The sequence below is a fragment of the Polynucleobacter necessarius genome, assembly GCF_900096755.1.
In the GTDB taxonomy this organism is placed as follows: Bacteria; Pseudomonadota; Gammaproteobacteria; order Burkholderiales; family Burkholderiaceae; genus Polynucleobacter; species Polynucleobacter necessarius_K.
This window is the reverse complement of the sequence record NZ_LT615227.1, coordinates 336,290-393,960: the sequence shown is the minus strand read 5'-3', so window position 1 is coordinate 393,960 and position 57,671 is coordinate 336,290. Positions and strand designations below refer to the sequence as shown.

The window sequence follows — 57,671 nt, the reverse complement described above, 5'->3', positions numbered from 1 at the left end:
TGCTGCTCTACCGGACGTAGGGTGCGCTCCAAACGGGCCAGGATGCCCGCATCCATAACGCCGTCAGCCAGGGCTTCCCAGGTTTTAACCGAAGCTCTTTCACGGTTATCGGCTGGAATGAGCTTGCTTACAGGGCTTAGGCCATCAGCATATTCGGCGATTACCCGAGAGTCATAAATGGCCTCTCCATCGTCAGAAATCAGGCAGGGGACCTTTCCAAGGGGGTTGTTGACCCCAATTTTGGTGTCTGCGGCCCAAACATTCTCTAATTCGAGGTCTACATCGACCTTTTTCTCGTTAAAAACAATGCGTACCTTGCGTACGTAGGTAGGGGCTAGTGAGGGATCCGATGAGTTTCATGGGCCTAGTATAGCCATCCTATTTCCCTCTTGCAGAGCCCCCCAAACACATTAAAATTAGCTTTTATTGACATCTTCAATGCAAAGGCAATATTCGTGAGTCAGCCGCCTTCTACCCTTAATGCACTTTCCCCTTTAGATGGTCGCTACGCCGGAAAATTAGACGCTTTGCGTCCTTGGCTTTCCGAAGCGGCTTTTATGCGCCAACGTGTTTTTGTGGAAATTCATTGGCTTTTGGCTTTGGCAGCTGCCGGCCTTCCCAATGTTCCTAAAATTAATGCTGCTGACGAAGCCTTCTTACTCTCGCTTCCTGAAAACTTCTCTGATGCTGATGCGCAGCGTATTAAAGATATCGAAGCGGTGACCAATCACGATGTGAAGGCGGTGGAATATTTCTTAAAAGAAAAAGTTGCAGGCCGTCCGGACTTATTGAAAGCTAGTGAGTTCATACACTTTGCTTGTACTTCAGAAGACATCAACAATACTTCGCATGGTTTGATGTTGCGTGGCGCACGTGATGAAGTGTTATTGCCGCAACTTAGAAAAGTACTTTCAGTATTAACTGATTTAGCAATTGAGCACGCTAAGGTACCTTTGTTATCTCGCACCCATGGCCAACCAGCCTCACCTAGTACTTTAGGTAAAGAGATCGCTAATATTGCAATGCGACTAGAGCGCGCGATAGAGGCGATTGCTGCAGTTCCTTTGTTGGGAAAAATGAATGGTGCTGTTGGAAACTACAACGCTCATTTGTCTGCCTACCCTGACTTTGATTGGGAGAACTTTTCCAAGAATGTAGTTGAGAAGCGCCTTGGCCTCACTTTTAATCCGTACACCATTCAGATCGAGCCGCACGATGGTATGGCGCAACTCTTTGATGCGATTGCTCGTGCCAATACGATTCTCTTGGATATGGATCGTGACTTCTGGGCCTATATTTCTGTCGGTTACTTTAAGCAGCGTACTAAAGCGGGTGAGATTGGTTCGTCTACGATGCCGCATAAAGTAAACCCAATTGACTTCGAAAATTCTGAAGGCAACCTAGGTGTTGCGAATGCTTTATTTCGTCACCTCGCTGAAAAATTACCGATCTCTCGCTGGCAGCGTGACCTTACTGACTCAACTGTATTGCGTAACCTAGGCCCTGCATTTGGTCATAGTGTGTTGGCTTATGACAGCGCCTTGCGCGGGCTTGGAAAGTTAGAGGTGAATCTTGTGGCGATCGCTGCTGATTTAGATGCGTGCTGGGAAGTGTTGGCTGAGCCTGTGCAAACCGTCATGCGCCGTTACGGCATTGAGAACCCATACGAGCAGTTGAAGGAATTGACTCGCGGTAAGGGCATCAATCAAGCAGACCTCCAAGCCTTTATTCGTGGCTTGAAGATTCCTGAGGATGCAAAAGCACGTTTATTGGAGATGACTCCATCCTCTTATTTAGGTAAGGCGGTCGAATTGACCGAACGTCTGAAAAAGTGAATTTGAATACCAATTCAGAATACGGGGCGCGTCCCCGGATCTGGTTTGCTGTATATCAATTGCTGTGGCATTTGTTGTTGCCGCTGGCATGCATCCGACTGGCTTGGCGTGCGCGCCATTCCTTCTCCTATATGCATCACATTCCTGAGCGTCTGGGCTTTGGTTATAGCAAACCAGTTACTCAGGGCTCTATTTGGATTCATGCGGTATCTGTTGGTGAGACACGTGCCGCCCAGCCTTTGATTGAAGCCTATTTGGCTAGAGGTGAGTCCATTTTATTAACGCACATGACGCTCAATGGGCGACGCACTGGTAAGCAACTGTTTGCTCAGGCGATTGCTTCAGGGAAAATTCGTCAAGCCTATTTGCCATATGACCTGTGTTGGTCGGTAGAACATTTCTTAAAAACGTTTAAGCCAAAATTAGGTCTCTTCATGGAAACCGAGGCATGGCCAACGGTAGTTTTTCGTTGCAAACAAATTGGCTTACCTTTATCTCTGGTAAATGCTCGACTTTCCGAGAGAAGTGCGCGTCGCGTCAATCAATTTGGCAAAGCAGGGCGTGCATTGTTTCAAGCTTTTTCAGGCATTTTGGCGCAAACCGAGTTTGATGCCCAGCGTTACCGTAGCTTGGGTGTCACCAATGTGCAGATTGTGGGTAACTTGAAATTTGATGTGCCGCTAGATATCAATCTAGTAGAGCAAGGAAAGCATTGGCAAGAAGATTTACACGCAGGCAATCGTTTAATGGTGTGTGCTGCCAGTACGCGTGATGGAGAGGAAGTCATTATTCTCAAAGCCTGGAAAGACTTACTCTTGAGCAATGCCTTTGTAATCACTCCCTTGCTTTGTTTAGTGCCGCGCCATCCAGAGCGATTTACAGAAGTAGCAGATCAAATCAATGCTGCTGGCTTAAAGTTTCGCCGCCGTAGTGAGTGGCCTAATACTCCAAAGGAATGTGTTGGCTTAGATGTTGTTTTAGGCGACTCCATGGGTGAGATGCCAATGTATTACAGCGCATCGGACTTGGTATTAATGGGTGGAAGCTTATTGCCCTTTGGCGGTCAAAACCTGATTGAGGCATGCGCAGCTGGCTGCCCTGTTTTATTGGGTGAGCATACTTATAACTTTCAGCAAGCGGCCTTAGATGCTATTGAAGTTGGTGCTGCGAAGCGCATTCGCGGGGACTTGCTTTTAGGTGAGCCAATCGCTTTGATGGAGGCTTTAAAAGAATCCCTCCTCAATACTGCTGAGCTGGCAAAGATGAGTAGGGCTGCTAAGACTTACTCAGTTGAGCATCAAGGTGCAACTCACAGAATCCTAGTTGCCCTTGATCAACAAAACTTCTCTCTTAACTAAAAATTCTTTAGTTAAACCCGCGCCCCAAAGTTAGGGTCATCGTTCCGGGCATTGTCATCAGGCTTTTTATCACCCTTCACTAAATCTTCGCGTGTTACACCGAGCCACATGGCCAGTGCTGCAGCAACGAAAACTGAAGAGTAGATACCAAACAAAATACCGATCGTGAGAGCTAGGGCGAAATAAAAGAGTGTCGGGCCGCCGAAGATCAGCATAGCCAAAACCATCATTTCAGTGCTTCCGTGAGTGATGACGGTACGGCTAATTGTGCTGGTAATCGCGTTATCAATGATTTCACGCGTATTCATCTTGCGGTACTTGCGGAAGTTCTCGCGAATACGGTCAAAGATTACCACGGACTCATTTACTGAGTAGCCTAGCACTGCGAGTACTGCAGCCAATACTGACAGAGAGAACTCCCATTGGAAAAATGCAAAGAATCCTAGAATGATGACCACGTCATGCAAGTTCGCAATAATGCCGGCGACCGCAAACTTCCATTCAAATCGGAATGACAGATACACCACAATGCCAATGATCACAAAGATCAGCGCTTTTAATCCATCAATTGCTAGCTCTTGACCAACTTGTGGGCCAACAAATTCTACGCGCTGCAGTTTTACGCCGGTAGTCGCAGGATCGAGTGCTTGCATTACTGCGGTGCTCTGATCGGCAGATGAAATCAATTTACCTTCAGCATCTTTTTGCAAGGGCAGGCGAATCATTACATCACGTGAGCTACCAAAGTTCTGAATCTGGGTATCCGCATAGCCGAGTTTCTCAACTTTCGAGCGAATAGAGTCCAGCGGTGCAGTTTGTGGGTAGCTGGCCTCCATTACCGTACCACCAGTAAATTCGATGGAAAGATGCAGGCCGTTATGCCAGAGGAAAAAGACTGCCGCTAAAAAAGTAATTAAAGAAATTGCATTGAGCGCCAATGCATGGCGCATAAAGGGAATATCTTTTTTGATTCGGAAAAATTCCATGGCTTATTTCTCCTGTGGGCGCCAAACTTGGCCGATAGCGAGTTTTTGAATCTTCTTATGTCTGCCGTACCAGAGGTTAACAAGGCCACGCGAGAAGAAGACAGCCGAGAACATTGAAGTCAGAATGCCTAAGCAGTGAACCACTGCGAAGCCTTTGATAGGTCCCGAACCAAATGCCAACAAAGCCAGACCCGCAATTAAGGCAGTGACGTTGGAATCCAAAATGGTTGCCCATGCTTTATCGAAGCCTACGGCTATCGCAGTTTGTGGCGAGGCGCCATTACGCAACTCTTCACGAATACGTTCATTGATCAACACGTTCGAGTCAATCGCCATACCTAGAGCAAGTGCCATCGCGGCGATACCTGGCAAGGTGAGGGTGGCTTGCAGCATCGACAGTACGGAGATGAGCAAGAGTAAGTTCACTGCTAAAGCGACAACTGAGAAGGTGCCAAACAAAAGGTAATAGGCCATCATAAAAATTGCGATAGCGGTAAAACCAATCAATAGCGACTTAAAGCCTTTTTCAATATTTTCAGCACCCAAACTTGGTCCAATAGTGCGCTCTTCAATAATTTCCATTGGCGCAGCTAAAGATCCGGCGCGCAATAGGAGCGCTAAGTCGTTTGCGCTCTCAGTAGTTGGTTGACCAGTAATTTGAAACTTGGAGCCGAATTCGCTTTGAATGGTTGCAATCGTGAGAACTTCGCCTTTGCCCTTTTCAAACAGGATCATACCCATCGGTTTACCGATATTTTCACGAGTCACTTCTTGCATTACGCGGCCGCCAGCAGCATCTAAGGAGATGTTGACAGCAGGGCGTTGGTTTTGATCAAATCCTGCGCTTGCATCGGTGATACGGTCACCGCTGAAGATGACGGATTTTTTAAATACGCCTAAACGGTTTGCACCAAAGCGGAAGGTATCCATGCCTGGAGGTGGAGTTTCGCCAATGCCGATGGTAGAAACCAATGGATCAGCCAAGCGTGATTCGAGTGTTGCTGTACGGCCAATAATGTCTTTGGCCCGAGCCGTATCTTGAACGCCAGGCAACTGCACCACAATGCGCTCTGCACCTTGTTGTTGGATTGCAGGTTCTTTAACCGCTAATTCATTCACTCGTTTATTGAGGGTAATGATGTTTTGCTTAACGGCGTTATCTTGAATTTCTTTTAGTGCAGCTGGCTTAAATTCGCCTACCAACTTTGGAGACAGACCGGTAGGCTTTACTTGCCATACGAGATCTGGCTGAGCTGTCATTAATAGGGTGCGAGCAGCATTGGCATCATCAGTGCTACCAAAGTTAATGGAGATGAAATCAGCGCCACGCTCAATGCCTTGATGGCGAATACTCTTGTCTCGTAGTTGACCGCGGATATCAGTTGCAAGCGAAGTTACCTTCTTTTGAACGGCACCTTTCATATCTACTTGCAAGAGGAAGTAAACGCCACCACGCAAGTCAAGACCTAAGGGCATGGGTAGTGCATTCATTGCATTGAGCCATCCAGGCGTATTGGATAGGAGATTTAACGCAACGGTGTAATCAGAATCATTTTGATCGATGTTCAATTTTTGCTGCAAGAGATCGCGCGCACGCAATTGAATATCAGTGTTATTAAAACGAACTTTGATAGAGCCAACATTGCCAGCGACTTCAAAGAAGACGCCAGTGTTGTTGATATTGGCTTCAGTAAGAATTTTTTCGACACGAGCCTGTGTTGCCAAATCAACCTTAACGGTTGGTTTGGCAGACGAGACTTGAACCGCTGGGGCCTCACCATAGAAATTGGGTAATGAATACAGTCCGCCGATCAGCAAGGCAACGGCGATGACTAGATATTTCCAGAGAGGGTAGCGATTCATATTGAGATACTTTTAGTAAGACGTATTAAGCAAATGCATTAAGCAGACTTCAGAGTGCCTTTTGGCAATACTGTAGTGATGGCGCCTTTTTGCAATTGCACTTCAGTGCCAGCAGAAATTTCAACCGTAACTACCTGGTCTTTTAGTGCTGTTACTTTGCCCATGATGCCGCCAACTGTAACGATTTCATCGCCAACGCCCAATGATTCGAGCATTGCCTTAGTTTCTTTTTGACGCTTCATTTGTGGGCGAATCATGATGAAGTACAAGACAGCAAACATCAAGATCAATGGGAGGAAGCTCATCAAGCCACCAGAATCTGCGCCCGCTGCTGGAGCTTGGGCAAAAGCGTTACTAATCCACATACAAAACCTCCGTTAATCACTAATTAGAAACTGCTTTGTTTTTCGACCTATAAATCAGAGGCCGTAACCCGCAATTCTAAACTGTGTGGGGCTTTGAGGGTGATTTGCAGAGGGCTTTGCCCCCTTTAGGGCTATTAGTTCTGTCCAGGCTCAACGCCACGTTGGCGATTGCTATGAAATTCTTCGCGATAGGCGCTAAAACGGTCTTTGCTCAGGGCCTCGCGGACCTCTGTCATGAGCTGAAGGTAGTAGGAGAGATTGTGGATGGTATTGAGCTGGGACCCCAGGATCTCATTGGCCTTTTGGAGGTGATTTAAGTAGGATCTGGTGAAGTTTTGGCAGGTGTAGCAGGCGCAAGTCGGGTCAACAGGGCGATCATCGTCCTTATAGCCTGAATTACGTAGTTTGAGGTCGCCAAAGCGCGTAAAGAGCCAGCCGTTACGGGCATTGCGTGTAGGCATCACGCAGTCGAACATATCAATTCCCAGGCTAACGCCCAAAATCAAGTCTTCTGGAGTCCCTACCCCCATTAAGTAGTGAGGCATATGCTCGGGCAGCTTTGGTGCGGTGAAGTTCAGAATTCGCTCAAATTCAGGTTTTGGTTCGCCCACTGACAAGCCGCCAATGGCGATTCCATCAAAACCTTGCTGGCTTACGGCATCCAAAGAAAATTCACGAAGATTCTCGAACATGCCTCCTTGGACGATTCCAAAAAGACCATTGCCAGTATTGAGTTCACGAAAACGTTTTAGGGAGCGGTCACCCCAGCGTAAGGACATCTCTAGCGAAGCGCGTGCAGTTTTTTCAGAGGTGGGTTGGCCCTTAATCTCATAAGGAGTGCATTCGTCAAATTGCATTGCGATATCGCTATTGAGCACCGCCTGAATTTCCATTGATACTTCTGGAGACATGAATAATTTGTCGCCATTAATCGGTGAAGCGAAGGTCACACCTTCTTCAGAAATTTTACGCAGTGCGCCCAAGCTAAATACTTGAAAGCCGCCTGAATCAGTCAGGATCGGTTTATCCCAACCCATAAATCGATGTAAGCCACCATGCTTTTTAATGACATCTAATCCCGGTCTCAACCAAAGATGAAATGTATTTCCCAAAATAATTTGTGCTTTAGCTTCATGTAAATCACGTGGCGTCATTGCTTTGACGGTGCCATATGTTCCTACCGGCATAAAGATAGGTGTTTGCACACTGCCGTGTGGAAGATCAAGTTGACCAAGGCGGGCTGGACTTTGGGAGTCACGTGCCAAAATATTGAAGTGAACAGGTTTGGTCATAACTTTGTATTCTCGAGTCGGCAAAGAAACATCGCATCTCCATAACTAAAGAAACGATACTTCTGATGAATGGCATGTTGATAGGCGGTACGAATATTATCCATCCCTGCAAAAGCGCTAACCAGCATTAACAGGGTAGATTTTGGCAGATGAAAGTTTGTTAACAAACAATTCACGGTTTTAAATTGATAGCCTGGGGTAATAAACAGATTGGTCTCACCACTACTTTGCCCGCTAGCTGCCTGGCTCTCTAGGGCGCGTAGGCTGGTGGTACCAACGGCAATCACTCTTCCACCATTTTTTTTGGTAGCTTCGATGGTCTGCAAAGTTTGCTCAGGAATGGAGTACCACTCGTAGTGCATCTTATGTTTTGAGAGATCTTCTTCTCGTACAGGGGTAAATGTTCCAGCACCTACATGCAATGTGACCGTTGCTTGGTTTACGCCCAACTCTTTTAGCTTTTGCAGGATCGCTTCATCAAAATGCAGGCCTGCTGTTGGGGCTGCCACTGCTCCTGGATTTTTAGCAACGACTGTTTGATAGCGCTGTGCATCTTCGCCGTCAGGCTGATGCTCGATATAGGGGGGTAGAGGGAGTTCGCCAAAGCGCTCTAATAATGAAAAAGCATTTTCCGGAAAGCGGACCTCATAAAAGCGCCCGTCATAACCAATCATCTCAACGGGGAAGGTTTCGCCTGCTTGGTTATGAATATGGACAATCATTCCGGTTTTGGGAACCTTTGAGGCTCGAATTTGAACCCAAGCCTGCTTTTCGCCGCTAATCCGCTCAATGAGAAGCTCAACAACCCCGCCAGTTTTTTTTTTGCCGTGTAAGCGCGCCGGAATTACCTTAGTGTCGTTGAAGACTAATAAATCCCCAGGCTTCACAAGGCTAAGAATGTCCTTAAACTGTCGATCTACCAATTGGACGTGTTTTTCCCTGTCAGCCTTGACCTCTAAGAGGCGGCTATCAGTCCTATTCGCCAAAGGATGTTGGGCGATTAGATCGGGCGGGAGTTCGTAATTGAAGCCGGAGAGTTGCATAGCATTACCATCATCAGGTATTAGATTTTAACGATGACTACTAAACAAGCGCCAGGCACACTCCAAAAGATGGGTTTAGACAGCCCAATGGCCCTTGCTTTGCATTTACCTTCTCGCTATGAGGATGAGACTGAGCTTCTTACCATCGAGGAGGCTATTGCCCGGGGTAGGTTTGCCTCAGCGCAGACTCAAGGTGTGGTTATCCGTAATCAGGTCTTATTTCGGCCCAGGCGACAAATGGTCGTCACTATCGAAGATGAGACAGAAACCTTAAATCTACGCTTTCTGAATTTTTATCCGAGCCAACAAAAGCAAATGGCGGTCGGCGTCCATGTGCGGGTACGCGGAGATGTGCGAGAGGGTTTTCAGGGTCCAGAAATGGTTCATCCTACGGTTCGAGCGGTAGCGCCAGATGCTCCATTACCCGCTAGTTTGACTCCAGTCTATCCAGCGAGTGTCGGAGTCTCGCAAACCATTATTCGTAAAGCGGTTACGCAAGCCTTGCGAGACCCAAGTCTGCAAGATAGCTTGGCGGAATTTTTGCCTAAAAAACTGATGGCAGAGTTGTTGCCTAGCAATGATTGGCCAAATTTACAGGCAGCAATTACTTATTTGCATCAACCGCCAGCAGACGTAAATACTCAATCATTACTAGAACGTACTCACCTGGCATGGCGTCGAGTGCAATTTGAAGAACTGTTGGCCCAACAAATTTCTTTGAAACGCGCGCATGCGATTCGTCGTGAGCGACATGCTCCAAGTTTTACAAAAGAAGAAAAAGAAAAGAAGCAAAGTTTTGAAGAGGGGCTGCTAAAAGTTTTGCCGTTTAAATTAACAAACGTACAAGAGCGTGTTTGGTCGGAAATTAGCAATGATCTTTCCAAGTCTTTTCCCATGAATCGCCTGCTTCAGGGCGATGTCGGTAGTGGTAAGACAGTGGTGGCCGCCTTGGCTGCCGCCAGGGTGATGGACCAAGGCTATCAAGCTGCCATCATGGCCCCTACTGAAATCTTGGCAGAACAGCATTACCTCAAAATGAAGGAATGGTTCGAGCCTCTAGGAGTTCAAATTGCCTGGTTATCAGGAAGTTTGAAGGCTAAAGAAAAAAGACTTGCACAAGAGATGATTGAGAATGGGCAGGCGCAATTAATTGTTGGTACGCATGCCTTAATTCAGGAGAACGTCAGGTTTGCAAAATTGGGTCTAGCGGTTATTGATGAGCAGCATCGCTTTGGGGTGAGGCAGCGTTTGGAAATTCAGCAACGTGTTGGATCTGAATTATTTTATTGTCACCAGTTGATGATGTCAGCTACGCCTATTCCACGTACCTTGGCGATGACTTATTACGCCGACTTGGATGTTTCAGTAATCGATGAATTGCCTCCTGGCCGCAAGCCAATTGCAACTAAAGTAGTGAAAGCGAGTCGCCGCGATGAAGTCATTGGGGGTTTACAAAGCTGGCTATCTAAGGGATTGCAGGCATATTGGGTTTGCCCCTTAATTGAAGAGTCTGAAGTGCTGCAACTTCAAACGGCAGAAGAAAGTTTTGAGCAGCTTACACAAGCCCTACCTGGTTTTACAGTGGGTTTAGTGCACGGTAGATTAAAGGCTGATGAAAAGGCGGCGGTAATGGCTGCTTTCAAAGCGAATGAGATTCAACTCTTAGTTGCCACTACGGTTATTGAGGTTGGTGTTGATGTCCCTAATGCCGCGCTGATGGTTATTGAGCATGCTGAGCGTTTTGGTTACGCTCAGATTCATCAATTGCGTGGGCGCGTGGGCAGGGGCTCTGCGGATTCTGTTTGTATTTTGATGTACGCCGAGCCACTTTCTATGGCGGCTAAGGAGCGCTTACAAACATTGCGCGAGACATCGGATGGGTTTGTGATTGCTGAGCGTGATCTCTCGCTTCGTGGTTCAGGAGAGCTTTTGGGTGCAAAGCAGTCCGGTGATGCCATGTTGCGCTTTGTGGATTTGCAGCGGGATGCCTGGTTAATTGAGTTGGCTCAGCAGGCGGCGGATCGTTTACTCCTAGATCATGGCGATTTGGTTGAGCGCCATTTAGAGCATTGGCTTGGATCTCGCGCAGAATTTCTAAAGGCTTGATAATTTCTATATGAATTTACAAGAGCGTTTAATTTCCTATGAATATTTAATCAGGCTGGATAAGCCTATTGGGACCTTATTGCTGTTGTGGCCCACTCTCTGGGCTCTTTGGTTGGCAAGCAGCGGTGTACCTGACTTATCCATCTTGGCTATCTTTGTGGCGGGCACGTTCCTTATGCGTAGCGCTGGTTGTGCGATGAACGACTATGCGGACCGCGACTTTGATCGTCATGTAAAGAGAACGCAAGGCCGCCCAGTTACTAGCGGGAAAATCTCTGGCAAAGAAGCTGTTGCAGTAGCTAGCGCATTAGCATTGATTGCCTTTCTCTTGATTCAACCCCTAAATCCATTTACAAAGCAATTGTCAGTACTTGCTCTATTGGTTGCTTTTGTTTACCCCTTTACCAAACGTTTCTTTGCAATGCCTCAAGCCATTTTAGGAATTGCCTTCGGCTTTGGTATTCCTATGGCCTATGCGGCAATTCTGGATTTCATTCCCTTAGAGGCTTGGTTCTTATTTATTGGCAATATATTTTGGGCGATCGCCTACGACACTGCTTACGCAATGGTCGATCGAGATGATGACTTGCGTTTGGGGCTCAGAACCTCTGCTATCACTTTTGGTGAGTTTGATGTAATTGCAATCGCAATCAGCTACGGGATGCATTTTCTGAGCCAGCTATGGGTGGCGCAATTAGCTAATCTCAGTAATTATTTTCTAGTCGGCTGGTTTGCGGCATTGGCTTGCGCAATCTATCACTTAAAACTGGTATCTACTCGCAATAGAGAAGATTGCTTCAAGGCTTTTCGCCACAATAACTGGTTAGGCGGTTTTTTGTTTCTTGGAATTGTTTTGGGTTTAAGTCTGAATTAGCTCTTTCCGAGCTCGTCACCCATGGCTTTACCGTGTTGATTAGCCGCATCAATCGCTTTCTCCAAAATCTCATGCCAACCTTGCTGCTTCATCACATCCAAAGCTGCTGCTGCTGTGCCACCCTTAGAGGTCACTCTTTCTCGTAGAACGCCTGCATGCTCATCAGAGTTATGGGCTAGCTGTGTGGCGCCTTCTAGGGTTGCATACGCTAGTTTGCGTGCAGTCTGGGCATCAAGTCCAAGCTTCTCTCCGGCAGATTGCATGGCTTCCAAGAAGGCAAAGACATAAGCGGGGCCGCTACCAGAAACAGCGGTCACAGCATCCATTAGTTTTTCTTCTGAAACCCATATTGCTTGTCCCACTGCATCGCAAATAGTTTCAGCCAAGGCGCGGTCAGATTCATCAACGGCAGCGTCTGCAAATAAACCTGTAATTCCTTTGCCAATTAAAGCGGGGGTATTTGGCATGGCGCGAACACAACGTGTATGGTCTAACCAACGACTCATATCTTTGAGACGAATACCAGCGGCGATACTCAGAATTAGTGGGCCGGGCGCGCTGGCATGTTTTAGTTTTGAGGCTAATCCTTTGGCAACGACATTGAAGTCTTGTGGTTTTATTGCCATCACAACAACATCATTTTTAGAGAAGTCAAAAGCGATTTGCTCTAAAGCGCCAATGCCTTGCACTCCAAAATCTTCGTAAAGTTTTAGGGCTGTAGGGGCGTTGGCTTCTACAACAGAAATTTGGTTAGACTCAAACCCATTTGCAAGCAAACCGCTAATGAGGGCGCGTCCCATATTGCCGCCACCAATAAAGGTAATGTGGGCGTTGCTATTATTTTGTGCAGATTTATTTGTGCTCATTTGCTAATCTTATCGCGCTTCCCAAAAATGGCTGTACCAATGCGAACCATGGTGCTTCCTTCGGCAATGGCAGCCTCTAAATCATCCGACATACCCATCGAAAGGGTGTCAAAGAATTGGTATCCCAGTTCAGTGGCATGTGCGTTTTGAATTTTCCTAAAGCAATCTTGTACAACTGCAAAAGTCTGCCGTTGCTGTATGGGGTCTGGGTTCGGTGCTGGAATAGCCATTAAGCCTCTGAGAACCAGGTTTGGTAAAGAGGTAATGGCATTACAAAGATCTTCTACTTCCGACAGGAAAACCCCGCTTTTAGTATCTTCATCGCTGACATTCATTTGCACGCAAACTTGCAAGGGGGGTAAGTCTGGAAATTCACCGCGCTGGGCAGATAAGCGCTCGGCAATCTTGAGTCTATCCACACTGTGCACCCAATCGAAGTGCTCTGCTACTTCTCTCGTTTTATTGCTTTGTAATGGGCCGATAAAATGCCATACCAACCAAGGGCGTAATTTGGCAAGCTTTTCAATCTTTTCGCCTGCTTCTTGGACATAGTTTTCGCCAAAAGCCGATTGACCTGCATGCATTGCTTCTTCTACTGCTGAAGCAGGAAAAGTTTTGCTAACAGCCAAGAGTTCAATTTCTTTAGGCTCTCGCTTTGCTGTTAAAGCAGCAAGCTCAATGCGTTCCCTAACTTGTATTAGGTTTACAACAATTGAATTCATAATGCCTTAGAAGAGTTTCTGATCAATTGATCTACGATTTCGATCCAATGCACCACTGGGGTGTCATCTTGCTGAAGATGGGTGATGCAGCCAATGTTTCCGGAGACAATGACCTCCACCCCAGATTCCTCGCAGGCTGCATTTAAGTGAGTCAGTTTATTTCTGCGGAGCTGCTCGGATAGCTCTGACTGAGTAACTGAATAGATGCCGGCAGAACCGCAGCAAAGATGACTGTCTGCGCATAAACGTACACCAACCCCAATGCTAGAAAGTAAACCCTCTACCTTTCCGCGAATTTGTTGCCCATGCTGCAAAGTGCAAGGTGGGTGATACACCACGCCTGGTTTTGGATCTGTGCCAATCAACTGTACGAGTTCATTTTCGAGGGCTGGAAGAATTTCAGAAATATCTTTGGTTAACTCAGAGATTTTTTTGGCCTTATTTGCGTAAGCAGGATCATTAGCAAATAAATGGCCATAGTCCTTCACCATGACGCCGCATCCAGAGGCTGTCATCACAATAGCTTCAATACCACCTTCAACTAGAGGCCACCAGGCATCAATATTTTGCTTGGCATTATCTATGCCTCCAGCTTGATCATTGAGGTGATAGCGCAGTGCTCCACAACAAGTAGCGCTCGGCGCGCTAATTAATTGAATCTTTAAAGCATTCAGTACGCGGGCAGTTGCTGAATTGATGTTCGGCAGCATTCCAGGTTGAACGCAACCTTCAAGCAAAACCATTTTGCGCTGATGAATTGCAGTCGGCCTTGCATAGGCATCAGTGCTGCTAGCCAATGCTTTATTTACCGCCAATGGAATTTTGCGTTTGATTCCGCTAGGCATTAACGGGCGCACCAATCGACCCAAGGTCATGGCTGCATTGAATAAAGCTGGTGTTGTTGAGCCTTCTTTTAAGGCCCAACGAGTTAGACGTTGTGCCATTGGATGTGCAGGCGTATTTTCTTCCGCCCATTTACGGCCAATGTCCACTAGATTGCCGTATTGCACGCCGCTAGGGCAAGTGCTCTCGCAATTACGGCAGGTTAAGCAGCGGTCTAAATGCAGGCGAGTCTTTTCGGTAGGCGCCTGACCTTCCGCAATCTGCTTGATCAGATAGATACGTCCGCGTGGACCATCTAATTCGTCTCCAAGCAGCTGATAGGTAGGGCAGGTTGCAGTACAGAAACCGCAGTGAACGCATTTACCCAGAATGCGGGCTGCCTCGATACCTTCCGGTGTGTTGGCAAATTGAGGGGCGAGTTGAGTTTGCATAGAAATACTTATGGAAGACGTTTAGTAGCAAATACACCAGCAGGATCAAAGGCTGATCTTAGGCGTTCTTGTACTGCCTCGAGGGCTTTGGAATGAGATTGTTCTGATAGCAATGTAAAACGCTGATAAGCAGGGTCAACGTTTTCGCCCTGTCTAAAGCGAGTCGCATGTCCACCATGAGAGTTTGCTAATGCTTTGAGTGTATTAAAGGTAGCTTCATCACCAGGCGCTTTAATCCAGCGTTGTTGGCCGTGCCACTCCAAAACAATTTCATCATCGGCGCCGGCAATCGCAATGGGTCCACACGCCGCAGGCAATGCCAAGCGGTAGAGAGTTTGATCGGTGCCAAGATTATTAAATGCAGCGATTTTTTGTTCGCGTAATTCATTCCAGAAATTTTCAGCAACTTCTGCGTTGAGTTCCGTAGCATTTAGCAAAGAACTCATCAAAGGAATTGCTGCCTTAACTGCAGCAGCTGCGCCTGCGAGACGGAAAGTGAGCTCTCCATCTTGGTCCTTACCTGAGCCAATCCAGCAGCTAGCTGATAAAGGTAGGGGTTGGCCAGCCCACTGATTTAATGCTTGCAGAGCTTTTTCTTGGGAAATCTTGCAACGTAATGTAACTGTAGCGGCAGGCTTTGGCAGCACCTTGACTGAGGCTTCCAATAAAAGTGCCAGAGTTCCCAAGGATCCGGGAATCAGGCGCGAAACATCATACCCAGCTACGTTCTTCATGACCTTGCCGCCAAATGAAAGGTCTTGACCTTTACCATCCAGAATGCGAGCGCCCAATACGAAGTCACGGAAATTGCCAACCGTAATGCGCCCTGGACCCGCTAAGCCAGCAGCAATGGCGCCACCAAATGTTGCGTTCTCACCAAAATGAGGCGGCTCAAAAGCGAGTACCTGATTTTTTTCTTTCAGTGCCGCTTCAATTTCCTTTAACGGAGTACCTGCACATGCTGTGATCACCAGTTCTTCCGGTTGGTATTCCAGGATTCCTGAGTAAGGGCGTGTATCGAGCTTCTCATGGCTATTGGCATTCCCATACCAAGACTTTGTACCGCCACCTTCAATTGAGAGCGAAGCCTTATTCTTGGCTGCATTTAGAATTTGCTCGCGGAATGCATTGATCTGCGGATTGGAGATTGTCATTAGAAGCGCTCCAATTCTGGGTGAGGCAATTGGCCACCACTAATTCTCATGCGACCGTACTCGGCGCAGCGATTCAATGTTGGAATGGCTTTATCTGGGTTCAGTAACTTCTCCGGATCAAAAGCGCTCTTCACGCCCCAGAAAGATTCACGCTCACCTTCGCCAAATTGGGCGCACATCGAATTAATTTTTTCAATGCCAACGCCATGCTCACCGGTGATAGTGCCGCCAAGCTCTACACAGGCCTCCAAAATTTCTGTACCGAATTCTTCAGCACGATGCCATTCTTCTTGGTCAGCGCCGTTAAATAGAATGAGCGGATGCATATTGCCATCACCAGCATGAAAAACATTCAAACAACCAAGGCCATATTTCTCTTCCATGCCCTGAATGCGTTTGAGTAGGGTAGGGTGGCAATATGGCGGCGAGGAATAGTGCCGTCCATGCAGTAGTAGTCAGGCGCTAAGCGACCGGCGGCAGGGAAGGCGTTCTTGCGGCCACTCCAAAACTTTAGGCGCTCACTCTCATCTTTAGAGATTTGGATGCCGCTGGCACCAGCTTCTTCGAGCACCTTGGTCATGCGTTCGATTTCTTCAGCAACTTCTTCTGGGGTGCCATCAGATTCGCAGAGTAAAATTGCTACAGCATCGAGGTCATATCCTGCGCGTACAAACTCTTCTACGGCGCGGGTAGTAGCCTTATCCATCATCTCCAAACCAGCAGGGATGATGCCGGCAGCAATGATGGCGGCAACAGCATTACCGCCTTTTTCAATGCCATCAAAGCTGGCCATAATCACGCGCGCTAATTTTGGTTTAGCAACTAATTTCACGGTGACTTCAGTAACTACTGCGAGCATGCCTTCACTACCCATCATGATTGCCAGCAAATCAAGACCGGGGGCATCTGGTGCTAAACCACCAAATTCCACAATCTCACCGTTCATCAGTATTCCGCGGACGCGTAAAACATTGTGGAGAGTAAGTCCGTACTTAAGGCAATGCACGCCGCCAGAGTTTTCATTAACGTTACCGCCTATCGAGCAAGCAATTTGTGATGAAGGATCTGGCGCGTAGTACAGACCAAGATGTGCCACCGCTTCTGAGATCGCAAGATTGCGAACGCCAGGCTGGACCACTGCTGTGCGAGTAAATGGATCAATACTGATAATTTTTTTAAGCTTGGCTAATGAAAGCACCAAGCCTTGAGAAAGAGGCATTGCGCCGCCGGACAGGCCAGTTCCAGATCCACGGGGAACCACTGGAATTTGCATCGCGTAGCAAATCTTCAAAATTTGGGCGACTTGCTCTTCTGTTTCCGGAAGTGCTACTGCTAGAGGCATACGTCTATAAGCCGCTAAACCATCGCATTCGTAGGGAATAATAGTGTCTTCCGGTTGCCATAAAAGGGCATGTTCCGGAAGGATTGGACGCAATGCCTTCACCAGTTTGGACTGAAGGGCGCTAATAGCGGCTAAATCGGGGGGTGGGGTCACCATATTCATAAGAATCATTTTAGCCATTTACCTATAATTAAGCTTATGGGAAATCGACTATCAAAAATCGCCACCAGAACAGGTGATGCAGGAATGACCGGCTTGGGCGATGGAAGTCGCGTTGAGAAAGACCATCTGCGGATCTGCGCCATGGGGGATGTCGATGAGTTGAACTCTGAAATCGGCGTTTTGATGACTGAAGACATCCCAGAGGGTGTTTCTACTGAAATGCGTGAGCTTTTCCTGCAGGTCCAGCATGACTTATTTGATTTGGGCGGTGAGCTTTGTATTCCTAACTACAAACTACTCAATCCTGAGCATGTTGCCCAGCTCGATGTTTGGCTAGAAAAATATAACCAGCAGTTACCACCTTTGACAGAATTCATTTTGCCTGGTGGTACTCGTGCCGCTGCACAAGCGCATGTCTGTCGCACCGTTTGTCGAAGAGCGGAGCGTTCAATTGTCCGTTTGGGGTGGGAAGAGCCTTTGTACGATTCTCCCCGTCAATATGTCAATCGCTTATCCGATCTACTCTTTGTTATTGCGCGCATTCTTAATCGTGCGGCAGGTGGCTCTGACGTGCTTTGGAAGCACGAAAAAAGAGACTAAATAAATTAGTCTCTTTTAGCTATACTACTTAGCAAGGACGGCTAGATTATTTTTTCTTGCTTCTACGATTCTTAACTGCGTTAGCAAGACGTTCTAAAACTTGTACTGAGTCATCCCAATTAATACACGCATCGGTAATGCTGCGGCCATACTCTAGTTTGCTTGGATCATCTTTGCCTGGCGTGAATTTTTGAGCGCCGTCATTCAGGTGGCTCTCAACCATTACGCCAAAAATCTGATGAGATCCAGATTCAATTTGTTGTGCGACATCATCAGCAACAATGATTTGACGCTCATGTTCTTTGCTTGAATTGGCATGTGACAGATCAACCATCAAACTGGCTGGAAGCTTTGCTGCTTCTAGCTCTGCGCAAGCAGCCTGCACAAACTTTACTTCATAGTTAGGCTCTTTGCCACCACGTAAAATCACGTGGCAATCTTTATTTCCTTTGGTTTCCACAACCGATACTTGACCGTTCTTATGAACAGATAAGAAGTGGTGCGGATGACCTGCGGCTTGAATAGCGTCAGTAGCAATTTTGATGTTGCCATCAGTGCCATTCTTAAATCCGATTGGTGCAGATAATCCAGAAGCCAGTTCGCGATGCACTTGACTCTCAGTGGTGCGTGCACCAATTGCGCCCCATGAAATCAGGTCAGCAATATATTGTGGAGAAATTACGTCTAAGAATTCGCTACCAGCTGGCATGCCTAAGCGATTAATTTCCATCAATACTTGACGCGCAAGACGGAGTCCTTCTTCGATGCGATAGCTTTCGTCGAGGTATGGGTCATTAATCAACCCTTTCCAGCCAACAGTGGTGCGCGGTTTTTCAAAATACACGCGCATCACAATTTCTAATTCACCGGAAAAACGCTCGCGCTCAGCCAAAAGACGTTGGCAGTATTCAAGTGCTGCTTTTGGATCGTGAATAGAGCATGGTCCGATGATGACGAGTAAACGATCATCTTTGCCATGAATAATGTCGCGAATCTTTTGACGAGTTTTGCTAATCAACGCTTCAGTTGGTGTTCCAGAAATTGGAAAGAAACGAATCAAATGCTCTGGCGGAGGCAGAACAGAGATGTTGTGAATGCGTTGATCGTCGGTATCCGAAGTCTTGTCGACTGCGGAGTACCAATTAGCTGGATTTGTATTTTGTTGGCTCATACGGCTATTTTAAGCCGTAATTTGGCAATCTCAGGCAGTACCGCCCACGGTCAGGCTATCAATCCTCAGGGTGGGCTGCCCAACCCCGACAGGAACGCTTTGCCCTTCTTTGCCGCAAACCCCTACGCCGCCATCTAGCTTGAGGTCGTTTCCAATCATGGAGACCTGCTTTAAGGACTCAGGACCGCTACCGATAATGGTGGCGCCTTTAACGGGGTATTGAATTTTGCCGTTTTCAACCCAATAAGCCTCGGAGGCAGAAAAAACAAATTTGCCACTTGTGATATCTACCTGACCACCGCCGAAATTCACTGCATAGAGGCCTCGCTTAATGCTGGTCACAATTTCTTGGGGATCATCTTTGCCGGCAAGCATGTAGGTATTGGTCATGCGTGGCATCGGGAGGGACGCAAAACTTTCGCGTCGTCCATTTCCCGTAAGGGGCATATTCATCAGGCGAGCGTTAAGGCTATCTTGAATATAACCTTTCAAAATGCCATCTTCAATTAAGGTTGTGCACTGAGTAGGAGTACCTTCGTCATCAATGTTTAAGGATCCTCTGCGCCCAGAAAGTGTTCCATCATCGACAACGGTTACATCTTTGGCGGCAACGCGTTGACCAATGCGACCAGCAAAAGCCGAAGAACCTTTGCGATTAAAATCGCCTTCTAAACCGTGGCCAACTGCTTCATGTAAAAGAACACCGGGCCAACCTGGACCCATGACTACAGTCATTGGTCCAGCAGGGGCGGGGCGTGATTCTAGATTTACTAGAGCGCCATCTACTGCCTCATCAACATAACGATTGATGAGATCGGCATCAAAGTAGAGATAGTCGTGACGCGCGCCCCCACCAGATGAGCCAGATTCGCGACGACCATTTTGTTCCGCAATCACATGAACAGAAACCCGCACCAGTGGACGCACGTCGGCCGCTAGGAGGCCATCTGCCCTTACTACAAGGACAACATCAAACTCACCAGCTAGACTGGTCATCACTTGAATGATGCGCGGATCACGCGCTTTTGCACGGCGCTCAATACTTTCTAGTAAAGCAATTTTTTCCTTAGGCTGCAAGGAATCCAAGGGGTTGAGATCAGAGTAAAGCTTATTGGATACTGGGTTAAAGAGTTTGCTTGCAACAGCTTGTTTACCGCCTTCAGGCCCAATCACTCGGGTAGCTTTTGCTGCTTTATTTAAGGTTTCTAAATTAATTTCATCTGAATAGGCAAAAGCAGTTTTGTCGCCATAAATTGCCCTGACACCAACACCTCGATCGATATTAAAGCTACCGGATTTCACAATGCCTTCTTCAAGACTCCAGCTTTCGCTGCGGGTGTGTTGGAAATAGAGGTCCGCATCATCGAGGCGATGGGTAAACATATTGCCAAATGTATGGTGTAGATCTTGCTCTGATAGCCCTGTTGGCTCAAGCAAGATTGACTTCGCTAGTTTGATGAGGTCTGCTTGATTTTTAGCTTTAGTCCAGCTAGCTGGAAATAGTGCTTCTGGTGCATTCATCTGATTCAGGTGATCTTTCGTTAAAGCTTGCGGTGTGCAAGAGCGGGTAACTTAGAGCGTACCTCGTTTAATTTTTCTTTGCACAAAACCCCAGAAATAAAGCCTTCGCCTTCTGCAAGTTGAGCCAATATTGTGCCCCAGGGGTCTATCAACATACTTTGACCCCAAGTGCGACGTTGGTTTTGATGTGTGCCACCCTGAGCTGAAGCCAAGACGTAGCATTGATTTTCAATCGCTCTTGCGCGCAAGAGAATTTCCCAATGATCTTTGCCGGTTGTATAAGTAAAGGCAGCAGGAATAACGTGACAGTCAACTTGGCCTAAAGAGCGATAAAGCTCTGGAAAACGCAGGTCGTAGCAAATACTAAGACCAAAGGACCATACCTCTTGATTAACTGAAATTCTCAAGAGGCTAGGAATTTCTCCGGGCTCAATGGTTTCAGATTCTTGGTAGCGCTCAGTTTGAGTTTGAAAGCCAAACAAATGAATTTTGTCGTACCGGCCAATAGTCTTGCCCTGGGGATCAAATGCGAGAGTGGTATTTAAGACCTTGTTCTCATCTTTAGCTTTAAGGGGAATGGTGCCAGCAATGAGATGAATGCCATTTTCTTTGGCAGAAGCGGCAAGTTGCTCTTGAATGGGCCCGCTCCCAAAATTTTCGCGTGCTTGAACTTTGTCCGTATCTTTAAGGCCCATGAGACAGAAATATTCTGGAAGTGCAATGACTTGCGCGCCATCGTTGGCAGCAGCTTTAATGAGTCGACTGGCTGCCGATAAATTTTCTTTCAAATCAGGAGTCGATACCATCTGAATAGAGGCGACTTTGAGTTCTGTGCAGTGTTCTGGTGTACTCATGGCGATCTATTAACCTGGATTGGCTGGGCGGTTTTGCGCGGGGGTGGGCGGAGGGTTCGAGCCGGGCTTGACCTGCTCTTTCAGTAAATCTTTGCTGCGAATATTCTCTAATGTTTTGGAGTCAATTGGCTGTCCCTTTTGATCTAAAGGAATGACCTCTGGATTTTCCCATGAGCCCTGCACTAAATAATCTGATTGTAAGTTGCGGTTAATTTGGTTGGTGATGAGGTACTGGCCTACCAAAGCCCCAAGACCGACGATTGGATTAATTGCAAATGCAGCCAATGATCCTGCGGTAGCATCAATCGTAGGGAAAATAGTGACACGTAAGTCCTGTGTTTGCTTGGGAATATTGATCTGCCCAGTCATGGCAACGCGCGCCTGATCTAGAACCACGTTGAATTGTTTTGTTTGCGCTAGACCAGCGCTAATGTCAAAGTTGGCATCAATGGAATTAAAAGGAGTTCCTTTGGTAACAATATTTCCAAGGCTTCCTTTGAGATCAAGGGTGGCAAATCGAAATAAACTTTGTAGACTAAGAACATCTAACAGTTTTGCGCCACTTGAATTAACTTCTAATAGACGTCCCTTTGTCAGGTTTAAATTCGCCTTACCTGAAAGTGTTTCATACTTAGGTGCAAAAGGTGATCCTTCCCACTGTGCATTGACACCTACCTGACCTTGGCCGCCCTCTACTGATTTTTGGCTGCTCCAGTGCGCAATGATTTGCCCCGCATCTTTCACATCTAAATTGGCGTTCAGTTCGGTTTGCTCAGCGTCAGTTTGGGTGGCGCCTCGCCATTGCCCTGAAAAAACTGAGCTACCCTGCGGGTTACTAATTTGCAACGACTCAATCTTGAGTAAATTGCCGCTGGTTTTGGATTTCAGCTTAATTTGACCAAGTTGTGCTTTGCCCCATAAAAAATCATCAATGCTGATATCTAAACTTGGGATGCTGCCTGGCTCTACCTTGCCGCTTCCCGAAGTTTTTTTGGGGCTTGGTTTTTTTGTATTAATGGGGCTTGCGATCGCATCGGGAATCTTTAAGTGTGCAAGGCGGCCGCTGATTAAGCCGCTTGAATCCGCGTTGCTGGGTTCTTGGTACTGAAGATTTCCAGCGATTGCTGGGGAGCTCATTTTGATCTGCCAGGCATTGTTTTTATTACTTGCACTTAAAGTGAAGTCTGGCCAAGTGCGGTCAAATAACCCAAGCTTTTTGACTTGCCCTGAGATCTGAATGTTGCCTGAATTTAATTTGCCGCTCTTTGGTGCGGCGATATTTTTATTCTGATTTCCTAAAAAATCTTGCCAGGCATCTAAATTTAGCTCGCTACTCGCTATGTACAATTGAATGCCTTGCTGCGGTAGGTTTGCTGGCGCTCCAATACCAATTGCCTGACGAATTTCATCATCTTTACCCAATTCGCCTTGCACAAAGTATTGATCGCCAATCTTCCCATTCCAAGAAATTCGGCCAGCACCAGTGCTTAAGTCTGAGCTAGTACTTGTTCGAACCGTGATTTGGCCGAGCATTGGCGAGCCAGCGGCTTTTTTGAGCGGGGCGGGCGCGCTGCTGGCCCAGTCGCGAAGATCTATTTTAAGCAGTGTTTCACTGCCACCTTTGTTGAAGTAAATAGTGCCTTCGTATTTTGAGGAGCCATTCATTGCTTGCAATAGGGCGATTGATTGCTGGCTGGCGTTATTAGAAAAATAATTCCTAATGAAGTTTGCGGCAATATCGCCTGAAATGCTGAAGCTTTGGTTACCCTGGGATGTTGGGTTGCTTGTGATCTTGATTGAGCCGCCAAGGAAATTGGCTGTGACATCTTCAAACTCTGGATTGACTTCAGTAATGCGAATTTTCCCTTTGAGATTCTCAAACGGAGGTAGATCTGACCGCTGCACCTTATTGCCTGGGAAGTCTAGTTGGATGTCGGTATTGGTATTGCCGCTGCCTGAGAGCGGAACCTTTAGACCAAGAACAAGATTGGCCGGACCTGAAATTTGCAAGTTTTTTTCTAACTTGACTTGTTTTTTACCTACCGGGGAGGAGAGCAAGTAGTCCAGCATCTGTGGAGCCTCACCTTGTGCGTTGCCATTAACAGAGAGAACTAATTGCTTTGCGCTTACGTTTGGAATTTCTGCGTGGAATTGATTGAGTGCAACTTGCTTGTAGTTGGCCTTGGAAATATCAACGGTAAAGTTTGAGTTCTGCATCGCAATGACACCATTCACATTGGTGAATGCAGGCCAGGCAACTTGGCTGCCAGGTGAGCTAGGGGCGGGGCTAAAGGTTGCCCCAACAATTGGAAGCTTTAGAGAAAACTCGCCATCAACCCCTTTTGGAAACGGGATCGCATTTGGATCTCCTTTTATGTGCAGGCTGCCATTTTGAATAACTCCGCCAGCAAATGCTTTGCTTAAATAGGTTTGAGTATCCTTATCCATGCTAACCGGTAGGTAGCGATATGCACTAACAAGTTTCGCGTTAGAAAAATCCATATCCAGATTCATCGAGTCAGGATCTTTAGGTCCGCCAATAATGTAGTTAATGCTCAGGTTCGTAGTGATCTCAGGATTGCTTAGAGAAAGCTTCTTAGTGCTGATGACCCAATTACCCTTGCTTTTTGACCAGTTGATTTGACCATTGGCCTGATCCAGTTGAATTTTGGGGTCTGCTAACAGTCCGTTGACTTCTAAGTCAAGGTTGTTGGAGTTGACTGAAAAGCTGCCTTGATTCTGGTTTGCTGTTAGAAAGCCAGATAGATTGGATACGGTTGGCATTGATTTATTAATGCCAACAAAGCTGAGATCAATCAGCTTTGCGCTAATTGAAAAGTCAATCTTGTTTGATTTGAACCAGCCACCGGGAATGTTGAGGGCTGATAAAGGGGATTTACTCTCTGACCAGCTGATATCTAAATTCTGTAACTCACCCTCTGCTTTTGAAGCCTTAATCCACCCATGCACTTTTTTAGATAGAGGTAAATTTAGTGCAAATAGCGCTATGTCATCCACAGAAATTTTTGGAGATGAAAAACCAAATTCTTTAATTTCTCCATCGGCAGCAGGAGGGCGCCAACGGAAAGTCATGGGACTTAGACTTTCTAGTGGAGCAGTTTTAGGGCTATCAATATCACGCCAAGCAAAATTTTTGGTGGTGACAGAGATAAGACCGCCATCAGCTTCTTGGCTGAGGCTTGTTTCTAGTCTTCCTAAGGCGATAGCATCTTCACCTTTGGAGAGTTGAATAATGAGGTTGTCAGCGGCAATGAAGGCCTCGCCACCATCGGGCTTGCCATTATCAATTTTTATTTTTCCATTTGTACTGAGTTTTCCCTCAAGAGCATTAAGGGGTAATGCAAATTCCTTGGCAAGCCGATCTAAATTAAGGTCTGTCAAATTCCAAGAGACTGTGCCAATCCAATCATGCCAATCGCCCGCTTGGCCGCCAAGATACGGGATAAAGTTCACCTCAAGATTTAGTGGACCGCTAGTCCATGGTGTTGTTGTTTGGAGTTTTCCAATGTGCCTACGAATGCCATTGCTTAAGGATAGTGTTTGAATATTGATATCGGAAATCGATTTTTTATTCAGCTGATCATCCCAAATTATTTTGACGTTTTTAATGTCAATATTGTTTTGAGAAAAAAGCCAATTTTCAAAACTGTAATTATTTGAGTTGCTATCGGTAGTAATCCCAGCAATGCTGATAATTCCTTTTTGATTTCTCTGTGCATAAATTTGAGCCCCTTCGAGGTAGAGCTCATGAAAGTGAGGAGCCAAATGATAGAAAGAGTTCCAGCTCAGTTCCCCGCTAATTTTTTGCACTTGAAGGGTCGGATCTGCTTTTCCCTTGCCATTAAAGCGTAAGCCCTCGATTTCAAAATCTGGTCTGATGCCCGTCCAAGATACTCGCAAATTATCTATTGATACGTTGACACCAATGCGAGCGCCAGTGAGTTTTTCAATTGACGCTTTTGATTTTTCAACTTGTGGCCATATAACAAAGCGCACAGTGAGGTGGCCCAGCACAAGAAGAGCTGCCGTAAAAACAGCCAATACGAGAGCGCGTTTACGCCAAGGCCCACCGGAGCCTTGAGGACGCTTAGCAAATACGCTCTTGAGGCGGGGCGGAATGATCTTTTGCAGCATGGGCTCTATTATCCGTCAGCCCATGTCCGATCGCCAATCTTCTCTAAGGGGTTTTCTGGGTCGGATTAAGATGGAGGAATGGATGAATTTTCCCGACAAATTGCATTTTTAGAGCAGAACTCCACCTATGCGCGCCGCTGGTTAAATGCCAAGCCCGAGTGGTTAGGGTGGTTGCGAATCCAGGGCCAAAAGAAGGTCGAATTTCTTGGTATAGAGCAATTGCTTCAGGAATGCGATATCGGCTTCAATGGCTCCGCGCAGGACGAAGCCTTGTGGATGTCTAACTTGCGTCTGGCAAGACAGCGTTTGATGCTTTGGGTGGCATTTCGAGATCTCAATGGTATGGCTGATTTGCAAGAAGTGACTCATGCCTTAAGTCACTTTGCCGAGCTCGCAATTTCCGCCTCAATTGCTTATATTCGCCAGGATTTAAAAGGGCGTTTTGGGGTGCCCTGGAGCAATTCAACTCAATCAGAAATGCCTTTGATGGTGGTTGGCATGGGCAAGTTAGGGGGGTTAGAGCTAAACCTCTCCTCTGACATTGATTTAATTTTTTTATACGAGCATGAGGGTGAGACTACTGGGGGTCCGAAGAGCTTATCGAATCATGAGTGGTTTGCTCGTATGGGCAAGCGCTTAATTAAGTTGCTTGCCGAACATGATACTAATGGATTTGTATTTCGAGTGGATATGCGTCTGCGACCTAACGGAGATTCGGGCTTACTCGTTTGCAGTTTGGATATGTTGGAGGAGTACCTACTGGTTCAGGGTAGGGAATGGGAGCGCTATGCTTGGATCAAGGGGCGGTTAATAGCGCCTTTACCGGGTACGCTAGATTTTGCGCATTGCCAAAAAGAGTTAGATCAACTCATTCGCCCCTTTGTTTATCGTAGACATTTGGACTATGGCGTGATTGCCTCCATCAGAGATTTGCATGCACAGATTCAGAGTGAGGCGGAGAAGAGGTCGTCGGGTCACCAAGGCCGCTCAAGAGATATCAAATTGGGGCGTGGCGGCATTCGGGAGATAGAGTTTTTAGCGCAGATGTTTCAGTTGATGCGCGGCGGAACAGACCCTCGCTTTAGAATTCGACCCACTCTAGAGGTTTTAAATCTTGTGCGCCAATGCGGCATATTGCCTGCTAATGATGTAGAGGCATTGCAAGCTGCTTATATTTTTCTGAGGCGCTTAGAACATCGTATTCAGGTATGGGATGACCAGCAGACTCACTATCTTCCCGATGATGAGGTGACGCGTTCTCGTCTGGCAGATGCCATGCAAGATTCGAATGAAGATTCAGCCATATTTATGGCTAATTTGGATCGACATCAAAATAATGTCGCCACTCTTTTTGAAAAAGCATTTTTATTGGGCGATAGTGCGCGTCTTGAGTTAGGGCCTTTGGCGCTAGATTGGGTTCCTGATCAACATCTTTTCCCTGAGCCCTCATCTCGTTGGTTGGCATGGGCGGAGAGTCCTAAGCAAAAGTTGTTGCCTGAAATGAGTCGCCTGATTTTTGATAATTTGATGCGCAAGGCTGCTGAAGTCTTGCAGTCTGATGGCGCTACTGGGGCGTATGCAGATCAGGCGCTATTACGCTTTTTTGATCTCCTTGAGGCGATTGCAAGACGAAGCGCCTATCTTTCGATCTTGGTGGAATACCCCAAAGCGCTTTCTAATATTTTGGACTTACTCAGGGCTTCGCAATGGGGCGCTCAGTATTTAACTCGCCACCCCCATTTATTAGACTACCTGCTCAATGCACAAACAGAGAGGGCTCTGATCGAGGAGCCCGAGAGGTATTGGTCTGAGGTGAGAGCCCATTTAAATCTGCGCCTAGATGATGTCATGGCTGAGGGTGATGGATCTGAGCAGGCAATGGATATATTGCGTGTTACACACCATAACGAGACGTTTATTACTTTGTTAACGGACTTGGGTATTGGCGTGACAAAACCACTTCCAGTGGAAAGAGTGAGTGATCATCTATCTACGTTGGCAGATCTGATTTTGCAGACAACTTACGAACGTGTTTGGCCTGGAGTAGCCCAAAAGTTTGGACTTGCGCAAGATGTGCGCCCTCCATTTGCGATTATTTCTTATGGAAAGTTGGGTGGCAAAGAGTTGGGTTATGCCTCTGATTTGGACTTGGTATTTTTATATCAAGCGGATGAGGCTGATTATGCTGCCCAAGAAATTTATGCCTTGCTTGCGAAGCGGATGATTAATTGGCTGACAGCGTTTACTTCTACCGGTAGTTTGTTTGAGATTGATACCCGTTTACGTCCCAATGGATCTGCTGGATTTTTAGTAACCAACGCAGAGGCTTTTAAGAAGTACCAAATGCGTGAAGGCGACAATGCTGCTTGGGTATGGGAGCACCAGGCATTAACGCGTGCCCGTTTTTCTGCAGGTGATCCCGAGGTGGGCGTGTTCTTTGACGCCGTGCGCTCAGGGGTGTTAAGTCAAAAGCGAGATGTTGACCATCTTCGCGAAGAGATTTTAGAGATGCGTCGTAAGGTACATGCAGGCCATCCTAACGGGGGCGGTGAGTTTGATTTGAAGCATGATGCCGGTGGCATGGTGGATATTGAATTCATTGTGCAATTTTTAGTGTTGGCCTTCGCGCATCAACACCCTCGTCTGATTGGGAACTTGGGAAATATTGCCTTGCTGCAGATTGCCAGTGAGGTTGGATTAGTTTCTGGGCAAGCGGCCAAAGTCGTTGGTGACGCCTATCGCTTATTGAGATCTCGTCAGCATCGCTTGCGATTGGATGGGGCTGATAAGACTCGGGTGAGTCTGGATGATGAGCCTGAGCTCATTCAGGCAAGAGATGCAGTTCAAGCACTCCGGTTAGAGATATTTAAAGCACCTTCAGACGTTACGATTTGATATTGCGTGGAGTTCTAGTTAGTTCTGCTCAAGTAGTTCACGAGCATGGCGACGCGTTGTGTCGGTAATAGTGGCGCCACCAAGCATGCGCGCCACTTCCTCCACTCGTTCAGCTCTGCTAAGAATTTGTACTTGTGAAACAGTCTTTTCAGCATTTTGTGACTTACTCACCTTGAGGTGATGATTGCCTTGGGCGGCTACCTGTGGCAAATGGGTAACGCATAAGATTTGATGAGATTGGCCCAACTGGTGCAAGAGCTTGCCAACAGTTTCAGCAACTGCACCACCAATGCCTGCATCTACCTCATCAAATATCAGGGTTGGCGTGAATGAGGCTTTGCTGGTGATGACGCTAATCGCCAAGCTAATCCTGGCTAGTTCACCGCCAGATGCCACTTTGGCAAGTGGGCGCGGTGTGCTGCCAGCGTGACCAGCAACTAAGAATTCAATTTGTTCGAGACCATGAGAGCCACCTTCATTCAATGGAGTAAGCGCAATTTCTAGGCGACCATCAGCCATTGATAAGTCCTGCATCGCATCCGTTACAAGTTTGCCCAGCTCGGATGCAGCCTTGCCACGCTTTTGCGAAAGTTGTTTGGCTAGCTTGAGATAAGCAGCCTCTTCTAGCTTGACCTTTTCGCGCAGGGCATCAATATTTTGAGAGGCTGTTAATGCTTCCAATCGCTCTGTTGTTTCTGTGAGAAGTTTTGGCAACTCGTCAACTTCGGTGCGATATTTTCTGGCGGCGCCATGAAGTGCTTGCATACGCTCTTCAACTTCTGCCAGTCTGGCAGGATCTAGATCTAGTTTTTGTAGGTAGCGATTAAGGCCGTGAATGGCTTCATCTAACTGTATGCTGGCTGACTCCAAGGCTTGGCTGATATCAGCAAGTGCTGGATCATGCTCAGCCAATGCGCTGACATTGCCCGATACTTTGGTTAGGTTGGATTTGAGGGAGTTATCTGCATCACTCAAAATCTCGATTGCTTCTTGGCAGTCACCAATAAGTTTGGCGCCGTTTGCTAGCCTTGCATGTTCACTTTGAATGCTTGCCCATTCACCTTCTTGTGGTGAGAGCTCATTAAGCTCTTCAAGCTGCCACTCTAGACGCTCACGTTCACGCTCAATGTCTTGACCTGCATTTTCTGCTTGCTCTAAGCGACGGCGAGAATCGGCAACCGTTTTAAATGCCTGCGTCACTTCCAAGCCTAGTGGCAACAATCCAGCATGTCGATCCAGTAGTTCACGTTGGGCGCCACCTTTTAATAGAAGCTGGTGTGCGTGTTGTCCGTGAATATCGACCAATTGGTCGCCAGCCTCTCTGAGCTGGACTAGCGTTGCGACACTGCCATTAATAAAAGCACGGCTGCGGCCATTGCCCTCTACAGTTCTTTTGAGTAATAAGCTCTGACCATCATCCTCTAGCGGAAATCCCTGCTCATCAAGCCATTGGCTAAATGCTTTAACTTGTTCGGTATCAATGCGAAAAAGGGCGGAGATTTCTGCGCGGTTACTGCCCTCACGAATTTGGCTGCTATCAGCGCGCTCGCCAAGCACCAAACCAAGTGCATCTAGCAAAATAGATTTACCGGCACCGGTTTCACCAGTCAGCACTGTAAAGCCTGAAGAAAAATCTAATTCAAGCTGATCAACAATGACAAAGTCACGAAGTGAGATAGTTTGAAGCATGTATTAGCGTAGCAAGAAGCTCGACATCAGAATGTCGATGGATATTCATTCCAATGCAGCTTTTCGCGCAAGGTTTTGTAGTCGCTGTGGTTGCTAGGATGGAGCAGGGCAATCGTTTTATTAGATTGACGCACTTCAATCTTGTCACCGCTTTGTAAATTCGTTTGAGACTGCATATCAAAATTCACAATCACCTCGCGTCCATCAACCACCTCAATTACGGTAACGCTATCTTGCGGCAGAACAATCGGGCGGTTAGACAGTGAGTGTGGCGCAATCGGCGCCAATAAAATGCCAGCTACATGAGGATGCAAAATGGGGCCACCAGCAGAGAGTGCATAAGCAGTCGAGCCAGTTGGGGTCGATACGATTAGGCCATCAGAGCGTTGGTTGTACATAAAGGAACCATTAACGTGCACTGCCAGCTCAACCATGCCGGAAATTCCAGAACGATTTACAACTACATCATTCAGCGCTAGGGCGCGATTAATTTCTTTGCTATTACGAATAACCACCGCATCTAGCAGGGTACGGGTATCGGCTTCGTAGTCACCTGCAATGATTTTAGGTAAGGTGGTGTGAACAGATTGAATGGGAATATCCGTCATATATCCCAGGCGCCCCATATTGATTCCTACTAGCGGGACATTGCTGCCTGCAAGCTGCCTGGCAATGCCAAGCATGGTGCCATCGCCACCTAGAACCACCACCAGGTCAATTACTCCAGCAAAGTCTTTCGCAGTTTTGGTGGGGTAACCAGCAAGAGCGAGGTGGGTCGCTGTATCGAACTCAATAAAGGCCTCGCAGCCTAAGTCAGAGAGCAATTTAGCCAGGTCTTTGAGGTGCTCTTCGATGCCGTCAGCCTGAAATTTGCCGACGAGCGCCACCCGGCTAAAGGCCTTCTTGGAGGAATTTGGGGATGGGCTTAACATATGACGATTAGACCATAGGCATAAAATCCCTTCCACCATGGATAAACGTTCCCGCGCCTTACTAAAAACCCTCATCGAGCGCTATATCGAGGAGGGTCAACCTATTGGCTCCCGTACGCTCTCGAGATTCTCGGGATTAGACCTCTCTGCGGCCACTATCCGCAATGTCATGGCCGATTTAGAGGAGATGGGCTTAGTGACCAGCCCCCATACCTCCGCCGGCCGCATTCCAACGCCTCGAGGCTATCGTTTATTTGTGGATACGATGGTGACGGTGCGCCCCCTAGAAGAAATCGCTGCTAGAGAGGTTGAAAGGGGGCTTTTGCCGGACTCCCCGCAGCGGGTGCTTACATCGGCCGCTCAGATTTTGTCGAATTTGACGCATTTTGCAGGGGTAGTGATGACGCCCAAGCGTGCTCAAGTGTTTAAACATATTGAGTTCTTACGCTTAGGTGAAGGCAAGATCCTATTGATTATGGTCACCCCAGAGGGCGACGTGCAGAACCGCATTTTGCCTACGACCCAAGATTACACGCCGAGTCAACTCATTGAGGCTGGTAACTTTATTAATACCCAATTTGCTGGAAAAAGTTTTGATCAGGTCCGCTTGCATTTGAAATCCGATTTAGATAATTTGCGCGCTGATATTTCTGGGTTGATGGCTTTGGCTTTACAAAGCGGTGTTGCTGACTACGACATGAGCGGCGGCGATATGGTTCTCTCTGGCGAACGTCGCTTACTGAATGTTGGCGATTTAAGCTCTAACCTAGACAAGTTGCGCAAGATGTTTGATATGTTGGAGCAAAAATCAGTACTCATGCAGCTACTTGATGTATCTAGCCATGCTGACGGCATTCAAATATTTATTGGCGGCGAAAGCGATCTGCTGCCCTATGAAGATCTGGCTGTGATCAGCGCCCCATATAGCGTTGATGGGCAGATAGTGGGAACGCTCGGCGTTATTGGGCCAACCCGCATGGCTTACGACAGGGTGATCCCTACTGTGGATATCACCTCTAAACTATTGTCCGGAGCGCTGGGTTCCTACTCAAAACTTAAATAACCCATTCAACCGAGATAAACACTTTGAAACAGAATCCGCATCTACGCGCATCTAGAACTGCGGTTTTGTTATTGAACCTAGGCACGCCATCTGCGCCTACAGCAAAAGCGGTGCGTGCCTATCTAAAAGAATTTCTTTCTGATCCTCGTGTCGTAGAGATTCCGCGCATTATTTGGTGGTGCATTTTGAATGGCATTATTTTGCCAATTCGTAGCGGTGCCTCTGCAAAGAAATATGCGTCAATTTGGTTGCCTAAGTTGGGCTCACCTTTGATGCATTACTCACGTTTACAAGCAAAAGAGCTTGGTGAAAAATTTGCTAATGAAGGCCATATTGTTTTGGTAGATTTGGCGATGCGTTATGGTGAGCCATCAACGCAATCTGTCTTAGAGGGGCTGAAGGCGCAGGGCATGGAGCGTTTATTGCTATTGCCTTTGTATCCACAATACTCGGCCACCACTACGGCATCTAGCTTTGATGAAGTCTTTCGTGTCTTGAGTACTTGGCGCGATCAGCCTGAGTTGCGTCTTGTGAAGCACTATCACGACAACCCAGCTTATATTTCCGCATTGCGTGATCAAGTTTTAAGTAGTTGGGATAAAGATGGACGCCCTGATTTTTCCAGGGGTGACCGCTTAGTCATGTCGTTTCACGGATTACCAAAGCGTAATTTGATGAAGGGTGACCCCTACCATTGTGAGTGTTTAAAAACAGGTCGCTTACTTGGTGAATCCTTAGGTTTGGAGCCAGGCCAATACATTGTGACTTTCCAATCACGCTTTGGTAAGGCTGAATGGTTAAAGCCGTATACGGCACCAACCATTGAAAAGCTGGCAAAAGAGGGTTGTCAACGCATCGATATTTTTTGCCCGGGATTTCCAGCTGACTGCTTAGAAACGCTGGAAGAAATCGCCATGGAGGCTCGCGAAATCTTCTTGGAGCATGGCGGAAAAAACTATCGTTATATCCCATGCTTGAACAGCAACCCCAAGTGGATTGGGGCTCTGGGCGATATTGCTCATCATCATTTGCAGGGCTGGACATTAGGCGTGGAGTTTGAGGCTGAGCTAGCTAAGCGCAATGAAAGAGCGGAGTTGGCTGAAAAAACAAAGACTTGAAATTGAAATAATCAACCCCATATTGAAAAGTAATAGCCAATCTTTATAGAAAAGTAAAATAGCGTCCATGACACAAGAAAATCAAAATCCAACTCCAGAGCAAGAAAATCCAGCTGCTGAGCCTCAAGCAAATGAGGCTGCATCTGCTGAATCTGCTGTCAAGACTCCAGAGCAAGAAATTGCGGAACTGAATCAAAAGATTGGCGAGTTGCAAGATAACTTCTTGCGCGCCAAAGCAGAGGGTGAAAATATTCGCCGTCGTGCGGTTGAGGACATTGCCAAGGCGCACAAGTTTGCAATTGAAAGCTTTGCTGAGCATTTAGTGCCAGTGACGGATAGCCTCTATGCAGCTTTGAGCACTGATGCTGGTGATGCTAAGGCCTTCAAAGAGGGTTTAGAGATCACCTTGAAGCAGCTGCTGTCCGCCTTTGAAAAAGGTCGCATGACCGAAATTAATCCTGCGGTTGGAGATAAATTTGACCCTCACCATCATCAAGCCATTGCGTCAGTCCCATCTGAGCAAGAGGCTAATACGGTGGTTTCAGTCCTGCAGCGTGGCTATACCGTGGCTGATAGGGTCCTTAGACCGGCTTTGGTGACGGTCAGCGCCCCAAAATAAGCGCAAAAACCACCAAAAAAGCATAAAAAAGGCAGATTTCTGCCTTTTTTGCTGTTTATCCCCTTGAAATCCCCTTTTTAGACCCCATTTACTGGGTATCGAAATATTCATTAGTACAACAAACAACTTAATTTTTTGGGGCAATTATGGGAAAGATTATCGGAATCGACTTAGGAACCACGAATTCATGCGTTTCAGTCGTAGAAAACAATGCACCTAAAGTTGTCGAGAACGCCGAAGGCGGTCGCACAACTCCATCTATCATCGCTTACGTTGAAGATGGCGAAGTATTGGTTGGTGCGCCAGCAAAACGTCAATCAGTGACGAATCCTAAAAACACCATCTACGCAGTAAAGCGCTTGATGGGCCGTAAATTTACAGATCCTGAAGCGCAAAAAGATATTAGCCTCATGCCGTACGAAATTGTTCAAGCTGACAATGGCGACGCTTGGGTATCAGCGCGTGATAAAAAAATGGCACCACAGCAAGTTTCAGCTGAGATCTTGCGCAAGATGAAAAAAACTGCCGAAGATTATCTCGGTGAAGAAGTGACAGAAGCAGTGATTACTGTTCCTGCTTACTTTAACGATAGCCAGCGCCAAGCAACTAAAGATGCTGGCCGTATTGCTGGTTTAGATGTTAAGCGCATCATCAACGAGCCTACTGCTGCTGCATTGGCGTTTGGCTTAGACAAGCAAGACAAAGTGGATCGCAAGATCGCTGTGTATGACTTGGGCGGCGGTACATTCGACGTGTCTATTATTGAAATTGCTAACGTTGACGGTGAGAAGCAGTTTGAAGTGCTCTCCACCAACGGCGATACCTTCTTGGGTGGTGAAGACTTTGACCAACGCATCATTGACTGGATCATTGCTGAGTTCAAGAAAGAGCAAGGCGTTGATTTGAGTAAAGACGTATTGGCTTTGCAACGCTTGAAAGACGCTGCTGAAAAAGCCAAGATTGAATTGTCATCCGCTCAACAAACAGAAATCAACCTGCCTTACGTGACAGCTGATGCTAGCGGTCCTAAGCATTTGAACTTGAAGTTGACCCGTGCCAAGTTAGAGTCTTTGGTTGAGGAATTAATCAAGCGTACCGCTGGTCCTTGCTTAACTGCGATCAAAGATGCTGGCGTAAACGTAGCTGATATCGACGACGTGATTTTGGTTGGTGGTCAAACACGTATGCCTGCGGTTCAAGATAAAGTAAAAGAAATCTTTGGTAAAGAGCCGCGCAAAGACGTTAACCCAGACGAAGCAGTTGCTGTTGGTGCTGCAATTCAGGGTTCAGTATTGTCTGGCGATCGTAAGGACGTATTGCTCTTGGACGTTACCCCATTGTCATTGGGTATCGAGACTCTTGGCGGCGTCATGACCAAGATGATTCCTAAGAACACAACAATTCCTACCAAGCATTCACAGGTTTATTCCACTGCAGAAGATAATCAGCCTGCCGTAACCATTAAGTGCTTCCAAGGTGAGCGTGAGATGGCTGCTGCTAACAAGTTGCTTGGTGAATTTAATCTTGAAGGTATTGCTCCAGCACAACGTGGCATGCCACAAATTGAAGTGACTTTTGATATTGATGCCAACGGTATTTTGCATGTCACCGCAAAAGATAAAACTACTGGCAAAGAGAACAAGATCACCATCAAGGCAAACTCAGGTTTAACTGAAGAAGAAATTCAACGCATGGTGAAGGATGCTGAAGCTAATGCTGCCGAAGACAAAAAAGCGCTTGAGTTGGTAACTGCGCGCAATACTGCAGATGCCTTGGCTCACTCAACCAAGAAAGCCTTGGAAGAGCATGGTGCTAGCTTAGAAGCTTCCGAAAAAGAAGCGATTGAAGCTGCTCTAAAGGATTTGGATGAGGCTATCAAAGGTAGCGATAAGGAAGCGATTGAAGCAAAAACAGAAGCTTTAGGTAAAGCAAGTCAGAAGCTGGGCGAAAAAGTCATGGCTGCTGAGCAAGCTAAAGCCGGTGGTGCTGCTCCTCCTGGCGGTGCTACACCTGATGCTGATGTTGTTGACGCTGACTTCAAAGAGGTTGATGACAAGAAGTAATTCTTAAATCAGACATTCATTAACGTAGTTTTGATGTACTTAAATAACAAGTCGGCCTCGTGCCGACTTGTGTCATTCAGGTTGTTGAGAGGAATAGGCCGTGCCTAAAAGTAAACGCGATTTTTATGAGGTGCTTGGTGTAGCAAAAGGCGCCAGTGATGAAGAGCTCAAAAAGGCTTATCGCAAAATGGCAATGAAGCATCACCCTGATCGCAACCCCGATAGCAAAATAGCCGAAGCTCAATTTAAAGAGGCTAAAGAAGCTTACGAAACCTTAACCGATCCAAACAAGCGCGCTGCTTATGATCAGTATGGTCATGCTGGCGTTGATCCCTCAATGGGTGGTGGATTTGGCGGCGGCGGCTTTGCCGATGCCTTTGGTGACATCTTCGGTGATATTTTTGGGCAAGGTGGCGGTCGCCAGTCTGGCCCACAAGTCTACAAGGGCGCTGATCTTCGCTACAACATGGACATTACCCTTGAGCAGGCTGCCGAAGGTTACACAACACAAATTCGTGTCCCTAGCTGGAGTAATTGCAAGCCCTGTCATGGCACGGGTGCTGAACCTGGATCCAAGGCTGAAACATGTACTACTTGTAATGGTCATGGTCAGGTTCGCGTACAGCAGGGCTTCTTCTCTATGCAGCAAACTTGTCCTAAGTGTCGCGGTACGGGCGAGTACATTCCGAAGCCTTGCAAAACTTGCCATGGTAGCGGAAAGCACAAAGAACAAAAAACACTGGAAATCAAAATCCCAGCGGGTATTGATGACGGCATGCGCGTTCGCTCTGTTGGCAATGGGGAGCCCGGAATTAATGGCGGACCATCTGGCGATCTTTATGTAGAGGTGCGTGTTAAGCCGCATAAAGTATTTGAGCGTGATGGTAGCGATCTGCATGTGCAAATGCCAATCTCGTTTGCAACGGCAACCATTGGCGGCGAAATCGAGGTACCTACACTGTCTGGGCGTGTTGAGCTCCCAATTCCAGAAGGGACGCAAACTGGCAAGACTTTCCGCTTACGCAATAAAGGCATCAAAGGACTGCGCTCTACTTTGGTGGGCGACCTCTTTGTGCATGTGTTGGTTGAGACGCCCATCAAACTCACTGACGAGCAAAAACAATTGCTGCAGAAGTTTGATGACAGCTTAAAGTCTGGCGGTGATAAGCACAGCCCTCAACAAAAGGGTTGGTTTGACGGCGTAAAGAGTTTCTTTAGCTAGTACTGATTGAGTGGGCTAGCTGGCAATCAGCCAGCGAAGCCGTGCTCAGGTCCGGGAAATTTGCCGGACTTCACTTCGCGCACATAAGCTTTGACAGCAGCTTCGACGGACTGGTGACCATCCATAAAGTTTTTGACAAACTTGGGTGGCTTGCCTGGGCTGATACCCAGCATATCTTGCAGTACTAATACTTGGCCGGAGCAATCGGAACCCGCGCCAATTCCAATAGTTGGAATGGAGAGCTCTTCAGTAATTCTTTCCCCTAATGAAGAGGGAATGGCTTCTAGTACTACCATTTGAGCTTCAGCTGCCTGGCAAGCAAGTGCTTGCTCGAGCATGACGCTAGCCGCATCTTTAGATTTACCTTGAACTTTATAGCCGCCCAATACATGAACTGATTGAGGGAGTAGTCCAAGGTGCGCACAAACTGGAACGCTGCGTTCAACTAAATAACGGATGATTTCGACTTGCCAGTCGCCGCCTTCAAGTTTGACCATATCTGCACCAGCGCGCATTAGTGTTGCAGCAGAATCTAATGCTTGCACAGGGTCGCCATAGCTTGCAAAGGGAAGATCGGCAATTACAAAAGCATGGGAGTTGGCGCGAACTACACACTCAGTGTGATATGCGACCTGTTCTACGGTAACGGGCGTTGTACTTGAATGACCTTGGATTACATTGCCCAACGAGTCACCAATCAGGATGGTCTCAACTCCGCAACGATTCAACAATGCGGACATGGTTGAGTCATATGCAGTGAGCATAGTAATTTTTTCACCCTCAGCATGCATCGCGAGGAGCTTAGTAATTGTGATTGGCTTGTCGCCTTGTAAGTAACCCATGGCGAGAGTTTAATGTGAATTAATGTGCCGATTGGCTATAAACGTCTTTTCCCCGCAATTGCAGTTCCTGCGGGGTAGTTTTTCTATTCTTTGGTGGGCAACATTGGGGAGATAGGCCTTCAGTTCACCCCAGTTTGGCAAGAAGATATCAGGCGCTATTTCTAGGAGTGGTAGCAGAACAAATGAGCGCTCAATGATTTTTGGATGCGGGAGCATCAGTTCAGTCTCATTTTGGGTAATTCCCTCGAATGAGAGGATATCGAGATCAAGGGTGCGGGGTGCATTTGCGTAGGGGCGCTCTCGGCCAAATTCTTGCTCAATCGCTTGGCAAACATGCAGAAGGCCATAAGGGGTTAATTCAGTCTCAACTTCTATGACGGCATTAATGTAATCACCGCCAGTAGCCTCGACAGGAGCGCTTTGGTAAAAGCAACTTTTTGCTAAGATTTGCAGTTCTGAGCGTAATGCTAAGCAGACAATCGCGTCAGTAATAAGCTGCCGCGTGTCGCCAATATTGCCGCCAAATCCGATATATGCCTGTGCCATATGCTTCCAAACTAGAGATAAAGCTACTTTACCGAAATTTCTCTAAGTCTGCTTAGCTTGCCGCACCTTCTGGGGGCAGGGCCGCTTTTGGCTTTCTGCGACGACGTCTCTTGGTTGGGCTAGCGCTATTGCCAGATTCATTTTTGACGCTAGCCATGAGCTCGTCTTGACCGACTGTGTCGGCCTCAATGAAGTCAGTCCACCACTGGCCAATTGCAGGGTTCAGTTCTCCAGTGGCGCAGCGAAGCAACATAAAGTCATAACCCGCTCTAAAACGAGGGGATTCGATTAGGCAGTAGGGGTAGCGACCTACACGCCTTTCAAAACGCGACTGCATAGACCAAATTTCACGCATATCGCTTTCAAAGCGTCGCTGAATAGTCATGCCGCTGCTTTGAGTGGCGATAGTGTCGTCCATCGCATCGTGCAGTGCTGGAATATTGGCAGCCCCTTTGGCGATATTCCCTTTCCAGTTCTTTAAAAGATCTGGCCAAAGCAGGGTGGCGAACAAGAATCCAGCTGACACGCTTTTTCCAGATTGAATGCGCTGATCGGTGTTTGCTAGGGCGAGTTTGACAAAACTATTGGCGCCTTTAGAAGCTTCACTATCATCGAGTATGTGATCTAGCAATGGCAATAGAAGACCATGATGCAAGCCTGCATCTTTTAGTCCTTGTATTGCTGCCCATGAATAACCAGACATGAGGAGCTTGAGAATTTCATCAAAGAGCCTGGCTGATGGCACATCATTTAATAGTTTGCCCAGCTTTGCAATTGGCGTACGCGTTGCATCATCTAAATTAAAGCCGGTTTTTGCGGCAAAGCGAATTGCTCTGAGCATGCGAACAGGATCTTCGCGATAGCGTTTTGCAGGATCACCAATCATGCGCAATGTTTTCTTTTCCATGTCCGCCATACCACCGTGATAGTCCAAGACTGTCTCGGAAGATGGGTCGTAATACATTGCATTGATTGTGAAGTCGCGCCTTGCAGCATCCTCACCTTGAGAGCCCCAGACGTTATCACGCAGGATTCGACCGCTTTCTGCTACATGGTCTCCAGCGTTATCTAGCAGGGCCCTGAAGGTCGATACCTCAATAATTTCGGGGTGGCCTTTGCCGAAAAAAGTGACATGAACAATTTGAAAGCGACGGCCAATGAGGCGAGCTTTGCGAAAGAGTTTTTGTACTTGCTCTGGAGTGGCGTTAGTGGCTACGTCAAAATCTTTTGGGCTAATACCTAAAGCAAGATCTCGTACAGCACCGCCCACAATAAATGCCTCATAACCTGCTTGCTGCAAAGTGTGGGTAACCTTCACTGCATTTTTAGAAAGTAAGTGAGGATCGATGCGATGCGATTTTTTGGGAATGCGCTTAGGTGCCCCAGTATTGTTTGCCTGCGTGTGCTTAACCATTGGGTCACGGCGCAGAATGCGTTTAATAAATTTGGTAATCATGCGAACAATTCAAGGATGGGCCAGTTGCGCTTATTGGCTTCAGTGCGCAGGCGATCATCTGGGTTGGTGGCAACTGGGTGACTAACCTTTTCCAGTAAAGGGAGGTCATTCATGGAGTCGGAATAAAAGTAACTTTTTTGCAGGGTGCTCAGGTTGAGGTTTTGATTGGCCAGCCAATCATGCAGGTTCTGAATCTTGCCTTCACGAAAATTTGGAATGCCTTTTACTTCCCCGGTGTAATTGGCTAGCGGGTCATTTAGGGCGGTAGCGGGCTCGGTGGCAATCAAATGCGCAATGCCAAAGCTCTCCACAATTGGACGCGTAACAAAACTATTGGTTGCTGTTACTACGCAACATAAGTCGCCGGCATCTTGATGTTGCTTAACTAAATCCATTGCTTTTTGGCGGAGCTGTCCGTTAATTACTTCTTGCATGAATTGGTCATGCCACTCTTTGAGTTGGACTCGTGAATGCTCGGACAAAGGTTTTAAAGCAAAACGTAAGAACTCATGAATATCTAGCTTGCCATCTTTGTAATCTTGATAGAAGCGCTCATTTTGTTTTGCATAGTACGCACTATCCACTACGCCAATGCGAGCCAAAAATTGACCCCATTCGTAATCGCTATCGCAAGGTAGGAGGGTGTGATCTAAATCGAAAAGGGCTAACTGGGTCACGAATAAATATGAATTAAATTATTTAGGCTGCAAGAGCTCGCGAACAAGAGGCAAGGTTACAGCACGTTTAGTTTCTAATGAATACGCATCTAAAGCATCAATCAAAGCCATTAAATTCGGCATATCTCGATAAAAGCGATTTAGCAGCCAAGGCAAAACATCGGGCGATAACACCAAACCGCGAGCCTTTGCTGCTTGCTCTAGTGCCTGTATTTTCTCATCATCAGCCAAAACTTGGGTTTGGAAGATTAAGCCCCAGCCAAGGCGGGTGCGCAGGTCTTCTCGCAGTTTTAGGTTGGCTGGCGCCTCATTGCCAGCCATGAAAATATGAATGGCTTTGCTGGCTTGAGCCTGATTAAGAATGCGAAAGAGTGCGCCAACCAGGCGCTCGTCTAAGCGATCAACATCATCTACTGTAATAACAGATGGCAAATCACCTTGCGAGAGCCCCCCCATTCTTTCTTCAAGCCTCACCCATGTGGTCGGCTGACTTGGGTTTAAATTGAAATGCTCCAGCCCCGTAGTCTGCGCCGCAAGCCCTATTGCTTCGAGTAAATGGGTGCGACCAGAACCTTCGGGTCCCCACCAGTAAATCCAGCGTTGATTGAGTGGATTGGAGGATGCTGCTATGCCAGGTTGCGTCCAGGCCTTTTGTAGATCTTGTAAGGCAGATAGCAGCGCAAGATCTTTCCCGGGTAAATAATTTTCTAAACTGGCTTTGGGTGTGTGGCTTATGTCTAAAGCAAATTGTCTTGGTAGCGGAGATGTATTCATTACAACTAAATTATTTTTGATACCAGGAGCTTTGCGTATAAACGGACCAAAGGCATTTCATCAGCACCAAGCTGACTGCGCTGATAGGAAGCGCAAGCAATACGTCAAAGAAACCAAATAACTTGCCAAACAAGAGCAGGGCAAATAGGACGGCAACTGGGTGGAGACCAATGCGCTCACCCACCAAGCGGGGTGTTAAGAAGAAGCCTTCAAGAAATTGGCCAATGCCAAATAAGATCAGAACACCGATGATTTGAGTGCCAGGACCAAATTGAAGTGGCGCAGATAAAACAGCAAGCGTGAGCCCCAATGTAATACCAATGTAGGGGATGACGATCATGAGTGCAGTAAAGACGCCTAAAGCAGCAGCTCCTTGACCCCGATGAAGCTCAATCCTGCGCTGTAAAAGACTGCCGTGATGGCAATCACGATTAGCATTCCTCTTAAGTATTGAGAAAGCAAACCATCTGTGTGCATTGCTAAGTGATGTACTGTTTCTTGGGCGCGCACTGGAACTAATTGTTTCACTAGCCCAAAGAAATGATTCCAGTCGATGAGCAAATAAATCATTACAAAAATAATCAGCACGGCATTTACAAAACCGGCGATGACTGAGCTTCCTGACATTAATACCGTCTCAATGGTGGAGCTCATTAACGCATCAGCATTCTCGTTAATGTGTTCTGTGATTTTGTGCGTGACGCTTGCCTTTAGGGTGGCCCAATCAAAATTAATGTGAAATTCACTGAGTTTTGGTCCCAACCAAGCCTGGTGGGTGTTGGCGATCCAGTCGGGAAGTTGAGCCTTAATTAGGGGTATTTCATATCTCAGAAGGCTAATGAGGGGGCTAAATATGCAAAAAACCAGGCCTAAACCGATCAGCATCGAGACGGCAGCAGCCAGCCCTCGGGGTAGGTGATGCCTCTCAAGCCACAGGCAAACAGGGCGCAGAGCATACGCCAGAATGAATGCGGTTAAAAAAGGGGTAAAAATTTCGGCCATCTTGCTTCAATCCTCTAGAATTCAATGATTCTACTGACGAAGTAGCATTTTTTACTAATATTCCGGCTCCGACATGACTTCATCTACCAATTCCTCCTCAAAAGGCCTTTCCTATCGTGATGCTGGCGTCGATATTGACGCTGGCGTCGATTTAGTTGACCGCATTAAGCCTCTGACCAAGAAAACCATGCGCGAAGGCGTTTTAGCTGGAATTGGTGGTTTTGGAGCCCTTTTTGAGGTGCCTAAGCGCTACAAAGAGCCGGTGTTGGTGTCGGGCACCGATGGAGTTGGTACAAAGCTGAGATTGGCGTTCGAGTGGAATCGTCATGAAACCATTGGCCAGGATTTGGTGGCCATGAGTGTGAATGACATTTTGGTTCAGGGCGCTGAGCCCCTCTTTTTCTTGGATTACTTTGCTTGCGGCAAGCTAACTGTTGATACAGCTGCCACAGTTGTTGGTAGCATTGCGAAAGGTTGCGAATTATCTGGTTGCGCATTGATTGGCGGTGAGACCGCTGAAATGCCAGGTATGTATCCGCCTGGTGAATATGACTTGGCTGGCTTTGCGGTTGGTGCCGTGGAGAAATCCAAAATCATTACAGGGAACACAATCGTTCCTGGTGATGTAGTTTTGGCGATCGGTTCTAGTGGCGCGCACTCCAATGGCTATTCATTGGTGCGAAAAATTATTGAGCGTGCTGGCGCAAAGCCGACTGACGATTTGGGTGGTCGCCCACTAGGTGATGTAGTGATGGCGCCAACAGAAATTTATGTAAAGCCTTTGCTAAAGTTGATCTCTGAAATCAATGTAAAAGGAATGGCGCATATCACCGGTGGTGGCTTGGTAGATAACGTGCCCCGTGTACTCCCAGAAAATACTCAAGCAGTTTTACATCGCGATAGCTGGCAGATGCCAGAACTCTTCCGTTGGTTGCAGATGAAGGGCGGTGTCGCTGATGCAGAAATGGTTCGTGTATTTAACTGCGGCATTGGCATGGTGGTGATTGTTGCCCCAGACCAGGCGGACGCCGCAATCAAATCATTAAGCGCACAAGGCCTTAAGGCTTGGACAGTTGGTGAAGTTGTGGAGCGCCCGAAAGACGCGCCACAAACAATCGTTATCTAAGACTCTTTGATTGAAAGCTTAACGATCACTTCGTTAAGTTCTTTTTGCAGAAATCTAGGGCTGCCTTCAACTCTTCTGGGTTGAAGGGGTCAAATGTTTTTCTTCCCTCAATTGCTCGCAACCAAGTGAGCTGCCGCTTTCCAAGCTGTCTTGTCGCAGCGAGCGCCTTGTAGCGCATATCCTCTGCGTTAATTTTCCCATTCAGAAATTCCCAGGCCTGGCGATAGCCTACTGAGCGTATTGCAGGGAGATCTGCATGCAATTCTGAATTAGCGCGCAGCTTTTTAACATCATCCATAAATCCGGCAGCTAACATTTCATCAAAACGTTTTTCTAAATTTTGATGAAGTCTTTTGCGATCACTGGGTTCGAGAGATATGAGATGAATCCAAGGGGGGATCGCCGAACCTTCACGTCCGTCTTCACTCGGCGAATCGGCCAACAGTTCTGACATAGGCTTGCCAGTGATTTCAAAAACCTCAAGGGCGCGTTGTACGCGTTGAGAATCATTTGGCTTTAAGCGAGCAGCAGTCTCTGGATCAACTTGAGAAAGTTTTTCATGCATTGCTGGCCAGCCAATAGCTTTACCCTCTTCGTCTAGGCGTGCCCGTATTTCGGGATTGGCTGGCGGCAGGGAAGAGAGCCCATGCGCCCAAGCACGCCAATACAACATCGTTCCACCTACGACAACTGGAATATTTCCTCGGGTTCTAATTTCTACGCAGAGGCGAGCCGCGTCTTTTGCAAAGCGTGCCGCTGAATAGACTTCAGTGGGTTCCAAAATATCGATGAGGTGATGAATAACTGCTGCTTGTTCAGCCTTTGTGGGTTTTGCGCTGCCAATATCTAGGCCCCGATAAACCAGTGCCGAATCCATGCTGATGAGTTCAATGGTTAAACCAATAGATTTAGCATGCTCAGCCAGAGACATAGCGAGATGAGTTTTGCCTGCGCCGGTGGGACCCACGATACAGAGAATGGGATTTGACTCTGGCGCATGCATAGGCTGAATGTAGGGTTCAGTCTGCATGCCTAATTATAAGAGCCTGTTAATATTGTTAATATCCGCAACAAACCATAAGTTAAAGAGCGAGTTGATGGATACCCTTTTGCAAATAAGTGATTTATTGCTACATATTGATAAACATCTCGATGTGGTGATCTCACAATACGGACCTTGGGCCTATGGCTTGCTATTTGCAATTGTTTTTGCAGAAACTGGCCTGGTCGTAGCCCCATTCTTGCCGGGCGACTCTCTTTTATTTATTGCTGGAGCGTATTGCGCTACTGAGCATTTCAATATCTGGACTTTATGCATTGGTTTGTTGGTTGCCGCGGTCGCAGGCAATACTGTGAACTATTTCATTGGCCGCTGGATTGGCAAACGCGTCTTTAGCAGTACATCTCGTTGGATTGATCAAGGCGCCTTATTAAAAACCCATGCCTTTTATGAAAAGCATGGCGGCAAGACCATTATTCTTGCGCGCTTTCTGCCAATTATTCGCACCTTCGCGCCCTTTATTGCTGGCGTGTCGGAGATGAACTTCTCCCGTTTTCAATTCTTTAATATCGCTGGCGCTGCTCTTTGGGTGTTCGGATTGGTCATTGCCGGCTACTTCTTCGGCAATATTCCAATCATTCGTCAGAATTTAAATGTGATCGTATTGGTTGGGATTGGCGCTGCTGCCGTTCCTGCTGTTTTTGCAGCCGCCTATAAAATTTTTCAGCGCAAGAAAAACTAAAGATCGCTAAAAATTTAGTGCAGCTTGGTTTGGCTTTCTAGCGTAGCAATATGCTCGCGAATGTCGCTAGCGTCTTCTGCTTCAGGGAGTTCGCTCAGATAGCGATGCATATCCGCTAAGGCGGAGCGTAAATATTCCAGTTGCGCAAAGATCAACCCACGATCACGCACTTCTTCAATGGAGTCTGGCAACAAGATCACTAAACGCTCTTGAATCCCCAGTAGGCGCTCCCAGCGCTCATGCTCCGAGTAAATCATTTTGAGGTTTCTTAAAAAGCGCGACAGAATTTCTCTTGAGCTAGAGGCACGCAAGAAGATGTTGAGCGGCAGGCTAAGCTCACCTCGATAACCTTTAGCATCCAAGTACGGATCAAGCATCTCTTGTAGCTGAGTCTTCGAGAGTGATTCACCGGTTAATGGGTCCATGATGACTTCCCCTTGCTGCAATGAGATGCGCATCATGAAATGGTTCGGAAATGAGACTCCGCGAATCTTGAGACCAATTTGATTGCCCAACTCCATCATCAAAATAGCCAAGGAGATTGGAATGCCTCTGCGATTCTCAAGTACGTAATGTAAGTAAGAATTTTCGGGCGCATAAAAATCATTTGGATTGGGACCAAAGCCCAATTCGGTATAAAAGAAATGCTTCAGTATTTGCAGGCGCTGAACGGGTGAGGTATCTGGGGTAATGCGTGACTTGAGTTTGTTGCCCATTTGATCGAGCTGATCTAAAACGCCCTGTACATCCAAATCAGGATATGCGTGTTGTGCAACAGCAATCGCTGCTTCCGCTAAAGGGAAGTGTTCGTCTTCGGCAACTAGGGAGGTGAAATAGTCGAGTTGTTGTGTTGGCATATGGGCAATTTTGCATGACGCAAGAATTTTTGCCAGCGAATTCCCACTAAACCCAGGGAACCAAAGTACACAATTGCAGCAATGCCTAACCATGCGGCTAATAAGCCAATACGTAGCCATGGCTCCGCTTGTAAAGCAATCCAGTTATGGGCGCCTGCTGCGTAAATGAGGACAGCAGAAAAAGGGATTAATGCAAAGAGTAGTTGCCCAAGGTATTTGAGCCAAGCAGAGCTCGGCAGGGCGCCGCGCTTATGAAGGCCAACCCAGAGAAGGGCGGCATTAAGGCATGCGCCAGTGCCAACTGATAAGGCCAGGCCGGCATGACCAAGCCATGGAACAAAAACAAGGTTGGCTAATTGAGTGGCTACTAAAACGAATAAGCCAATTTTTACTGGGGTGCGAATATCTTGGCGTGAATAAAACCCTGGAGCCAAAATCTTTACCAAAATTAATCCAATTAGGCCAACGCCATAAGCGGCCAATGCACGTTGTGTCATCAGTACATCCAGTGCGTTGAATTTGCCGTAGTGGTACAGCACGGCTGCTAGTGGCTCGCCAAAAATAAAGAGCGCAAGTGCACAGGGCGCAGCTAATAAGAATGTCAGCTGTAAACCCCAGATGAGTAATTCACCGGCGTGCACTAAGTCATTCTTGGCATTGGCCTTGCTAAGGCTTGGCAAGAGCACGGTGCCTAAGGCAACGCCAAGTAATGCAGTCGGAAATTCCATGAGGCGATCAGCGTATGAAAGCCAAGACACGCTACCTGCTTGCAAGCGTGATGCAATGTTTGTATTAATGATTAATGAAATTTGGGCAATGGAAACTGCAAATACAGCAGGACCCATCAACTTTAAAACGCGTCTGGCTTCCGGATTGACGATGGCGCTTTTGATTGCGCCGGGTAATAAACCAATACGAGGCAAAAGTCCTAAGCGAGACAGTGCTGGAATTTGAATGACGAGTTGCAAAACGCCGCCAACTAAAACACCGCTACTGAGGGCGTAAATTGGCTGATCCAAGTGCGGCGCTAAGAAAGGGGCGCTGGTGATGAGGGCTAAATTCAGCAAAACCGGCGTAAAGGCCGGAATGGCAAAACGCTGGAAGGTATTCAAAATGCCGGCGGATAGCGAAACCATGGAAATCAGGCCGATATAGGGAAACATAATGCGGGTCATCACAACGCTGGCCTCATAGGCCGGCCCACCGCTAAATCCTGTGGCAATGGCCAAAATCAGCAAGGGGGCGCCAATAACCCCTGCCAATACCGTGAGGAGCAAAGCCCAAAATAAGAGCGTAGCGACCGCATTTACGAGGATTTGAGCCTGTTTTTGATCCCCTTTGGTGGAAATTTCCCCCAAAATCGGTACAAAAGCCTGGGAAAAGGCCCCTTCCGCAAATAATCGACGCAGTAAATTGGGTAGCCTAAAAGCCACATTAAAGGCGTCCGTCCACTCGGAAGCCCCGAAACTACGGGCTATGAGGGTCTCCCGAAGCAACCCCGTAATGCGGGACAGCATGGTCAGGGAGCTAACCTTGGCGGCGGCAGAAAGCAGATTCATGAGCCGATTTTCACCTATTTATGGGTGGACTGGGCTTTTTTGCCCCTTTAAGGTAAAATCTTGGGTTTTGGTGAGCTTGCTTATGGGAAATTGGCAAGTCCACGAGATTTTTAACTAATCGCATTTTGCAATTTATAGAGAGGCAAGGTTTAAAGATGGCCAATACAGCACAAGCGCGCAAGCGCGCACGCCAGGCAGTAAAACAAAACGAACACAATTCCAGTTTGCGTTCAAAGCTTCGCACTTCCATCAAGGCAGTTCGTAAAGCAATCGAAACTGGTGACAAAGCTGCTGCTGCAAAAGTATTTACAGCCGCTCAAGCAACAATCGACAAGATTGCTGACAAAAAGATTGCACACAAGAACACTGCAGCTCGTCAGAAGTCACGTTTGTCTGCAGCTATCAAGGCGATGGCAGCGTAATACAGTATTAGTTTTAGGCTGGTCGAAGTAGTTTCGACCTAGGCCCGCTCCTCATCAGAGCGGGTTTTTGTTTTTAAGGCTGGGCTTGGGATGTTGGGTTGAACTCACATGCCTCTTCGATCGGTAGGCTGCTGTCTTTGGCAAAGTTCATGACAAAGTCGAGCGCTCTTGGATCTAAGTCGCCCAGCCTAGTATCGATAACAACGCATTTCACTTTTGCAATAAGAGCACTGGTCTGACATAGGGCGAATAAGTGAAGCGAGGGTCCCCGGAATCGCCGGGAGGGCGGAAAGTAGCCATCACCCCGCACAGACGCTCCGCCCAATCGCTGGGCCGAAACGGTTTGCCAGAAGTGGTAATGCCTTGAATGAAAAGCTTTTTGTGGTTCAAGTTGGCGTACAAATGATGTTAAGAAGCAGTATTGCTTAGCCTTCTAGCTTAACAGCCTGAGGTGGACGTAATATGACTTTAGGGTCCATTTTCGTGCAGTTGAATGTTTTAAGAAAAAAATGCAAGCCAAAACTTTAGTAGAAAGCTCAACTATGACATCTCTGGCAAAGCCCCAAGTGCCCGGTCAGGTAAAGCACTACCTGCAGTTTTCTGACCTCACTCGCGAAGAATATGACTACTTGCTGAAAAGATCAGCATGGCTCAAGGCTAAATTTAAGAGCTACGAGACCTGGCATCCTTTGCATGACCGCACTTTGGCAATGATTTTCGAAAAGCACTCCACGCGTACGCGCCTTTCTTTCGAGGCGGGCATACACCAGCTTGGAGGTCATGCGGTATACCTGAACACTCGCGATACTCAGTTAGGTCGTGGCGAGCCTGTAGAGGATGCTGCGCAGGTAATTTCAAGGATGACGGACATCATCATGATCCGCACCTTTGGCCAAGAGATTATTGAGCGTTTTGCAGCCAATTCTCGCGTGCCCGTAATCAACGGCTTAACGAACGAATTTCATCCATGCCAAGTGCTGGCCGACATCTTCACTTATGTGGAGGTTCGTGGCCCAATCCAAGGCAAAACGGTAGCTTGGGTAGGTGATGCCAACAATATGGCTTACACCTGGTTTCAGGCAGCTGAATGTTTAGACTTTCAGTTGCGCTTCTCGGCGCCAGAAGGCTACCAATTGGATCCAGCGCGTTTGACTGCAAAAGCAGCAAAACACTTGACGGTTTGTGTCGACCCTAAAGATGCCTGCAAGGGTGCAGACTTAGTTACGACCGATGTATGGACCAGCATGGGATATGAAGCTGAAAATGCTTCACGCATGAATGCGTTCCAAGATTGGATGGTCGATGAGGAGTTGATGTCTTTGGCTAAGCCGGATGCGTTATTTATGCATTGCTTGCCAGCCCACCGCGGCGAAGAGGTTTCCGCTGGCGTGATTGATGGCCCACAAAGCATTGTGTGGGAAGAGGCAGAAAATCGTTTGCACGTCCAGAAGGCTTTGATGGAGTATTTACTTTGCGGTCGTTTGGATTGAGTTCATAGCTCGGTTTTAGTAAGTCGTTTTAATTTATTTTTGATTGAATAAGAAAACATGTCTGATATTAAAAAAGCAGTCTTAGCGTATTCCGGTGGTCTAGACACTAGCGTGATCTTGAAGTGGCTTCAGGATACATATGGTTGTGAGATCGTGACCTTTACCGCCGACTTGGGTCAGGGTGAAGAGTTGGAACCAGCGCGTGCCAAAGCATTGCAATTTGGTATCAAGCCAGAAAATATTTTTATTGATGATTTGCGCGAAGAATTTGTGCGTGATTTTGTATTTCCAATGTTCCGCGCGAATACGATTTACGAAGGCGAATATTTGTTGGGCACTTCAATTGCGCGCCCTTTGATCGCTAAACGTCAGATTGAGATCGCTCGCTTAACTGGTGCTGATTCTGTATCTCACGGAGCTACAGGCAAAGGTAACGATCAAGTTCGCTTTGAGTTGGGTTACTACGCATTAGAGCCAGGAATCAAAGTGATTGCTCCTTGGCGTGAGTGGGATCTGCTCTCACGTGAGAAGTTGATGGCCTATGCAGAAAAGCATGGCATTCCAGTGGAGATGAAGCATAAGCAAGGTGGCTCACCTTATTCAATGGATGCCAACTTATTGCATATTAGCTATGAGGGACGTCATCTAGAGAATCCTAATGCTGAAGCCGAAGAGTCTATGTGGCGTTGGACAGTTTCTCCAGAGAAGGCTCCAGACGCCCCAGAAATTATTGAGATTGAATTTAAAGCTGGTGATCCAGTAGCAATCAATGGCAAGGCGTATAAGCCACATGAGTTATTGGCTGAGCTCAATCGCATTGGTGGCATGCACGGCATCGGGCGTCTTGACCTGGTGGAAAACCGCTTTGTTGGCATGAAGAGCCGTGGTTGCTATGAAACTCCTGGCGGCACGATTCTGTTGAAGGCGCATCGCGGCATTGAAAGCATTACCTTAGATCGTGAAGTGGCTCACTTGAAGGATGATCTGATGCCACGCTATGCAAGCTTGATTTACAACGGCTTGTGGTGGGCTCCAGAGCGCCTAGCTTTGCAGACTTTGATCGATCACACCCAACAAGCAGTAAATGGTGTTGTGCGCTTAAAGCTCTATAAGGGATCTGTTTCCGTTATTTCACGTGATTCAGCCAATACTTTGTTTGACCAAAATATTGCAACCTTTGACGATGACGGCGGCGCTTATAACCAAGCAGATGCTGGCGGCTTTATTAAGCTCAACGCTTTGCGTATGCGTATTGCTGAGACGGCTAGACGCAAACGCGCCAAGAAGTAATTGAAGAATTCAGCAACAAAGAAAAATATTAGAACTAAACAGAATAGAAAGAACTGCAATGCAATTTGATCAAGTTTCCGTAGGCAAGAAAGCCAATGTATTTTTTGATGGCAAGTGTGTTTCACATACTGTGACATTACCAAATGGCGTGCGTAAGTCTGTTGGCGTTGTATTACCAAGCACTTTGCGCTTCGATCTTAGTACAAAAGAAATTATGGAAGTGGTCGATGGCAATGCTTTTGTGAGTATTAATGGCGCCCCTGAAGTAGAGTTCAAGGCTGGCCAAAGCTGGGAAGTGGAAAAGGGCGGTTACTTCATTATTCGTGCTGAGCAACCAGTGCATTATGTTTGCCATTTTGAGTAAGAGCGGCAATACTTAAAGAAAACGCAGACCTCAGTCTGCGTTTTTTATTGCATCAAGACAAATCGTTCGGCTAGACCAATTACTTTTTCGGTAGTCCGGTAATCACTGCTGCTCCAGGCACAATCACGCGCTCGGAGAACCATTGCTTGTTCATCTCTAGCGCGTAACGTACAGCAGCCTTAGGGCAATGGTTGTTGGTGGTTTCTGCTTGCATTTCTTCGATATTCACAATCTTCCCATCATCAGCTATGAAAGCAATGGAGAGTGGAATCTTGGTGTTGTTCATCCAGAAACAATGACCAGCTTTTTGTTCAAAGATAAATAGCATGCCTGAGTTGGTCGGCATGCTGGTGCGGTTCATGAGCCCAACCTCTCTTGCCTTCGGCGTATCAGCCAGCTCAGCCTGAATACGATAGATGCCTGTTTTTAATTCAGCTGTAGGCAGGCCAACATTGACCTGCGCCTGCGTCAGGCCTGAACCAATGAAAAGAAATGCCGCAAAGAATTTGCTTAGGAAGTTTTTATGGGTATGCATGAAGGGCATTTTATGTGAGGTAAATTGAGGGCGAAAAAAACCCAGGAACAAGTCCTGGGTTTTTAATAATGATCTAAGGACTATTAAGCCGCTTGGATATTGGTAGCTTGCTTGCCTTTAGGATCTTGGGTAATGTCAAACGTTACCTTTTGGTTTTCCTTAAGAGTTTTGAACCCAGGCATAGTAATTGCGCTGAAATGCGCGAACAACTCTTCTTCACCATTATCAGGTTTGATAAAGCCAAAACCTTTTGCATCATTGAACCACTTAACAATTCCGGTCGCCATGCGAACTCCATTACATAAACTTAAAACAACCGTGATGAGGGTAAATACTTTTTAATCAGTCTCAATCCACAACACGCCTAAATAGAACCTCTCTTGATGAAGCCTACCCCCCGATTGTTTGCCCTTTTTGGAGGGGTGTCAAGGAGTTATATGCCCCTACCCCCTAGTAAATACCCCTTTTTTATCGAAAAATGCCCCAATATGGGTTTAAGAGGGGTTTTTGCGTGGTTTTCGCAACAAGACCCCAGTAAATTAAAGTTTCAATATCTGTGTTTAGAATGTTTCTCATGAGTCGCGCACCAAAAAATCCCACTACTGGCATCCCAGGAAATCCTCACGTTGAGGACACCATTCTTCTCGAAAAGCAGGTCGAGCAAGTAAAGGCACCTTCAATGTATAAAGTTTTACTATTGAATGACGATTACACGCCAATGGAATTTGTGGTGATGGTGATTCAGGAGTATTTTAATAAAGATCATGAAACAGCTACACGCATCATGTTGCAAGTTCATTTAGTCGGCAAAGGTGTCTGCGGAGTATTTACTCGCGATGTCGCTGCCACGAAAGTGCATCAAGTTATCGAACTCTCCCATGAAGCGGGTCACCCACTACAGTGCACTATGGAGGAAGCATGATTGCCCAAGAACTAGAAGTAAGTTTGCACATGGCGTTTGTTGACGCAAGGGCATCGCGACACGAGTTCATTACGGTTGAGCATTTGCTTGCGGCCTTGCTGGATAACGCGACGGCCGTAGAAGTCTTAAAGGCTTGCGCAGTCAACATCGCAGAGCTACGCGCTCAACTTAAAAATTTCATTAATGACAACACGCCAGTGGTGCCAGGTAATGACGAAGTGGATACGCAACCAACGTTGGGCTTTCAGCGCGTGATTCAACGTGCCATCATGCACGTCCAATCTACATCCAATGGTAAGAAAGAAGTGACCGGTGCAAATGTATTGGTTGCCATCTTTGGCGAAAAAGATTCGCATGCGGTGTACTTCTTGCAGCAACAAGGGGTAACACGTTTAGATGTTGTCAATTTCATCAGCCACGGTGTTCGTAAAGATCAAGCGGAGCATGTCAAGCCTGCTGAGGCTTCTCAGGAGTCAGAAGAAGCTGCATCGTCAGGTAAGGAAAGCCCTTTAGATCAATACACCCAGAACCTTAACACTATGGCTCGTCAGGGCAAGATCGACCCATTAATTGGGCGCGAGAGCGAAGTGGAGCGGGTGATTCAGGTACTTTGCCGTCGCCGCAAAAATAATCCACTGTTGGTAGGTGAGGCTGGCGTTGGTAAGACTGCTATTGCCGAAGGCCTGGCCTGGAGAATTGTGAAGGGCGACGTGCCTGATATCTTGGCCGACGCCACTGTCTATTCATTGGATATGGGCACGCTCTTAGCTGGCACGAAATACCGTGGTGACTTTGAGCAACGTTTAAAGAGTGTTCTCAAGTCTTTAAAAGATCACGCTCATGGCGTTTTATTTATTGATGAGATTCATACTTTGATTGGTGCTGGCGCGGCATCGGGTGGCACTTTAGATGCAAGCAATTTGTTAAAGCCTGCTTTATCCAACGGCCAGCTCAAATGCATCGGTGCAACCACCTTTACTGAATACCGTGGAATCTTTGAGAAGGATGCCGCTTTATCTCGTCGCTTCCAGAAGGTTGATGTTGTTGAGCCAACTGTTGATCAGACAGTGCAAATCTTGCGCGGACTCAAGTCTCGCTTTGAAGGGCACCACAGCGTGAAGTATGCGGCTGGCGCTCTGGTGGCTGCCGCAGAACTTTCTGCTCGTTATATTAATGACCGCCATTTGCCTGATAAGGCAATTGATGTGATTGATGAGGCCGGAGCTGCGCAACGCATCTTGCCTAAGTCTAAGCAGAAGAAAACAATTGGTCGCCCTGAGATTGAAGAGATTGTGGCAAAGATCGCTCGCATACCGCCGCAATCAGTCACCGTGGATGATCGTAGCAAGTTGCAAACTTTAGACCGCGACATTAAGAGTGTGGTCTTTGGTCAAGATCCTGCAATTGAGGCTCTGGCAAGCGCTATCAAGATGACGCGTGCTGGCCTTGGCAAGATTGATAGACCAATTGGCTCATTCTTATTCTCTGGTCCAACAGGCGTTGGTAAGACTGAGGTAGCGAAGCAGCTTGCTTATATTCTGGGTATTGAATTGCTGCGCTTCGATATGTCTGAATACATGGAGCGCCATGCGGTGAGCCGCTTGATTGGTGCGCCTCCGGGATATGTGGGATTTGATCAGGGTGGTTTGCTGACTGAGGCTGTAAATAAGAAGCCGCATTGCGTGCTCTTGCTTGATGAGGTTGAGAAGGCGCATCCAGATATCTTCAATATTTTGTTGCAGGTAATGGATCATGGAACCTTGACGGACAACAACGGTCGCAAGACAGATTTCCGTAACGTGATCATCATCATGACTACAAATGCTGGTGCTGAGGCGATGCAGAAATCGACTATCGGCTTTACCAATGCACGCGAGTCTGGCGATGAGATGGCTGATATTAAGAAATTCTTTACCCCAGAGTTCCGCAATCGCTTGGATGCCATCGTTTCATTCAAGGCGCTGGATGAGTCCATTATCATGCGTGTAGTAGATAAATTTTTGATGCAGCTTGAAGAGCAACTCCATGAGAAGAAAGTGGACGCTACCTTTAGCCCTGCATTGAGAGCGCATCTTGCGAAGCATGGCTTTGACCCATTAATGGGCGCTCGTCCTATGCAACGCATCATTCAGGACACCGTTCGTAAAGCCCTTGCTGATGAGTTGTTGTTTGGTAAATTAGCTCAAGGTGGCCATGTGGATGTTGATATCGATGAGGATGGCAAAGTTCAATTGAACTTTGAGGCTCCGGTATTGCCAGGAAAGCGCACTAAGGCAGACGTAGCGCCGGCCGAAGAAATTTAATCAAATCATTATTTCAATAAATACAACCCAAAAAGGAAAATATGTCTCATCACGATAAATTATTAGAAGCTTTTGAAACGTACAAAGCAGAGAACGAAAAGTTTCACGGTAAAGGCATTAAGGCATCTGCTGCCCGTGCACGTAAAGCATTGCAAGAGATTGCTGGTTCTTGTAAAGAGCGTCGCAAAGAAATTACTGCAGAAAAAGAGTCTCGTGAAGGCGCTGGCGCCGGTATGTTACAAGATGCTGCTCGTAAAGCGCACATTCGTAAGTAAGCATTTTTGCTTAAAAAGAAAAGCCACCCTTGGGTGGCTTTTCTTTTTAAGCAAAAATCTGGGCACTAGAGGTATTTGACTTAGGCTCTACCGGTGCTGCCAAAGCCGCCTGCGCCACGACTACTCTCGGTGAACTCTTCTACCACCACGAGCTCTACTTGCTGCACGGGCATTACAACCAATTGGGCAAGGCGCTCCATAGGCTCTAGTTTGAATGGTGTGGAGCCACGATTCCAGGTGCTCACCATCAATTGACCTTGATAGTCGGAGTCAATCAAGCCAACTAAGTTACCCAGCACGATGCCATGCTTGTGACCTAGTCCTGAGCGCGGCAATATGAAGGCGGCATAGCGCGGATCTTCAACATAGATTGCCAGGCCCGTAGGAACAAGTACGGTTTGACCGGGGGCAATTTCGATAACTTCATCAATGCAAGCACGAAGATCTAAGCCTGCGCTTCCGGGTGTGCCGTATGTTGGCAATTGATCGCGCATACGTTCATCGAGAATTTTGACTTGGAGTGATTGCATGAAATTTCCTAAAGCGGGGAAGGTAAATAAAGGGGTGCTACTTAAATTTTCTTGGCAACTAGCTGAATAAGCTGGCGAGCTAATTGCAGCTTTTCTGCCTTAGCAATTTTTTTACTGCCAGCAGAATCGATTACTAATAATTGATTGAGGTCGCTGCCAAAGGTAGCGGGACCAATATTGCCCACAATCATCGGGATGCCTTTGCGCTTACGCTTTTCATCAGTATGTTTTTCTAGGTCGGTAGATTCCGCTGCAAAGCCAACACAATAGGGGTAAGGCTTGCCGCCTTTGGTTTTTACAGTCTTAGCTACATCAAGAAGAATGTCTGGATTGGCGGAAAATTCAATACTTGGCGCATCTTTTCCTTGGCGCATAATTTTTTCCTTGGCTGGTTTGGCAATACCCCAGTCAGCCACTGCGGCAACCGCAAAAAATACATCGCAGTCTGCCGCGCTAAGAGTGGCCGCGTGCATTTCTTTGGCGCTCACTACATCTGTACGAGTAATGCTGCCGGTAGCTTTTAGCGGTGTTGAGAGGTCGCAAGGCCCCGCAATGAGATGCACCTGAGCCCCAGCCTCAATTGCAGCGCGGGCAATTGCAAAGCCCATCTTGCCAGAGCTATGGTTAGTAATTCCACGTACTGGATCAATTGCCTCAAAAGTTGGGCCAGCAGTAATCAATACTTTTTTGCCTGCTAGTGTTTTCTTTTGAAAGAAGGCGATGACTTGCTCTGTGATTTCCGCAGGCTCGAGCATTCTGCCCAACCCTATTTCGCCGCAAGCTTGAAAGCCGCTGGCCGGCCCTAGAAGAGCAATACCATCTTCTGTAAGGCGTTGCACACTTCTTTGGGTGGTTGCATGCTCCCACATCTGTTTGTTCATTGCTGGTGTGAGCAAGAGAGGACAATCTCTTGCCAGGCAAAGCGTGCTGAGTAAGTCATTAGCTAAACCTAAGGAAAGCTTTGCCATGAGATCAGCGCTTGCAGGCGCAATCAGAATTGCATCTGCAGCACGAGATAACTCAATGTGGGCCATATTATTTGGAACGGTGCTATCCCATTGACTCAAGTAAACGGGATTGCCAGTTAAAGCTTGCATGGTCACTGGGGTAACAAATTGTTGCGCTGCTTCGGTCATGACAACTTGAACCGAGGCGCCTTCCTGCATCAGTTGGCGTGCAAGTTCTGGAGCCTTATAGGCTGCAATGCCACCAGAGATACCCAGAACGATTTTCTTATTTAAAAGTGATTGCATGGCGCCAGCTTAATGGGATTGAGAGGATTTGCCAAATGACTTGCGTAATTCACCCCAAATGATTAGGGCTGCACCAATGCAGATAGCGCTATCGGCAATATTAAATGCGGGCCAATGCCAATTTGCGTAATGCAGATCAATAAAGTCCACTACGGCGCCGTACATCACTCGATCCAATACATTTCCAAGTGCGCCACCCAAAATGAGACTCAAGGCCACACAGAGTAATTTATCGCTTTGACTTTTTAGTAATAGCCAAATAATGTAAAAAGAGGCCACTAGACCCAGAACGGTAAAGAACCAGCGTTGCCAACCAGAGCCTTGCGCTAAAAATGAAAATGCTGCGCCCGGATTAAAGAGTAGGAGCCAATTCATAAAAGGGAGCACTGGATCCGGAACGCCCATTTGTAAATTGCTAAGAGCAGACCACTTGCTTAGCTGATCAAGCAAAAGCGTCATGATTGCAATTGCGAGATAACGAAGTAATGAAAGACTCTTCATTGTTGTGGCTCTTAAGCAAACAAGCGATGATCGCCGTTGCCAAATAAATTACTGATGCAAC

General features: G+C 47.1%; 50 protein-coding genes and 4 pseudogenes (2 of these 54 running past the window's edge). 20 read left to right on the top strand and 34 right to left on the bottom strand.

Annotated features, from left to right (window positions below; all coding sequences use genetic code 11):
• Positions 1–56: the 5' portion of a glutathione S-transferase C-terminal domain-containing protein gene (locus DXE27_RS10370; protein WP_415064437.1), read on the bottom strand. It extends 259 nt beyond the left edge of the window; 56 of the gene's 315 nt are visible here — the first part of the coding sequence; the start codon lies at positions 54–56; its stop codon lies off the left edge, out of view.
• 141 nt (positions 57–197) lie between these two features.
• Positions 198–308 (bottom strand): annotated as a pseudogene (locus DXE27_RS10365) (thioredoxin domain-containing protein); the annotation flags it as partial.
• A gap of 147 nt (positions 309–455) precedes the next feature.
• Here DXE27_RS10365 and purB point away from each other — a divergent pair.
• The gene (gene purB, locus DXE27_RS01970; protein WP_128112695.1) at positions 456–1,835 is read left to right on the top strand and encodes an adenylosuccinate lyase; all 1,380 of its coding nucleotides are present in this window, start codon (positions 456–458) and stop codon (positions 1,833–1,835) included.
• Positions 1,832–3,193 carry a 3-deoxy-D-manno-octulosonic acid transferase gene (locus tag DXE27_RS01965; protein WP_128112694.1) on the top strand — a complete coding sequence of 454 codons (1,362 nt, stop codon included), beginning with the start codon at positions 1,832–1,834 and terminating at the stop codon, positions 3,191–3,193. Before purB ends, DXE27_RS01965 begins: the two co-directional genes overlap by 4 nt.
• 11 nt (positions 3,194–3,204) lie before the next feature.
• Here the strand turns inward: DXE27_RS01965 and secF are convergent, their stop codons facing one another.
• From secF to queA, 5 genes are all read right to left on the bottom strand, one after another.
• The gene (secF, locus tag DXE27_RS01960) at positions 3,205–4,179 is read right to left on the bottom strand and encodes a protein translocase subunit SecF (protein WP_128112693.1); all 975 of its coding nucleotides are present in this window, start codon (positions 4,177–4,179) and stop codon (positions 3,205–3,207) included.
• Between the two features lie 3 nt (positions 4,180–4,182).
• Positions 4,183–6,042 (bottom strand): protein translocase subunit SecD, encoded by a 1,860-nt coding sequence (gene secD / locus DXE27_RS01955; protein WP_128112692.1) that lies wholly within the window; start codon positions 6,040–6,042, stop codon positions 4,183–4,185.
• A 38-nt stretch (positions 6,043–6,080) separates the two neighbouring features.
• Positions 6,081–6,407 carry a preprotein translocase subunit YajC gene (gene yajC, locus DXE27_RS01950; RefSeq protein ID WP_128112691.1) on the bottom strand — a complete coding sequence of 109 codons (327 nt, stop codon included), beginning with the start codon at positions 6,405–6,407 and terminating at the stop codon, positions 6,081–6,083.
• A 134-nt stretch (positions 6,408–6,541) separates the two neighbouring features.
• Complete coding sequence (tgt, locus tag DXE27_RS01945; protein ID WP_128112690.1) at positions 6,542–7,699, bottom strand: tRNA guanosine(34) transglycosylase Tgt; 1,158 nt, start codon at positions 7,697–7,699, stop codon at positions 6,542–6,544.
• On the bottom strand, positions 7,696–8,742 hold the full coding sequence (gene queA / locus DXE27_RS01940) for a tRNA preQ1(34) S-adenosylmethionine ribosyltransferase-isomerase QueA (protein ID WP_128112689.1): 1,047 nt from the start codon (positions 8,740–8,742) through the stop codon (positions 7,696–7,698). Before queA ends, tgt begins: the two co-directional genes overlap by 4 nt.
• Before the next feature lie 33 nt (positions 8,743–8,775).
• Here queA and recG point away from each other — a divergent pair, with 33 nt between their 5' ends.
• Both recG and ubiA read left to right on the top strand, forming a co-directional pair.
• A complete protein-coding gene (gene recG / locus DXE27_RS01935; RefSeq protein ID WP_128112688.1) occupies positions 8,776–10,848 on the top strand; it encodes an ATP-dependent DNA helicase RecG in 2,073 nt (690 codons plus the stop codon).
• A 10-nt stretch (positions 10,849–10,858) separates the two neighbouring features.
• Positions 10,859–11,722: a 4-hydroxybenzoate octaprenyltransferase gene (gene ubiA, locus DXE27_RS01930; RefSeq protein ID WP_128112687.1), complete on the top strand. Its 864-nt coding sequence runs from the start codon at positions 10,859–10,861 to the stop codon at positions 11,720–11,722.
• Here the strand turns inward: ubiA and proC are convergent.
• From proC to DXE27_RS01905, 5 genes and pseudogenes are all read right to left on the bottom strand, one after another.
• Positions 11,719–12,588: a pyrroline-5-carboxylate reductase gene (proC, locus tag DXE27_RS01925; protein ID WP_128112686.1), complete on the bottom strand. Its 870-nt coding sequence runs from the start codon at positions 12,586–12,588 to the stop codon at positions 11,719–11,721. The two genes, ubiA and proC, sit on opposite strands and share 4 nt — an antisense overlap.
• Positions 12,585–13,310: a YggS family pyridoxal phosphate-dependent enzyme gene (locus DXE27_RS01920; RefSeq protein ID WP_128112685.1), complete on the bottom strand. Its 726-nt coding sequence runs from the start codon at positions 13,308–13,310 to the stop codon at positions 12,585–12,587. Before DXE27_RS01920 ends, proC begins: the two co-directional genes overlap by 4 nt.
• Entirely contained in the window at positions 13,307–14,584 is a 1,278-nt protein-coding gene (gene glcF, locus DXE27_RS01915; protein WP_128112684.1) for a glycolate oxidase subunit GlcF, read from the bottom strand. Before glcF ends, DXE27_RS01920 begins: the two co-directional genes overlap by 4 nt.
• 8 nt (positions 14,585–14,592) lie before the next feature.
• Positions 14,593–15,738, bottom strand: coding sequence for a glycolate oxidase subunit GlcE (glcE, locus tag DXE27_RS01910; protein WP_128112683.1), 1,146 nt, complete (start codon positions 15,736–15,738; stop codon positions 14,593–14,595).
• Positions 15,738–17,236: pseudogene (locus DXE27_RS01905) on the bottom strand (FAD-linked oxidase C-terminal domain-containing protein). Before DXE27_RS01905 ends, glcE begins: the two are co-directional and overlap by 1 nt.
• A gap of 42 nt (positions 17,237–17,278) precedes the next feature.
• Between DXE27_RS01905 and DXE27_RS01900 the strand changes: the two are divergent.
• Positions 17,279–17,842 (top strand): cob(I)yrinic acid a,c-diamide adenosyltransferase, encoded by a 564-nt coding sequence (locus DXE27_RS01900; protein ID WP_128112682.1) that lies wholly within the window; start codon positions 17,279–17,281, stop codon positions 17,840–17,842.
• 46 nt (positions 17,843–17,888) lie between these two features.
• Here the strand turns inward: DXE27_RS01900 and DXE27_RS01895 are convergent, their stop codons facing one another.
• The 4 genes from DXE27_RS01895 to DXE27_RS01880 are packed head-to-tail and all read right to left on the bottom strand — an operon-like array spanning position 17,889 to position 25,543.
• The gene (locus DXE27_RS01895) at positions 17,889–19,013 is read right to left on the bottom strand and encodes a 3-deoxy-7-phosphoheptulonate synthase (protein ID WP_128112681.1); all 1,125 of its coding nucleotides are present in this window, start codon (positions 19,011–19,013) and stop codon (positions 17,889–17,891) included.
• A 30-nt stretch (positions 19,014–19,043) separates the two neighbouring features.
• On the bottom strand, positions 19,044–20,534 hold the full coding sequence (gene tldD / locus DXE27_RS01890; RefSeq protein ID WP_128112680.1) for a metalloprotease TldD: 1,491 nt from the start codon (positions 20,532–20,534) through the stop codon (positions 19,044–19,046).
• A gap of 20 nt (positions 20,535–20,554) precedes the next feature.
• Entirely contained in the window at positions 20,555–21,388 is an 834-nt protein-coding gene (locus DXE27_RS01885; protein WP_128112679.1) for a carbon-nitrogen hydrolase family protein, read from the bottom strand.
• Positions 21,389–21,397: 9 nt separating this feature from the next.
• On the bottom strand, positions 21,398–25,543 hold the full coding sequence (locus DXE27_RS01880; protein WP_128112678.1) for a YhdP family protein: 4,146 nt from the start codon (positions 25,541–25,543) through the stop codon (positions 21,398–21,400).
• Positions 25,544–25,621: 78 nt separating this feature from the next.
• Here DXE27_RS01880 and glnE point away from each other — a divergent pair, with 78 nt between their 5' ends.
• Positions 25,622–28,438: a bifunctional [glutamate--ammonia ligase]-adenylyl-L-tyrosine phosphorylase/[glutamate--ammonia-ligase] adenylyltransferase gene (glnE, locus tag DXE27_RS01875; protein WP_128112677.1), complete on the top strand. Its 2,817-nt coding sequence runs from the start codon at positions 25,622–25,624 to the stop codon at positions 28,436–28,438.
• An 18-nt stretch (positions 28,439–28,456) separates the two neighbouring features.
• On the opposite strand, the gene recN is transcribed toward glnE, so the two are convergent.
• Both recN and DXE27_RS01865 read right to left on the bottom strand, forming a co-directional pair.
• On the bottom strand, positions 28,457–30,127 hold the full coding sequence (recN, locus tag DXE27_RS01870) for a DNA repair protein RecN (RefSeq protein ID WP_128112676.1): 1,671 nt from the start codon (positions 30,125–30,127) through the stop codon (positions 28,457–28,459).
• A gap of 26 nt (positions 30,128–30,153) precedes the next feature.
• Complete coding sequence (locus DXE27_RS01865) at positions 30,154–31,059, bottom strand: NAD kinase (protein WP_128112675.1); 906 nt, start codon at positions 31,057–31,059, stop codon at positions 30,154–30,156.
• Positions 31,060–31,096: 37 nt separating this feature from the next.
• On the opposite strand from DXE27_RS01865, the gene hrcA reads away from it, so the two are divergent.
• The 5 genes from hrcA (at position 31,097) to dnaJ (ending at position 37,144) form a co-directional block, all read left to right on the top strand.
• Positions 31,097–32,122 (top strand): heat-inducible transcriptional repressor HrcA, encoded by a 1,026-nt coding sequence (gene hrcA, locus DXE27_RS01860; protein WP_128112674.1) that lies wholly within the window; start codon positions 31,097–31,099, stop codon positions 32,120–32,122.
• 23 nt (positions 32,123–32,145) lie between these two features.
• Positions 32,146–33,240 carry a ferrochelatase gene (gene hemH, locus DXE27_RS01855; protein ID WP_128112673.1) on the top strand — a complete coding sequence of 365 codons (1,095 nt, stop codon included), beginning with the start codon at positions 32,146–32,148 and terminating at the stop codon, positions 33,238–33,240.
• Between the two features lie 67 nt (positions 33,241–33,307).
• A complete protein-coding gene (gene grpE / locus DXE27_RS01850; protein WP_128112672.1) occupies positions 33,308–33,859 on the top strand; it encodes a nucleotide exchange factor GrpE in 552 nt (183 codons plus the stop codon).
• Between the two features lie 146 nt (positions 33,860–34,005).
• Entirely contained in the window at positions 34,006–35,922 is a 1,917-nt protein-coding gene (gene dnaK / locus DXE27_RS01845) for a molecular chaperone DnaK (protein ID WP_128112671.1), read from the top strand.
• Between the two features lie 100 nt (positions 35,923–36,022).
• Positions 36,023–37,144 (top strand): molecular chaperone DnaJ, encoded by a 1,122-nt coding sequence (gene dnaJ / locus DXE27_RS01840; protein WP_128112670.1) that lies wholly within the window; start codon positions 36,023–36,025, stop codon positions 37,142–37,144.
• A gap of 26 nt (positions 37,145–37,170) precedes the next feature.
• Here dnaJ and panB read toward each other — a convergent pair whose 3' ends face one another.
• The 6 genes and pseudogenes from panB to DXE27_RS01810 all read right to left on the bottom strand — a co-directional run bounded on the left by panB (position 37,171) and on the right by DXE27_RS01810 (position 42,441).
• Entirely contained in the window at positions 37,171–37,986 is an 816-nt protein-coding gene (gene panB / locus DXE27_RS01835) for a 3-methyl-2-oxobutanoate hydroxymethyltransferase (RefSeq protein WP_128112669.1), read from the bottom strand.
• A 9-nt stretch (positions 37,987–37,995) separates the two neighbouring features.
• A complete protein-coding gene (gene folK, locus DXE27_RS01830) occupies positions 37,996–38,532 on the bottom strand; it encodes a 2-amino-4-hydroxy-6-hydroxymethyldihydropteridine diphosphokinase (RefSeq protein WP_172457099.1) in 537 nt (178 codons plus the stop codon).
• 52 nt (positions 38,533–38,584) lie between these two features.
• A complete protein-coding gene (gene pcnB / locus DXE27_RS01825; RefSeq protein WP_128112668.1) occupies positions 38,585–39,988 on the bottom strand; it encodes a polynucleotide adenylyltransferase PcnB in 1,404 nt (467 codons plus the stop codon).
• The gene (locus DXE27_RS01820) at positions 39,985–40,665 is read right to left on the bottom strand and encodes a histidinol-phosphatase (protein WP_128112667.1); all 681 of its coding nucleotides are present in this window, start codon (positions 40,663–40,665) and stop codon (positions 39,985–39,987) included. Before DXE27_RS01820 ends, pcnB begins: the two co-directional genes overlap by 4 nt.
• Positions 40,666–40,683: 18 nt before the next feature.
• Positions 40,684–41,439, bottom strand: coding sequence for a DnaA regulatory inactivator Hda (gene hda / locus DXE27_RS01815; RefSeq protein WP_128112666.1), 756 nt, complete (start codon positions 41,437–41,439; stop codon positions 40,684–40,686).
• Between the two features lie 10 nt (positions 41,440–41,449).
• A pseudogene (locus DXE27_RS01810) lies at positions 41,450–42,441 on the bottom strand (AI-2E family transporter).
• 73 nt (positions 42,442–42,514) lie between these two features.
• Here DXE27_RS01810 and purM point away from each other — a divergent pair.
• Entirely contained in the window at positions 42,515–43,567 is a 1,053-nt protein-coding gene (gene purM / locus DXE27_RS01805; protein WP_128112665.1) for a phosphoribosylformylglycinamidine cyclo-ligase, read from the top strand.
• Between the two features lie 25 nt (positions 43,568–43,592).
• Here purM and miaA read toward each other — a convergent pair whose 3' ends face one another.
• Positions 43,593–44,597, bottom strand: coding sequence for a tRNA (adenosine(37)-N6)-dimethylallyltransferase MiaA (miaA, locus tag DXE27_RS01800; RefSeq protein ID WP_128112664.1), 1,005 nt, complete (start codon positions 44,595–44,597; stop codon positions 43,593–43,595).
• 67 nt (positions 44,598–44,664) lie between these two features.
• On the opposite strand from miaA, the gene DXE27_RS01795 reads away from it, so the two are divergent.
• Positions 44,665–45,309 (top strand): VTT domain-containing protein, encoded by a 645-nt coding sequence (locus DXE27_RS01795; protein ID WP_128112663.1) that lies wholly within the window; start codon positions 44,665–44,667, stop codon positions 45,307–45,309.
• A 14-nt stretch (positions 45,310–45,323) separates the two neighbouring features.
• On the opposite strand, the gene DXE27_RS01790 is transcribed toward DXE27_RS01795, so the two are convergent.
• Positions 45,324–46,166 (bottom strand): SirB1 family protein, encoded by an 843-nt coding sequence (locus DXE27_RS01790; protein ID WP_128112662.1) that lies wholly within the window; start codon positions 46,164–46,166, stop codon positions 45,324–45,326.
• Positions 46,130–47,725, bottom strand: a complete 1,596-nt coding sequence (murJ, locus tag DXE27_RS01785; RefSeq protein WP_128112661.1) for a murein biosynthesis integral membrane protein MurJ — start codon at positions 47,723–47,725, stop codon at positions 46,130–46,132. The genes DXE27_RS01790 and murJ overlap by 37 nt, the downstream gene beginning before the upstream one ends.
• A 155-nt stretch (positions 47,726–47,880) precedes the next feature.
• Here murJ and rpsT point away from each other — a divergent pair, with 155 nt between their 5' ends.
• Positions 47,881–48,147, top strand: coding sequence for a 30S ribosomal protein S20 (gene rpsT / locus DXE27_RS01780; protein ID WP_128112660.1), 267 nt, complete (start codon positions 47,881–47,883; stop codon positions 48,145–48,147).
• A gap of 73 nt (positions 48,148–48,220) precedes the next feature.
• On the opposite strand, the pseudogene DXE27_RS01775 reads toward rpsT, so the two are convergent.
• Positions 48,221–48,537: pseudogene (locus DXE27_RS01775) on the bottom strand (DUF3579 domain-containing protein).
• Positions 48,538–48,689: 152 nt separating this feature from the next.
• On the opposite strand from DXE27_RS01775, the gene argF reads away from it, so the two are divergent.
• Genes argF through ppnP form a run of 3 tightly spaced genes read left to right on the top strand, consistent with a single transcriptional unit; the run spans position 48,690 to position 51,291 of the window.
• Positions 48,690–49,637, top strand: a complete 948-nt coding sequence (gene argF / locus DXE27_RS01770; RefSeq protein ID WP_128112659.1) for an ornithine carbamoyltransferase — start codon at positions 48,690–48,692, stop codon at positions 49,635–49,637.
• A gap of 57 nt (positions 49,638–49,694) precedes the next feature.
• Positions 49,695–50,927: an argininosuccinate synthase gene (locus DXE27_RS01765; protein ID WP_128112658.1), complete on the top strand. Its 1,233-nt coding sequence runs from the start codon at positions 49,695–49,697 to the stop codon at positions 50,925–50,927.
• A 58-nt stretch (positions 50,928–50,985) separates the two neighbouring features.
• Positions 50,986–51,291: a pyrimidine/purine nucleoside phosphorylase gene (ppnP, locus tag DXE27_RS01760; RefSeq protein ID WP_128112657.1), complete on the top strand. Its 306-nt coding sequence runs from the start codon at positions 50,986–50,988 to the stop codon at positions 51,289–51,291.
• A gap of 79 nt (positions 51,292–51,370) precedes the next feature.
• Here ppnP and DXE27_RS01755 read toward each other — a convergent pair whose 3' ends face one another.
• Together DXE27_RS01755 and DXE27_RS01750 are read right to left on the bottom strand one after the other, a co-directional pair.
• The gene (locus DXE27_RS01755; protein WP_415064436.1) at positions 51,371–51,835 is read right to left on the bottom strand and encodes a DUF192 domain-containing protein; all 465 of its coding nucleotides are present in this window, start codon (positions 51,833–51,835) and stop codon (positions 51,371–51,373) included.
• 74 nt (positions 51,836–51,909) lie between these two features.
• Positions 51,910–52,113: a cold-shock protein gene (locus tag DXE27_RS01750; RefSeq protein ID WP_128112655.1), complete on the bottom strand. Its 204-nt coding sequence runs from the start codon at positions 52,111–52,113 to the stop codon at positions 51,910–51,912.
• Positions 52,114–52,391: 278 nt separating this feature from the next.
• On the opposite strand from DXE27_RS01750, the gene clpS reads away from it, so the two are divergent.
• Genes clpS through DXE27_RS01735 form a run of 3 tightly spaced genes read left to right on the top strand, consistent with a single transcriptional unit; the run spans position 52,392 to position 55,326 of the window.
• Positions 52,392–52,748, top strand: a complete 357-nt coding sequence (gene clpS / locus DXE27_RS01745) for an ATP-dependent Clp protease adapter ClpS (RefSeq protein ID WP_128113677.1) — start codon at positions 52,392–52,394, stop codon at positions 52,746–52,748.
• Positions 52,745–55,051, top strand: a complete 2,307-nt coding sequence (gene clpA / locus DXE27_RS01740; protein WP_128112654.1) for an ATP-dependent Clp protease ATP-binding subunit ClpA — start codon at positions 52,745–52,747, stop codon at positions 55,049–55,051. Before clpS ends, clpA begins: the two co-directional genes overlap by 4 nt.
• Positions 55,052–55,092: 41 nt before the next feature.
• Positions 55,093–55,326, top strand: coding sequence for a hypothetical protein (locus DXE27_RS01735; protein WP_128112653.1), 234 nt, complete (start codon positions 55,093–55,095; stop codon positions 55,324–55,326).
• 80 nt (positions 55,327–55,406) lie between these two features.
• Here the strand turns inward: DXE27_RS01735 and dut are convergent, their stop codons facing one another.
• The 4 genes in view from dut to ileS are tightly spaced (at most 41 nt apart) and all read right to left on the bottom strand, a layout consistent with a single transcriptional unit that may run on beyond the window.
• Complete coding sequence (gene dut / locus DXE27_RS01730; protein WP_128112652.1) at positions 55,407–55,856, bottom strand: dUTP diphosphatase; 450 nt, start codon at positions 55,854–55,856, stop codon at positions 55,407–55,409.
• 41 nt (positions 55,857–55,897) lie between these two features.
• Positions 55,898–57,109, bottom strand: a complete 1,212-nt coding sequence (gene coaBC, locus DXE27_RS01725) for a bifunctional phosphopantothenoylcysteine decarboxylase/phosphopantothenate--cysteine ligase CoaBC (protein ID WP_128112651.1) — start codon at positions 57,107–57,109, stop codon at positions 55,898–55,900.
• A 9-nt stretch (positions 57,110–57,118) separates the two neighbouring features.
• Positions 57,119–57,610, bottom strand: a complete 492-nt coding sequence (gene lspA / locus DXE27_RS01720) for a signal peptidase II (protein WP_128112650.1) — start codon at positions 57,608–57,610, stop codon at positions 57,119–57,121.
• 11 nt (positions 57,611–57,621) lie between these two features.
• Positions 57,622–57,671: the end of an isoleucine--tRNA ligase gene (gene ileS, locus DXE27_RS01715; RefSeq protein WP_415064457.1), read on the bottom strand. Its footprint extends 2,830 nt past the window's final position; the window shows 50 of its 2,880 coding nt (coding positions 2,831–2,880); its start codon lies off the right edge, out of view; its stop codon occupies positions 57,622–57,624.

Coding starts and splice junctions, on each gene's coding strand:
- secF (WP_128112693.1), bottom strand. CDS start 4,179: ATGGAATTTTTCCGAATCAAAAAAGATATTCCCTTTATGCGCCATGCA.
- secD (WP_128112692.1), bottom strand. CDS start 6,042: ATGAATCGCTACCCTCTCTGGAAATATCTAGTCATCGCCGTTGCCTTG.
- yajC (WP_128112691.1), bottom strand. CDS start 6,407: ATGTGGATTAGTAACGCTTTTGCCCAAGCTCCAGCAGCGGGCGCAGAT.
- tgt (WP_128112690.1), bottom strand. CDS start 7,699: ATGACCAAACCTGTTCACTTCAATATTTTGGCACGTGACTCCCAAAGT.
- queA (WP_128112689.1), bottom strand. CDS start 8,742: ATGCAACTCTCCGGCTTCAATTACGAACTCCCGCCCGATCTAATCGCC.
- recG (WP_128112688.1), top strand. CDS start 8,776: ATGACTACTAAACAAGCGCCAGGCACACTCCAAAAGATGGGTTTAGAC.
- ubiA (WP_128112687.1), top strand. CDS start 10,859: ATGAATTTACAAGAGCGTTTAATTTCCTATGAATATTTAATCAGGCTG.
- proC (WP_128112686.1), bottom strand. CDS start 12,588: ATGAGCACAAATAAATCTGCACAAAATAATAGCAACGCCCACATTACC.
- DXE27_RS01920 (WP_128112685.1), bottom strand. CDS start 13,310: ATGAATTCAATTGTTGTAAACCTAATACAAGTTAGGGAACGCATTGAG.
- glcF (WP_128112684.1), bottom strand. CDS start 14,584: ATGCAAACTCAACTCGCCCCTCAATTTGCCAACACACCGGAAGGTATC.
- glcE (WP_128112683.1), bottom strand. CDS start 15,738: ATGACAATCTCCAATCCGCAGATCAATGCATTCCGCGAGCAAATTCTA.
- DXE27_RS01900 (WP_128112682.1), top strand. CDS start 17,279: ATGGGAAATCGACTATCAAAAATCGCCACCAGAACAGGTGATGCAGGA.
- DXE27_RS01895 (WP_128112681.1), bottom strand. CDS start 19,013: ATGAGCCAACAAAATACAAATCCAGCTAATTGGTACTCCGCAGTCGAC.
- tldD (WP_128112680.1), bottom strand. CDS start 20,534: ATGAATGCACCAGAAGCACTATTTCCAGCTAGCTGGACTAAAGCTAAA.
- DXE27_RS01885 (WP_128112679.1), bottom strand. CDS start 21,388: ATGAGTACACCAGAACACTGCACAGAACTCAAAGTCGCCTCTATTCAG.
- DXE27_RS01880 (WP_128112678.1), bottom strand. CDS start 25,543: ATGCTGCAAAAGATCATTCCGCCCCGCCTCAAGAGCGTATTTGCTAAG.
- glnE (WP_128112677.1), top strand. CDS start 25,622: ATGGATGAATTTTCCCGACAAATTGCATTTTTAGAGCAGAACTCCACC.
- recN (WP_128112676.1), bottom strand. CDS start 30,127: ATGCTTCAAACTATCTCACTTCGTGACTTTGTCATTGTTGATCAGCTT.
- DXE27_RS01865 (WP_128112675.1), bottom strand. CDS start 31,059: ATGTTAAGCCCATCCCCAAATTCCTCCAAGAAGGCCTTTAGCCGGGTG.
- hrcA (WP_128112674.1), top strand. CDS start 31,097: ATGGATAAACGTTCCCGCGCCTTACTAAAAACCCTCATCGAGCGCTAT.
- grpE (WP_128112672.1), top strand. CDS start 33,308: ATGACACAAGAAAATCAAAATCCAACTCCAGAGCAAGAAAATCCAGCT.
- dnaK (WP_128112671.1), top strand. CDS start 34,006: ATGGGAAAGATTATCGGAATCGACTTAGGAACCACGAATTCATGCGTT.
- panB (WP_128112669.1), bottom strand. CDS start 37,986: ATGGGTTACTTACAAGGCGACAAGCCAATCACAATTACTAAGCTCCTC.
- folK (WP_172457099.1), bottom strand. CDS start 38,532: ATGGCACAGGCATATATCGGATTTGGCGGCAATATTGGCGACACGCGG.
- pcnB (WP_128112668.1), bottom strand. CDS start 39,988: ATGATTACCAAATTTATTAAACGCATTCTGCGCCGTGACCCAATGGTT.
- hda (WP_128112666.1), bottom strand. CDS start 41,439: ATGAATACATCTCCGCTACCAAGACAATTTGCTTTAGACATAAGCCAC.
- purM (WP_128112665.1), top strand. CDS start 42,515: ATGACTTCATCTACCAATTCCTCCTCAAAAGGCCTTTCCTATCGTGAT.
- miaA (WP_128112664.1), bottom strand. CDS start 44,597: ATGCAGACTGAACCCTACATTCAGCCTATGCATGCGCCAGAGTCAAAT.
- DXE27_RS01795 (WP_128112663.1), top strand. CDS start 44,665: ATGGATACCCTTTTGCAAATAAGTGATTTATTGCTACATATTGATAAA.
- DXE27_RS01790 (WP_128112662.1), bottom strand. CDS start 46,166: ATGCCAACACAACAACTCGACTATTTCACCTCCCTAGTTGCCGAAGAC.
- murJ (WP_128112661.1), bottom strand. CDS start 47,725: ATGAATCTGCTTTCTGCCGCCGCCAAGGTTAGCTCCCTGACCATGCTG.
- rpsT (WP_128112660.1), top strand. CDS start 47,881: ATGGCCAATACAGCACAAGCGCGCAAGCGCGCACGCCAGGCAGTAAAA.
- argF (WP_128112659.1), top strand. CDS start 48,690: ATGACATCTCTGGCAAAGCCCCAAGTGCCCGGTCAGGTAAAGCACTAC.
- DXE27_RS01765 (WP_128112658.1), top strand. CDS start 49,695: ATGTCTGATATTAAAAAAGCAGTCTTAGCGTATTCCGGTGGTCTAGAC.
- ppnP (WP_128112657.1), top strand. CDS start 50,986: ATGCAATTTGATCAAGTTTCCGTAGGCAAGAAAGCCAATGTATTTTTT.
- DXE27_RS01755 (WP_415064436.1), bottom strand. CDS start 51,835: ATGCCCTTCATGCATACCCATAAAAACTTCCTAAGCAAATTCTTTGCG.
- DXE27_RS01750 (WP_128112655.1), bottom strand. CDS start 52,113: ATGGCGACCGGAATTGTTAAGTGGTTCAATGATGCAAAAGGTTTTGGC.
- clpS (WP_128113677.1), top strand. CDS start 52,392: ATGTTTCTCATGAGTCGCGCACCAAAAAATCCCACTACTGGCATCCCA.
- clpA (WP_128112654.1), top strand. CDS start 52,745: ATGATTGCCCAAGAACTAGAAGTAAGTTTGCACATGGCGTTTGTTGAC.
- DXE27_RS01735 (WP_128112653.1), top strand. CDS start 55,093: ATGTCTCATCACGATAAATTATTAGAAGCTTTTGAAACGTACAAAGCA.
- dut (WP_128112652.1), bottom strand. CDS start 55,856: ATGCAATCACTCCAAGTCAAAATTCTCGATGAACGTATGCGCGATCAA.
- coaBC (WP_128112651.1), bottom strand. CDS start 57,109: ATGCAATCACTTTTAAATAAGAAAATCGTTCTGGGTATCTCTGGTGGC.
- lspA (WP_128112650.1), bottom strand. CDS start 57,610: ATGAAGAGTCTTTCATTACTTCGTTATCTCGCAATTGCAATCATGACG.